42 protein-coding genes (2 of these 42 cut by a window edge) are annotated in these 57,671 nt (G+C 68.9%); 22 read left to right on the top strand and 20 right to left on the bottom strand.

What is annotated here, in order from left to right; genetic code table 11:
• The 14 genes from D7X99_RS42295 to tssK all read right to left on the bottom strand — a co-directional run.
• Positions 1-181: the 5' end (the start) of a hypothetical protein gene (locus D7X99_RS42295; RefSeq protein WP_147476130.1), read on the bottom strand. Its footprint begins 419 nt before the window's first position; only the first 181 of its 600 coding nucleotides appear in the window; its start codon is at positions 179-181; its stop codon lies off the left edge, out of view.
• A gap of 113 nt (positions 182-294) precedes the next feature.
• Positions 295-1,068, bottom strand: a complete 774-nt coding sequence (locus D7X99_RS11400; RefSeq protein ID WP_147476129.1) for a hypothetical protein — start codon at positions 1,066-1,068, stop codon at positions 295-297.
• A gap of 34 nt (positions 1,069-1,102) precedes the next feature.
• A complete protein-coding gene (locus D7X99_RS11395; protein WP_147476128.1) occupies positions 1,103-3,013 on the bottom strand; it encodes a DUF2235 domain-containing protein in 1,911 nt (636 codons plus the stop codon).
• A complete protein-coding gene (locus D7X99_RS11390) occupies positions 2,997-3,467 on the bottom strand; it encodes a DUF3304 domain-containing protein (protein WP_158626989.1) in 471 nt (156 codons plus the stop codon). Before D7X99_RS11390 ends, D7X99_RS11395 begins: the two co-directional genes overlap by 17 nt.
• 204 nt (positions 3,468-3,671) lie before the next feature.
• On the bottom strand, positions 3,672-5,012 hold the full coding sequence (locus tag D7X99_RS11385; protein WP_121777795.1) for a peptidoglycan-binding protein: 1,341 nt from the start codon (positions 5,010-5,012) through the stop codon (positions 3,672-3,674).
• Positions 5,013-5,049: 37 nt separating this feature from the next.
• Positions 5,050-6,033: a hypothetical protein gene (locus D7X99_RS11380; protein ID WP_121777794.1), complete on the bottom strand. Its 984-nt coding sequence runs from the start codon at positions 6,031-6,033 to the stop codon at positions 5,050-5,052.
• 36 nt (positions 6,034-6,069) lie between these two features.
• Positions 6,070-7,824 carry an alpha/beta fold hydrolase gene (locus D7X99_RS11375; RefSeq protein WP_121777793.1) on the bottom strand — a complete coding sequence of 585 codons (1,755 nt, stop codon included), beginning with the start codon at positions 7,822-7,824 and terminating at the stop codon, positions 6,070-6,072.
• Between the two features lie 118 nt (positions 7,825-7,942).
• The gene (locus D7X99_RS11370; protein ID WP_121777792.1) at positions 7,943-13,786 is read right to left on the bottom strand and encodes a choice-of-anchor D domain-containing protein; all 5,844 of its coding nucleotides are present in this window, start codon (positions 13,784-13,786) and stop codon (positions 7,943-7,945) included.
• 9 nt (positions 13,787-13,795) lie between these two features.
• Positions 13,796-14,311 carry a hypothetical protein gene (locus D7X99_RS11365; RefSeq protein WP_121777791.1) on the bottom strand — a complete coding sequence of 172 codons (516 nt, stop codon included), beginning with the start codon at positions 14,309-14,311 and terminating at the stop codon, positions 13,796-13,798.
• Complete coding sequence (locus D7X99_RS44450) at positions 14,308-18,009, bottom strand: type VI secretion IcmF C-terminal domain-containing protein (protein ID WP_121777790.1); 3,702 nt, start codon at positions 18,007-18,009, stop codon at positions 14,308-14,310. The genes D7X99_RS11365 and D7X99_RS44450 overlap by 4 nt, the downstream gene beginning before the upstream one ends.
• A gap of 3 nt (positions 18,010-18,012) precedes the next feature.
• Complete coding sequence (locus D7X99_RS11355; RefSeq protein WP_147476127.1) at positions 18,013-18,333, bottom strand: hypothetical protein; 321 nt, start codon at positions 18,331-18,333, stop codon at positions 18,013-18,015.
• Positions 18,330-18,968, bottom strand: coding sequence for a DotU family type IV/VI secretion system protein (locus D7X99_RS11350; RefSeq protein WP_121777788.1), 639 nt, complete (start codon positions 18,966-18,968; stop codon positions 18,330-18,332). Before D7X99_RS11350 ends, D7X99_RS11355 begins: the two co-directional genes overlap by 4 nt.
• 11 nt (positions 18,969-18,979) lie before the next feature.
• Positions 18,980-19,558 (bottom strand): hypothetical protein, encoded by a 579-nt coding sequence (locus D7X99_RS11345; protein ID WP_121777787.1) that lies wholly within the window; start codon positions 19,556-19,558, stop codon positions 18,980-18,982.
• A 27-nt stretch (positions 19,559-19,585) separates the two neighbouring features.
• Positions 19,586-20,839, bottom strand: coding sequence for a type VI secretion system baseplate subunit TssK (gene tssK / locus D7X99_RS11340; protein ID WP_121777786.1), 1,254 nt, complete (start codon positions 20,837-20,839; stop codon positions 19,586-19,588).
• 310 nt (positions 20,840-21,149) lie between these two features.
• Between tssK and tssB the strand changes: the two genes are divergently transcribed.
• Genes tssB through D7X99_RS11325 form a run of 3 tightly spaced genes read left to right on the top strand, consistent with a single transcriptional unit; the run spans position 21,150 to position 23,958 of the window.
• A complete protein-coding gene (tssB, locus tag D7X99_RS11335) occupies positions 21,150-21,710 on the top strand; it encodes a type VI secretion system contractile sheath small subunit (protein ID WP_121777785.1) in 561 nt (186 codons plus the stop codon).
• A gap of 50 nt (positions 21,711-21,760) precedes the next feature.
• Positions 21,761-23,278, top strand: a complete 1,518-nt coding sequence (gene tssC / locus D7X99_RS11330) for a type VI secretion system contractile sheath large subunit (RefSeq protein ID WP_121777784.1) — start codon at positions 21,761-21,763, stop codon at positions 23,276-23,278.
• Between the two features lie 32 nt (positions 23,279-23,310).
• A complete protein-coding gene (locus D7X99_RS11325; protein WP_121777783.1) occupies positions 23,311-23,958 on the top strand; it encodes a hypothetical protein in 648 nt (215 codons plus the stop codon).
• 57 nt (positions 23,959-24,015) lie between these two features.
• On the opposite strand, the gene D7X99_RS11320 is transcribed toward D7X99_RS11325, so the two are convergent.
• Entirely contained in the window at positions 24,016-24,615 is a 600-nt protein-coding gene (locus D7X99_RS11320) for a hypothetical protein (RefSeq protein WP_147476126.1), read from the bottom strand.
• Positions 24,616-24,669: 54 nt separating this feature from the next.
• Between D7X99_RS11320 and D7X99_RS11315 the strand changes: the two genes are divergently transcribed.
• Genes D7X99_RS11315 through D7X99_RS11300 form a run of 5 tightly spaced genes read left to right on the top strand, consistent with a single transcriptional unit; the run spans position 24,670 to position 30,296 of the window.
• A complete protein-coding gene (locus tag D7X99_RS11315) occupies positions 24,670-25,638 on the top strand; it encodes a type VI secretion system protein IglI family protein (protein WP_121777781.1) in 969 nt (322 codons plus the stop codon).
• Between the two features lie 13 nt (positions 25,639-25,651).
• Positions 25,652-26,596, top strand: coding sequence for a hypothetical protein (locus D7X99_RS42790; protein ID WP_158626988.1), 945 nt, complete (start codon positions 25,652-25,654; stop codon positions 26,594-26,596).
• 14 nt (positions 26,597-26,610) lie between these two features.
• Positions 26,611-26,997: a GPW/gp25 family protein gene (locus D7X99_RS42785; RefSeq protein ID WP_158626987.1), complete on the top strand. Its 387-nt coding sequence runs from the start codon at positions 26,611-26,613 to the stop codon at positions 26,995-26,997.
• Positions 26,994-28,625 (top strand): hypothetical protein, encoded by a 1,632-nt coding sequence (locus tag D7X99_RS11305; protein WP_121777779.1) that lies wholly within the window; start codon positions 26,994-26,996, stop codon positions 28,623-28,625. The genes D7X99_RS42785 and D7X99_RS11305 overlap by 4 nt, the downstream gene beginning before the upstream one ends.
• 3 nt (positions 28,626-28,628) lie before the next feature.
• Entirely contained in the window at positions 28,629-30,296 is a 1,668-nt protein-coding gene (locus tag D7X99_RS11300) for a type VI secretion system baseplate subunit TssF (protein WP_121777778.1), read from the top strand.
• 1 nt (position 30,297) lies between these two features.
• Here the strand turns inward: D7X99_RS11300 and D7X99_RS11295 are convergent, their stop codons facing one another.
• The 5 genes from D7X99_RS11295 to D7X99_RS11275 all read right to left on the bottom strand — a co-directional run bounded on the left by D7X99_RS11295 (position 30,298) and on the right by D7X99_RS11275 (position 36,514).
• Positions 30,298-30,684: a DUF4280 domain-containing protein gene (locus tag D7X99_RS11295; RefSeq protein WP_121777777.1), complete on the bottom strand. Its 387-nt coding sequence runs from the start codon at positions 30,682-30,684 to the stop codon at positions 30,298-30,300.
• Positions 30,684-32,366, bottom strand: coding sequence for an AMP-binding protein (locus D7X99_RS11290; protein WP_121777776.1), 1,683 nt, complete (start codon positions 32,364-32,366; stop codon positions 30,684-30,686). The genes D7X99_RS11295 and D7X99_RS11290 overlap by 1 nt, the downstream gene beginning before the upstream one ends.
• A complete protein-coding gene (locus D7X99_RS11285) occupies positions 32,363-33,403 on the bottom strand; it encodes a hypothetical protein (RefSeq protein ID WP_121759476.1) in 1,041 nt (346 codons plus the stop codon). The genes D7X99_RS11290 and D7X99_RS11285 overlap by 4 nt, the downstream gene beginning before the upstream one ends.
• Positions 33,404-33,616: 213 nt before the next feature.
• Positions 33,617-35,938 carry a PAS domain-containing sensor histidine kinase gene (locus D7X99_RS11280; RefSeq protein ID WP_158626986.1) on the bottom strand — a complete coding sequence of 774 codons (2,322 nt, stop codon included), beginning with the start codon at positions 35,936-35,938 and terminating at the stop codon, positions 33,617-33,619.
• A 201-nt stretch (positions 35,939-36,139) separates the two neighbouring features.
• Positions 36,140-36,514, bottom strand: a complete 375-nt coding sequence (locus D7X99_RS11275; RefSeq protein ID WP_121777773.1) for a DUF1622 domain-containing protein — start codon at positions 36,512-36,514, stop codon at positions 36,140-36,142.
• Positions 36,515-36,787: 273 nt separating this feature from the next.
• On the opposite strand from D7X99_RS11275, the gene D7X99_RS11270 reads away from it, so the two are divergent.
• The 14 genes from D7X99_RS11270 to D7X99_RS11210 all read left to right on the top strand — a co-directional run.
• Positions 36,788-38,746: a hypothetical protein gene (locus D7X99_RS11270; RefSeq protein WP_121777772.1), complete on the top strand. Its 1,959-nt coding sequence runs from the start codon at positions 36,788-36,790 to the stop codon at positions 38,744-38,746.
• A 16-nt stretch (positions 38,747-38,762) separates the two neighbouring features.
• Positions 38,763-41,084 carry a phage tail sheath subtilisin-like domain-containing protein gene (locus D7X99_RS11265; RefSeq protein WP_158626985.1) on the top strand — a complete coding sequence of 774 codons (2,322 nt, stop codon included), beginning with the start codon at positions 38,763-38,765 and terminating at the stop codon, positions 41,082-41,084.
• The gene (locus D7X99_RS11260) at positions 41,084-41,647 is read left to right on the top strand and encodes a phage tail protein (RefSeq protein ID WP_121777770.1); all 564 of its coding nucleotides are present in this window, start codon (positions 41,084-41,086) and stop codon (positions 41,645-41,647) included. Before D7X99_RS11265 ends, D7X99_RS11260 begins: the two co-directional genes overlap by 1 nt.
• A gap of 24 nt (positions 41,648-41,671) precedes the next feature.
• Positions 41,672-42,163, top strand: coding sequence for a phage tail protein (locus D7X99_RS11255; protein ID WP_120574497.1), 492 nt, complete (start codon positions 41,672-41,674; stop codon positions 42,161-42,163).
• A gap of 1 nt (position 42,164) precedes the next feature.
• Positions 42,165-43,040, top strand: coding sequence for a hypothetical protein (locus tag D7X99_RS11250; RefSeq protein ID WP_121777769.1), 876 nt, complete (start codon positions 42,165-42,167; stop codon positions 43,038-43,040).
• A gap of 18 nt (positions 43,041-43,058) precedes the next feature.
• A complete protein-coding gene (locus D7X99_RS42290) occupies positions 43,059-43,271 on the top strand; it encodes a hypothetical protein (RefSeq protein WP_126932725.1) in 213 nt (70 codons plus the stop codon).
• A complete protein-coding gene (locus D7X99_RS11245) occupies positions 43,268-43,996 on the top strand; it encodes a hypothetical protein (RefSeq protein WP_120594165.1) in 729 nt (242 codons plus the stop codon). The genes D7X99_RS42290 and D7X99_RS11245 overlap by 4 nt, the downstream gene beginning before the upstream one ends.
• A gap of 10 nt (positions 43,997-44,006) precedes the next feature.
• Positions 44,007-44,285 (top strand): LysM domain-containing protein, encoded by a 279-nt coding sequence (locus D7X99_RS11240; protein ID WP_120574501.1) that lies wholly within the window; start codon positions 44,007-44,009, stop codon positions 44,283-44,285.
• On the top strand, positions 44,285-45,472 hold the full coding sequence (locus D7X99_RS42780) for a phage late control D family protein (protein WP_120594164.1): 1,188 nt from the start codon (positions 44,285-44,287) through the stop codon (positions 45,470-45,472). Before D7X99_RS11240 ends, D7X99_RS42780 begins: the two co-directional genes overlap by 1 nt.
• The gene (locus D7X99_RS11235) at positions 45,472-45,846 is read left to right on the top strand and encodes a GPW/gp25 family protein (RefSeq protein WP_121777768.1); all 375 of its coding nucleotides are present in this window, start codon (positions 45,472-45,474) and stop codon (positions 45,844-45,846) included. The genes D7X99_RS42780 and D7X99_RS11235 overlap by 1 nt, the downstream gene beginning before the upstream one ends.
• Positions 45,843-49,610 (top strand): baseplate J/gp47 family protein, encoded by a 3,768-nt coding sequence (locus D7X99_RS11230; protein WP_121777767.1) that lies wholly within the window; start codon positions 45,843-45,845, stop codon positions 49,608-49,610. The genes D7X99_RS11235 and D7X99_RS11230 overlap by 4 nt, the downstream gene beginning before the upstream one ends.
• Positions 49,607-52,132: a hypothetical protein gene (locus D7X99_RS11220; RefSeq protein ID WP_158626984.1), complete on the top strand. Its 2,526-nt coding sequence runs from the start codon at positions 49,607-49,609 to the stop codon at positions 52,130-52,132. The genes D7X99_RS11230 and D7X99_RS11220 overlap by 4 nt, the downstream gene beginning before the upstream one ends.
• A gap of 244 nt (positions 52,133-52,376) precedes the next feature.
• Positions 52,377-56,147, top strand: coding sequence for a phage tail protein (locus D7X99_RS11215; RefSeq protein ID WP_121777764.1), 3,771 nt, complete (start codon positions 52,377-52,379; stop codon positions 56,145-56,147).
• Positions 56,144-57,671: the start of a right-handed parallel beta-helix repeat-containing protein gene (locus tag D7X99_RS11210; protein WP_121777763.1), read on the top strand. The gene runs 6,080 nt beyond the window's last position; only the first 1,528 of its 7,608 coding nucleotides appear in the window; it begins with the start codon at positions 56,144-56,146; its stop codon lies beyond the right edge, outside the window. The genes D7X99_RS11215 and D7X99_RS11210 overlap by 4 nt, the downstream gene beginning before the upstream one ends.

Here is a 57,671-nt window from a genome sequence, read left to right as displayed (position 1 = left end):
CTGTAAAGCGTCCACGGACCAGGTATCGGCCGTGTTCCCAGACATTGCGGCGCAGCCGCTCGTGAGGCCGGTTCGAACCAATAGGAATTACACGTTTGAAGGAGCCTGCCTCTGAAGTAGCCAGATTCAACAGGTCCACATCGCAATCCGAGGTCTGCTCCGCGAAGTACTCGGGAACCACCTCTAGCGCATCGGGTGGGGCGGGCCTGGAAGGGGACGGTGTGAGGTAAGAGTAGAGGCTCACACTCCCGACACCGAACAGTGCCAGGGCTGCCAGATACCCGCGCCATCTCATCAATCCACCTCTTCTCCCGCCTTCGAGTGGAGCAACCGCGGGGCCGATGTCTTGGAGTATTGATACCACTGGGCTCCGGCACTGAGTCTTACCTTTCCTCCGCGCTCATGGATCTTCTCGAAGCCCACCTTGCCAGAGGAGCCCTCCGCGAAGACGGTGAGTGTAGTGGCCCAGGTTTCTGCGAAGGCCTTCGTATTGCAACCGAAGAACTTGTGGGGGTGGGTCGCCGCTTTTTGCGGAACAAAGGAGAACGCGGCAATCTTCTTGATGTCAGTACAGGTCAGGATCGCATCGGAGTCGGGTGAGATGGCCACGTGGTCGCTGGCACGGTGATTCAGAGAGAGCCACAGGTCATCCCTGGCATGACCGTAGAACCAGACCCGGCTCACCTTGGTGCCCTTGAGCTTGTTGATGTAGTCCCAGAACCCTTGGGCCGGCGAGATGCCTTCGTACTTCCAGCCGCGGTCCTTGGCGCGGGCCTTGAGGAGGTCCAGATAATTCAGGCGATTGTGCCGGATCTTGATGTCGACGGTGTGCTGGTATTGGGTCGGCGCTGACTTCTGACTGGCCACGTCGCTGCTCCAACGCTCCCTGTAGGCGTCCTCATATACCAGCCAATGCACGTCCTCCGTCTTCGGGTCGTGCAGCGCACCTTTATTCGCCCGGAGCAGCGGGGGCGTGACGAAGTTGTCCCAGCTCTGGTCATGCCGATCCGGATCCTTGGGATCGTAGATGGAGGGACCACCCGAGAGAAGGATGAAGGCATTCTTCACGACGTCGTACCTCCTGGAAATGATGAACAGCAACTCAGGTGGCTTGAGAGGAGGCCTCCAATGCGCTCTCGATGCTCCGAGGTGACGGCTTGCTGTTGTTGGCGTACTCGAGCTTGTCGTCACCGCCCGTGTAGACGACGCGCGGGTCGGACGGCAGCGTCGCATCGCCAGCGAAGCCGGCGAGTGAGTCGTGAACGTAGGTGTCGAAGAACGCGATGATCTCCGCGTCCTTCAAGCCCTTGCCCGCTGCCTCCGCCTCATAGGCCTCCAGCAGCGCGCGGTAGTGCGGCCGCAGCTTGTTCCGTCCCTTCTTCTTCGCAAGCGCCTGGAGGATCTGGACGTCCGAGAGGAGCTGCGCGTCGTAGATTCTGGAGTTCTTCACGAACGAGCCATCCGTGCCAGGCAGCGTGTCCAGGAGGGACTTCTTCGCGAGGTACTGATCATCCGTCTGGTTCGCGAGTGCCACCTCCTTCTCGTACATCTTCTGCCCTTCCTTGGACATCCACGCTCCCGAGTCCTGGAGGGCCCAGGCGGTTCGCCGGTGCTCCTTGGTCTCGGTCTTCAGCCTGTTCGTGGTCTGGGTGAGCGTGTTGCGCTCTTTCTTCCAGGCGGGCTCATAGGACGCGAGCACCGTCTGGTCCGCCGTGGGTTTGCCCGCGCCGCGGCTCTTCTGGTTGAGCAATGCCTTGTGCAGGCGCCACTGGTAGTAGAGCTTCATGTGGGAAAGCATCATGCCGCCCACCGACTTGCCACCCCAGCCCGAGGTATCCATGTAGTGATTGAAACGGCGGGAGAGGGTGGCGAACGCGGTCTTGCTGGAGGCATCCTCCCCGAAATCCTTCTGCTTGAGGGGAAGGGGACTGGAGGCCTCCAGGGGCACGCCGGCCTTGATCGCCTGGGCACGCATGGCTCGCAGGGGAATGAGGCTCAAGAAAGAACCGGCGGCCGTACTCCGGGCCCCTTCGCCCAGGCGATAGCCACCGCCGACGTCCGAATGCGCTCCGGGGTAGACCATCTCACGGCAGCTCTTCGGGTAGCCACTGCCTTGAAGCACGCTGTCCAGGGGGAAGGAATTGCGGATCTCGTGTGCCGCCACCATGTGGACGCAGTCTTCCACCATGGCGGGGATGCGGAGGTCATCCGCCCAGGCCATGTGGCCATCCGCCCAGCCTGACGCGGGATCCGCGCCGGGCGCACCGCCTTCGGCGAACGCGATGTTGGAGAGCGTGCTGCCGTAGGCATGGCGGCTATTGAGCGCCTGCTCCAGGCTCAGGAGACCCGAGGACAGGTCAATGGCCTGACCGTTGTTGGTGCTCATGGGCATGCCCACCGAGGCCACGGTGTCGAAGAGCCCCATGAAGTACAGGCGAATCGGATGCGCGGTGCCGTTGTGCGTGAAGCTCCATCCACCGGTCTTGCTTCCAATGCATTTATCATTCACGAGCCGGGCGAAGGCACGCGCCAGCGCGGCTCCACGAGAGAACCCGAACAACGCGACGAGGACCTTGCGGCCCTTGCTCAGTTCGAGCACCTGCTTCAGTTTCTTCATCGCCCAGTCGAGACGATCGTCCCCCCTGTCTCCAAAACCCAGGCTCAACGTCTCGCCGCCCGGGTCGCCAATCGCCTTGAAGCGCGTTCCGATGCCGGGGAGGTAGTAGCTGAAGACACCCTTGGCGGAGCTGGTCTCCGAGTGGGCGCGGAACAGGCGCGCGATGTTGCTGTGTTCCTCGGTGCCGAGGTCCGCGTCCAGGTTGTTGCCGGTGCCGTCGAAGAAGAACGAGACCTTGAGGGTCTGCGGCACAGCGGCGGGGGCGGCCTGGGGTACCAGGGCCGTCTTGAGGCTGGGGGCACGTGCCGTGCCCGCCGTATCAAGGTCCGCGAGAGATGCCGCCTGGATCAACCGCCTGGAAGACTGCTGCTTGCCCTGCTCATGGATCGTCGCCATCACGGCACCTCGCTGACTGCTCGTCCTGGACCGAGTTTCCAGTGGGCTTGCGCCTGCCCACGTCCACCCGGTCGAGCTTCAACTTCAAGTCTGGGTAGCCTTCGGTGAGCTCTGCTTCGATGCGTCCATCCGGGAAGAAGTGCACTCCCAGGTGACCGGGGTTCGCGGTGACCGGGGCCGCGAGCTGGACGGTCTTCTCACACCAACGCTTCCGGTCCCGGGTCCACTGGATGGTCAGCTCCACGGGAAACTTCGTGCCAGGCGAGAGCCCCAGGCAGCAGGTGCCCTTGCCGCCTCCACTGGTCGTCGAACTGACCGAGAGGTCACCTCCGCCCTGGCCGTTCACCTCGAAGCTGTCGATGGCGAGGTCGGTGTAGTTGTAGCCGTTGATCTCCAGCGAGACGGGCTTCGCGAGACCGGAGGATTCCTGGGGGACCGCCGGAGGGCGCTCCACCGGCTCCGTCTCTGCCGCCGGCTGCTTACATGAGGCCGCCAGAAGGAGGACTCCCAGCCACGCGCTGCCGCGGATACTTTTCGTGGAGAGCCGTTCATGAACCTTGGAGAGGGTCGCCATTGAGCGGGTTTACCCGGTTGCCTCTGTTCTTTCCACCGCGCACAGCCGCTTTTCGTCAGGCTCGCATCTGATGCGTGGACAGGATCAGTTGCAGCCTATCTTTGTGCGATATTCTTTTTCCGCTGCGTCTCTCCTCGTGACTCCATCACCCCCATGGTAGAGCAGCGGGCTTGTGAGGGAGAATTTCTGGTTGAAATAGAACTCGTGAAGGTTGTTTTTAGACCTGAACTTGATGAGCTCGCGCTGGGAGTCCATGGTCAGGAACTTTAGTGCGTTCGCGCGCGAGTTTACGGGGAGAGCGTCAAGCGCGGCCGATAGCTCGCCAGTGGAGTAGTGGTCCTTCTTCTTGAGCCACTTTTCAAAGTCAGCCAATCGCTTGTCGCCTGTGTGTGCGCAAACGTTGATGGCCATGTATGCCCAGCGAACGCTTGCTGCGGGATCGTCGTAGGCTGTCGCGAACGTGTAGTCGTTCAAGGGGATGCCGCGATTGACGTTGGATTCGTTCCATCCTGGATCGATGATGGTCGCGGCGATGTCTCCACCCGGGAGCACGGTCATGATGGCGCATGTCCGATGGCCTCCGCCCGAGTTTTGTATACAGTAGGTGTTGGACAGCATGCTCGTGGATTGCTGCTGAATCGCCTTGAGTCCTTCGAACACGGACTCAGCGGCCTCGGCGAAGTTGCGGCAGGCCGCCTCGACGGGCTCGTTCGAGAGCGCCTGGGCGATCATGCTGGACATGCTGAGGGAGTCCGAGGCAAGGGTGTCGCTGAGCTTGCGTCCTGTTCCTTTTGTGTCCAGCCAGTTGAGCGTAAAGGCTGCTACCTCTTGCGACAGGTAGGCTGACTGCTTGGGCGTGATTTCCCTGATGTTGTTGATTTTGTATTTCTTGAGGGTTGTTTTGAACTTCTGGTGATTGGGGAGGTTGATGAGTGTGGTTTTGAGTTCCTGCTGATCCTTGGTGACCAGGGCTGAATTCCCAGCGAGGTAGGGGAGGATTTTTTGATCTTTAGGCGTGAGTATCTGCTTCGTATGTATGGGGGCGTAATCCTCGTTTTTGATGGCGAAGATCCGTGTTCCGCCCGGCGTTAGGATGTCTGGCGCGAGTTCTAGCCTTAGCTCGCTGAGCGTTTCCGGGCCGACAGCGTCCCGCTCGCGTAGTTTTCTGCTTTCCTGAAAACGCGTGACTGCTGATTTGAGCTCTTTCGTGTAGAGGCCGTCGAACGAGCTCTTGCCTGCGGATGTGAATGGAGGCAGGAAGCCACTTCTTGCGAGGCTTTCCTGGATGCTCTTGACGGCCCATCCCGCCTGTCCGGCGGAGATGCGCAGGTTCTTGGTGCGGACTTCTTCCAGAGTGGGTGCTTCCCGGTATCCGATCGGTATCGGGAATGGTTTGGTGCCGCTTTTTTTGGGCTTGTCTAACATTGCTGTTGAACCCCTTGGTGTTTGGGGGAGGGGGCTGTTACCATCCTCCGCTGGCACCGCCCCCGCCGGAACGACCGCCCATTCCCTTGAAGGCGGCTTCCGTCAACGGCTGGCTCTTCAACGCGGGGTGGAGATCGAGCAGATACTGGACCCACTTCTTCGCGTTGAGCTCCCGCGGCGTTTCGAACTCCGCCTTCCGGCGATAGACCCCCCGCCATTCAGGTTGGGTTGTCCAAAGAGAGGCACCGTCATCCGTGCCATAGGTCTTGGGGTGGCCTACGTTCAGGCGGAAGCCCTTGGAGTGGACGTAGTTCGCGAGCAGGTTGCTCCAGAGGGAGATGATGGTCTCGCGGATGTCGACGAAGATCCCGGGATCCACCTCCATGAGCTTGAACAAGAGCAGCGAGGAGCGCTCGACCGCCGCGGACTCCAGGTAGAAGACGGGGGTGGGGCCTCCGCTGTTGGGCGTGAACTTGCCGCCCTCGACCTTGCCGACCTGGAGACTTCCTGCGTTCCATCCCGGCATCCCCGGCTGCAAGAGGCCGAAGACCCAGGACCGGCGGCCCGCGAGGAAGTGGTACGCATTGTATTGAATCAAGACGGAGAGCGCCGAAAGCGGCAGGATCGACAAGGGCTTCTCCATGCCCTCCGAGAAATTTCGCTTGAGCGTCTGCGCGGCGAACCCCTTGTTGGGATCCTGCCAGAGGACGTGGACCCAATCGCTGTGGAAGTCAGGCAGGTTGATGCCCAACGCCGCGAGCTTGACGTCGAGCAGGAAGCGAAGCGTCCGGGTGCGCTCGAACTGCCGAGTCGACCAGGCGACGCTCGCCTGGTTCTCGTGCATGTTCTTGCCGAGCCCATTGAAGAACTTGGGAAAGTCCTTGGTGAACTCCGCCACGAGCACCGGAAGTTGCTTCTGTGGATCACCCTGGAGTCCGGGGACGCTGAAGAGGATCCGGAATTGATTCACATGGAAGTTGCCACTGCCCCTGGCGATCTTGAGCTCCGTGAAGTCCATCATTCACCTCCTGGTGACGTGTCCGTGATCAGCGTCGGGTTACCGGGGGCCCGGAGAGCGCTGCGCCGAGCTTCTTCCCAGGCTCCCCTGGTTGATGAGGGGGACCCTCGTCGCCACGTAGGTGTTGTCGCGGTCCATGGTCAGCCGGTCCGGTTGAAGCATCTTCACGTCGAACTTCGGAGGCGGAAGATGCAGCGACTTGATGACAAGGCCTTGCATTCCCCCCACTTCATCGAGCGCGACCTTCAGCGTCACCAGGGGAGGAAGGAGCGTGCGAGCGAGTTTGGGCAGGGGAGAGTCGTAGGACAGAAGCTCTTTCATGAGGGATTTGGCCGGTGCATTCATGAGCGCGCCGATCTGCCTCATCACCGACTGGTAGAGTCCCGGGATGTTGAGCACCCCAAGCCGCTTCTTCCGCATCTCCTCGACGATGGGGCTCTGGATGTTGTCGTTGGACTGGGGGCCTACCGTGAGCCGGGTGCGTTTGGTGGTCCCGTTGGGACCCAGCAAGCGCTGGCTGTGGAGAGCCCCAAGCGCCCCTCCCACGCTTTGGGCGGCCTTGGCGTCCCCTCCGGCCCAGGCGATCGCCGCCGCGGCGAACAGCTCCAGGATGTTGGAGGTCTTTATCGCCGTTGGGAACAGATCTCTATTGACGGCGAGCCTGAAGACGAGGGTCAGCACGTCGGTGAGGAGATCATCCACCTTGCGGAGCGAGCCATTCTTGAGAAGCCTCCGCAGCTCCGCCGTGGCGGCCCCCTCCAGGATGGTGGCGTTGCCTGCAAGCAACGTCTCGCCCGCGAGTGAGACGACATCTCCCTGGGTGAGATAATGCGTCGCCAGCGGACCCTTGGGGGCCTTGAGGCGGTTCGCGGTCTTTCTATCGACGCCGGGTGAGTTGAAGGTCACCACCTGGAGAACCGAGTCCCCGAAATCGACCGCCACCCGCTGCGCCATGGCGCCGCCCAGGCTGTGTCCGACGACAACGATGTCCTTCCGGCCAATGCGCGTCAGCAGGGTCTGGAAGAGCGTGCGCGTCTGCTTGAAGGCCGTGGCGCCAACCCCCGCGGGGTCCATGTCCGCGACGGCATCAGGTGCCTTCTCGAACTCGGTGCCGCGGACCGCGATGATGGGATGGCTCCCACGAGATGGCTGCAGCCAGTAGGCGAACACGCCATGGGTCTTGTTATGGGGGTCGCTGCCCTCCATCTGGACAATGGTGTAGTACAGGGGCTGTATGCCCGGCTTCTTGGAGTAGGGGCGTTTGGTTGAGACGGCATAGGTCGCCGGGAACTTCAGCTCGGGCATTGCCCAGAGCTCCGGCGTTTCAGTGCGATACAGGAACCTGTCGACCTGGATGCCCGCCTGCGTGCCGCCGCCTTGGTTGTTCAGATAGGCGAAGTCGTGAGCCAGGTACTCGTAGAACGCGTGGTCGGGCGTGAAGTCCTCGGCCCATGGCTCGGGTGGCGCCTTGGGCATGACGATGGGCCGTGTGGCGACCCGGGTGTTGTCCTGGCGGATGTGTTGGGTCTGGAGACGCAGTGCGTTCAAGTCAATGCGAAGCGCATTGGAGGACGACGCGTGTGTCTTTGTCGCTCCCGAGCCGGACGCCACCGTCAACACGTTGGACTCTGGGATGTAGACCTTGTCACCCGGTTTGATGTGGTCGGGATCGGGCCGTGTCTTCCGGAGCGCGGCGTTTCGTGGGTCTTTATAGACGACGCGCCAGTCAGCGATTCGGTAGGACGCGGCAATGCTGTACAGGGACTCTCCGGCCTTGACGACATGCTGAGTCATGACGCCCGCTCCTGCTGAGTGCAGCTGGATGGATTGAGTGGAGAGGTCTTCACCCGGCCCATGGATTTCCTCACCATGGGCCGGGATTCGACTGCGCCGTGGTCGGCGATGGGCTGCGTCAGTCCTCTGCCTGCGCCCGCCGCCCCTGGCGTGCCAGCCCCAGGCCCAGCAGGAGCAACAGGGCCAACGCCGCGCCCCCGTCCCCGCTGGTTCCACAGGCGCAGCCGCCGCCCGTGCCTCCCAGCGTCCGGGCCTGGCCCTTCAGCGTGAGCGTGGCCTCCGCCGTCGTCTCGCCTCGCAGGCGCAGCTTCAGCGTTCCCTCCGCGGGGCCTCCCACCTCACCACGGAAGGTGACGCCCACCGTCGTCTGCGCTCCCGGCGCCAGCTCGGCATCCAGGGCGCTCGCGTCGATTTCGAACGCAGGGTTGCTGTTCGACACCACGCTCAGCCGCGCCGGCGACGCGGACTGGTTCGTGAGCGTCACCGTGCGCGGCGTGCTGGTGGCGCCAATGTCCACCCAGCCCAGGTCCAACTCGAACGGCTCGATGGTCAGGAAGCTGGCCACCGAGATGCCCGACAGGGCCACCAGCGCCGCGCGCTCCTGGTCCTTCGTGCCCAGGACGAGCGTTGCCTTCGCCGCGCCAATCTGCGTCGTGTCGTACTTCAGGTCCAACGTCAGCGAATCACCCTGCGGCAGGGCGCGGCCCTCCGCTCCCAGGATGGGAGACACCACCACGAAGCTCGCGGCCTGGGGTCCCTCCACCTTGGGCGGCATCAGCACCAGCTCCTGGGAGGTGTCGTTGGTGAGCACCACCTTTGTCGTCGCTGGCTCCGACTGGCGCACGGTGCCGAAATCCAGCGAACGGTTGAGTGCCCGGAACACCGTGGAGAGCCCCCGGCCCGACAGGGACACCTGTGCCTGCGGAGACTCGATGTCGCTCGTCACCACCAAGAGGTTCGCCTTGGACGTGACGTCCGGACGGGGGACGAACTTGACGAGGATGTCCCTCGATTCCTGGGCCGCCAACGTGAAGGGGAGCGTGGGCGCGGAATCCAGGCTGAAGTGCGACGGTTCGGAGTTCTCTGTCGCGCCGATGATCTCCAGGCCCCTCACCGACAACGGCTGGAGGGATTCGTTGGTGAGCCGCACGGAACGGACCGCCGAGGCGGAAGACTCGGCCACCCGCGCGCCAAACTCCAACGTGGGAGTGGACAGGCTGAGCTGGTTCGTCCGGCCGCGGCCCCCCAGCGTCACGAGCATGGTGCCAACCTGGCTGTCTTCAGACTTGATGCGCAGGACCGCGTTGAAGCGCCGCTGGGTGTCCGGACGGAACTGGACCGACACATCCATGCTGTTTCCTGCATTCAGCACCAGCGGTAGCGAAGGCTTCTGCAGGATGAACGACTGCGCATCCGCGGCGTCCAGCGAGATGTCCTCCACCTTGAGCGTGCTCGATCCCGTGCCTGGGTCCGCGGAGCCAGCCGGCAGTGCATGTGTCAGCCTCAGTCCGATGGCATCCGAGGTCGTGTTCACCCGGACGGCTCCAAAATCAAGTGACCCGTCGAAGGCCTGGGCGTCCTTGCGCGTCACCGCGAGCCTTGCCAGCGTGGCCGTTCCCTGGAGGCTGAGCTCCAGCGGAGCCTGGGAGGACGCCTCCACCTGCACCGAGGCCTTGGTCGTCCTGAGCCCGCCTGTCGCCCCCTGGGGGGTGAACCGAAGCTTCACGGAGGCACTGCCATTCGCGGGCACCTTGGGCAGTTGGTCCTGCACGGAGAACTCCGAACTCCCCGGGGGGAGCGTCACGGAGATGTTCGCGTCGGTGATGCCCGTATTGGTCACCGTCACCGTCTTTTCAACGAACGAGCCGAAGTTCACGCGCCCGAAGTCGATATTGGAGGGCGACAAGCTCACGCCGCCCACCCCATCCACGAGCAGTTTCACGAGGGTGGCTGACGGATCCGCGTTGCTGGAGATGGTCAGGTTGCGCTCGATGGCGAGGAGCTGGGTGGGCTTTGCCGAGATGTAGATGAAATGCTCGGCACCGGGGGCCACCGTGAAGACGGGCCCGGGCACGGTGGGGCGCAGGGAGGATTGGCAAGGCGTGGTTTGCTGCGTGTCCTCGCGCAGGCAGAACTGGTCCGGGACTTCCACGGTGTAGACCACCAGCGGGGCCTTGCCTTCGTTCCTCACCACCAGCCTCTTTGAATCCCCTTCGACATTGAGCGCCTGAGGCGCGAATTCGGGAGCGCCACCGGGCAGCGTCAACACGGGGACGGTGCCCCGGCCCGAGACAGTGATGGTCTGGAGTTGGCTGTCGTTCGAGTTGCTCTGCACCTGCACGGTGCCAGTCACATCCTGCGCGGCGTCAGGGGTGAAGGTGACCTCAAGCAGGGCGGACTCGTTTCGCTGGAGGAAAACGGGGAGCTGCGGGTTGTTCTGCAGCATGGCCTTGAAGGGACCGATCGCCGTCGACACATTCTTGATTTCAAGTGGAGCGGAGCCGATGTTCTTCAGCACGACGGTCTGGGTGCTGGAGGTCTGTCGGGGGACTTCGTTGAAAACAAGCTGAGGAGGGTTCATCTGCAGCTGTGCCACGGCGGCAACGCCGGACAGCTTGAGGACCAGTCCCGCCGTGGCAGGCGGCTTCGTGGCGAGTGAGAGATTGGCGGAGTAGTTGCCCGAGAGCTGGGGGGCGAACGTGATCTCGATCTGGCGAGAACCCCCTACTGGAACGATGGGGTTGGGCCAGCCAATGACGTCGATGTTGAACGTCCCGAGGTTGGCGGCCACCTCCGCCAGGTCCACGTCCACATGCCCTGTGTTGATGATGTCCAGCGTCTGCGTATTGGAGCTGCCCGGCTGCGTGGCGGGGAAGTCCACGTTGCTCTTCGAGGTGGAGAACCTGGCCTCCGCGCCAATTCCCAGCAGCGGGAAGTTGCGAACCGTGGTGATCTGGCTCACGGTCCCCTTGTAGGTGATCTCCAGGCTGGCCTCGTTCACCTTGTCCTCTTCATTGGGACTGAAGGTCACCCGGAAGGGCTGGGGCCGCTTCGCACCCCGTGCGAGCTCGGGCTCGGAGGCGGTGACGGCATCCACGGCGAACGCCGTACCGGTCGGCAGGATGCGAACCTGGGTGACCTTCAGTGGCTCGGAGGATGCGGTGCCACTGTTGCTCACATTGAGGCTGAGATCGACGTGGGTGATCCGGTTCTGCTTGTAACCAAAGTCGATCTCGGTCGCGGTGAAGACGGCGTTGGGGCCATTGGAGTTACCCCTGACGACGAGCACGGGCGGCAACTGCCGGTCATTCGTGGTGAAGAAGCGCAGCCGCGTCTCCAGGTCGCCCGTGCTGGACAAGGGACGGAAGCGCACCTTCACCTTGGTTTCCGCGCCCGGCTGCACGGTCTGGGGCAGGAAGTCGATGACCTGGAACAAGGCGTCGCTTTCCGGGGTGACCTTCGACAGGAATAGGGCCTGGTTGCCGGTGTTGCGCAAGGTCGCATCGGCCGTGGACTCTCCGCCGGGCGCCACGTTTGGCAACGTCAGGGGGTTGTTGACAAGGAACAGCTCAGGGGCGAGCGCCTGGCCTGTGATTGTCACGGGGGGCACGGGCTGCGAGGCATCCGTCTGGAGTTGGAGCGTCTTCGAATAGGTACCCGAGGTGGTCGCGGCGAAGGTCACCGTCACCGCGGCGGTACCCCCGTTCTTCGCGACGGTCAGGCCCTCCGTCGGAATGCCGGAGACCGTGAAGGGGGTCAGGACCCCAGGTGACACCGGGAACACCTTGATGGGCCAGTTGGTGCTGTTCGAGAGGATGACCTGCTGGGTCAGGGGCTGTTCGCCGACGGTGTAGTCAAGGAACGCCAGAGTGGTCGTGCTGACTCCCAGCGAAGTCTTGCGCGCGGTGCCATGGAGGGGAACGCTGGTCACGCAGGACGTGGTGGGAGACGTGTTGAAGGTGAGCACGCCATCCACGGCACCGTTTTCATTGGCGCCGGGGTTGAACGTGATGAAGAGCTCACTCCCCGCTGAGCTGGGTGCCAGGGTGAACGCCGTGCTGGGGCTCACGGAATAGGCACTGCTTCCCGTGGTCACGATGGGCGTCACCGTCATCGGAACCGTTCCCGTGTTGGTCACCGTCACCGTCTTCTGCTCACTGCCCACGTCTCCTGCCTCCTGTTCGGCGAATGTGAACGAAAGAGGGGAGATGCCCAGGCAGGCATTGCCCGGCGTCGTGGTGCCGGACAGATTGAGTTCAGGGGCGGTGGCGTCGTTGCTGGTGAAGGTGAGCTTGCCGGTCGTGGCGCTCGTCGGCGTCGGGTGGAAGATCAGCTGCAGGCGCTGGGTGTCTCCGGGCGCGAGGCTGAAGGGGCCCGAGGTATCCACCCGGAAAGGAGAGTTCTGGGGCAGCGTCAGGGTGGTCACCGTGAGCAGGCTGTCCCCGCCGTTCCTGACCGTGACCTCCTGGGGGGCGCTGTCGGTGTTGAACGGCGTCTGCCCAAAGGCCACCGCGGTACGGCTCAAGACAAGCTTCGGGCTGGACGGCGCGGTGCCTGTGAGCGTCACGGACTGGTCCGCGACATTGCTCTTGATGACCAGTGTGTCGGATGAAGTCACGGACGTCGGGCGGAACGTCACATTCAGGCGTTGCGTCCCCCCGGGGGCGATGCTGAAGGGGACCGATGTATCAACCCGGAAGGGGGAGCCCAGGGCCAGCGCCAGTTGGCTCACATTGAGTGCGCTGCCGCCTTCGTTCCGGAGCGTGACCTCCTGGGAGGCGCTGTCGGTGTTCAACGGCGTCTGTGGGAAGACCATCGTCGTGCGGCTCAAGACGAGCTTCGCGGGGACGACCGCCGGCGTGCTGCCTGTCAGTGAGACGGCGGGTACGTCCGTGCCGTTGATGGTGAAGCTGAGGTCGTGGGTCCAGGTGCCCGTCCCCGTCGGGCGGAACGTCAACCTCAGACGTTGGGTGCCGCCCTTCGCGAGGCTGAAGGTGCCCGTGGTGTCGACGCGGAACGGTGAGTTGGCGGGCAGCTTCACCTGGGTCACCGTGAGGAGTCCGTCGCCGTCGTTCCGGACGATGACCTCCTGGGTGACGCTGTCGGTGTTCACCGGCGTGGCCTCGAAGGCCAGCGCGTTGCTGCTCACATAAAGCTTCGCGGGGGAAAGCCCCTCGCCCGTGAGCGTGGCGGATGGCGGGGCGGGGCACACGACGGAAGCGGTCGTCAAGAAGAGCGAGCCCGTGATCGGCCCAAGGTCGTCAACGGTCAACGGGTTGAAGCTCACCGCCAGCGTCACCGGGGCCGAGGGCGTGACGGTCACCGAGGCGCCGGACACGCTGAAGGGAGCCGTGGCGGAAGGCTCCATCGTGAAGTTCGTATTGCCCAGGTTCATCACCTTGACGTTGCGCGTTGTCGTAGAGCCCAACTCATGGGCCCCGAACGCCACGGACGTCTGGCCGAGGACGATCAATGGGCCCGTGGCCCTTCCATCCAGCGCCACGACGATCGACGGAGCCGCGGGATCGTTCGTGTGAAGCGTCAGCGTCCCCTGGAAGTTGCCGGGCTGGAGCGGGGAGAATTTGACCTTCACGAGCATGGGGGTCGTGCTGCTCAGTGGCGTGTTCGGCACGGAGCAGTTCGTGTCGCAGCGGTTGACCGCTGCGTCGTAGATGCCGTCGAAGGTGAACGCCCCGGTAACGCTCACCCGGTGGACCGTGAGTGCCGTGCTGCTGGTGTTGAACAGCTTGATGGACTTCGAGACCAGCTGCTGGCACGGCGCCTGGTCTTCGAAGTGGATGGAGGTTTCCGACACGCTGAGTGACGCCGCGGGATCATCGGGTCGCAGCGCCGCGCCGACGGTGGTCTTGGAGGTGCCGGGCTCCAGTGCCTTCTCCGCCTCAGGACCGCAGGCGGTCAGGACGCACAGTGCAGCCGTCAGGATGAGCAGGATGCGTTGCATGAGGCGACCTCAGTTCTCGGCGTGGAGGGCCGGGGCCTTGGCGGTAGAAGAGGGTGGAGGCTTCGGGGCGGCGGGCGGCTCGGGCGGCTTCGCCGCGTCGTCGCCTTTATTGGGCGCCGCGGGCTGCGTGCCCGTGCGGATGCGTCCTTCGAGCAGCTCGATGTCCAGTGAGCCGGGCGTGGGCGTGTTCACGAACTGCTGCCAGGTTCCGTCTGGTGCGGTGAAGAGAAACGACACCGCCACCGGCGCGGCGTCGTCCGGCAGCGGCACCTTCAGGCGCTGCAACGTGCCCGGATAGATCAGCGCCGACATCAGCACGTCCGCGTCCGGCTGGAAGATGCGCGCGGAGACCTCGCCGTAGGACTCCACGGCGAACTGCTTCGGATCCACCTTGCGCACCAGCATGTACAGCGGCCGGCCCTGGTTCGTCCCGGACGGCGCCTTCACGCTCAGGTGCAGCGTGCTCGGCTGGCACGCGGCCAGGAAACACAGCGCCAATGGGATGCAGCTCGCCCACGGTTTCATCGCGGCACCTCGCGGAATGGAATCCAGGGCTCACCCTTGAGCCCGAAGCGCAGGTCCATCACCCCGTCCGTGGACGTGGCGCCCCGCGCTCTCAATGACCAACGGCGGTGCTGCGGGTCTTCCGTGGACTGCGACGACTCCAGCAGCCGGAAGCAGCTCCATGCCGAACGTGACTTCTCCAGCGACGCGTACTGCACCGACTGGTCCGCGGGCGCTCGTACCTCCAGCATCAGCGACGCCGTCTGCTGGTCCCACCACGCCAGCGGGAACTCCTGCCATGTCGGACTCTGGTTGTACGCGAGGAACGTCGTCTTGCCGCACTTCAGCGAACCCAGCGTCACGAAGCTGCCCTGCGTGGGCGCCTTCGGCAGCGGCAACGGCATCACCTGCAGCATCAGGGGCCGGGGCCTCCCCTCCGTGTCCCACAACATGCGGGCCAGCCGCGACAGCCTCCCCAGCGTGGGCAACATCCCCTGCGGCAACGCGAGCCGTGACTGGAGCGCGCCTCGCGGCACCCACTCCGAGCCTCGCTCCTCGCACACCGGCGCAAGCACCCGCGTCGCGAACTCCCAGAACGCTCCGTCCTGCTTGCGCAGGACCTCCAGGTCTCCCGGATCCACCTCCTGCGATGCGTCCGGCGTGAACGGGTAGCGGCCCAGCAGCGGACGCAGGAATCGACTTGATGCGTCGTCCCACTGCCGCTCCAGGGTCCTCTCAATCTCGCGCTGCCCCAGATCGCGCACCGCGAGGAACGGCTGGCGGAAGGGCTGCCTCAGCTCTCCGATGAGCCCCTGTTGATCCAGCCACGCGTCCACCTTGCGGAGGTAGGACGTGTCGTCCTCCATCATCATCGCGAAGGCCAGCCGCCCCAGCGGCGTCAGCAGCTCCGGCAGCTTCGCGGCCCCGCCCGCCGGCTGCGCGCCGCCGGTGGCCAGGCCTCCGTTGAGCGACGCCGTCGCCTCCGCGGGCACCACGCCCGGACGGGGCACCGCGTTCAGCTCGTCCGACATCTGGGCCACCAGCGCCCGGTAGGGGTTGAGCGCCGTGTAGTTGCCCGTCTCATCCGGCTTCATCACCGTGGCGATGGGCTTGAACGGCGCCACCGCGTTGCGCAGCGACTCGTAGAAGGGGCCGTCCAGCGGCTCCAGCGCCACGCCCTGCGCCACGTCGCGCAGCATGTCCACCAGCTCCGAGGACGGCTGCGTGAGGCGCGACAGCTCCTCCGCCAGGAGCGCGGGAATCACCGCCTGGAAGCGGTAGGTGGATACGCGCTGGAACAGCCGGTTGCGGTACTGGAACGCGAACTGGTTCACCTTGCGGCGCACGTGCTCCTGGCGCTGCGACACCTCCTCCACCGGGAGCCCCGCGCCCTTGATTCGCGTGGTGAACTCGTCCACCAGCGGGCGCAGCCGCGTGTCGAACTCCAGCCGGTCCGCCGCCAGGGTCGCTCCACCTCGCGACGCCACCACCTCCTCGCCCTCCACCACGCCGAAGGGCAGGCGCCCCGTCTTCTCGTGGTAGCGCAAGAGCGCCTGGTGCAGCAGCCGCGAGCCGTCCTTGGGACGGAACTCGAAGGTGCTCTGGAGCACCGGCACCTGGAGCACCGCGGGGCCGTTGCCCGGCAGCCACAGGCCGTCGCGCACCAGCAGCTCCGCCACGGTCATCTTCTGAACCGCCTTCACGCCCAGGTACGCCTCTTCCTCCATGCGCAGCACGTTCGTCAGCGCGTCCCGGTGGTCGTTGATCCACGCCACCGTCTTGAGCGTGGAGGCGACGCCCCGGAAGCGGCTGGTGTCCACGCGCGCCTCGGAGGCGGCCAGGAGCTCCAACGCTCGCGGCAGGCTGCTGAAGCGCGCGCTGTCGTCCAGCAGCACCTGGAGCCGCCTGCGCTCGTCCTGCATGGACTCCAGGTCCGCGTCCAGCCGCTCCAGCTCGCGCGGCTCCACGGCCCGGTTCGCCAGCAGGTCCTGCAACCGCCGCAGGTGCGCCTGCCACGGCAGCAGCTGCGCCTCCAGCGTGAGCGGCTCCGGGAAGGGCCAGCGCGCCCAGCTGGCCTCGGGCGTGTCTGGCGCCGACCACGGCGGGTTGCTCATGGTGACGTAGTCGGCCACCAGGGACTCGTTCAGCCCCACCGCCGTCACCCACGAGCGCCCCGCCTCCAGCGCGGCCACGTCGCCCGCGGACTCCGCCTGGCCGCCCTCCGACACGAAGCTCCAGTTCGGGCGCGTCTTCAGGCTGGACAGCACCAGCTGCCCCAGCGGCTCCTCGCGCGAGCCGTGCAACGTGGCCAGCAGGTAGACGACCTGCTCGGGACGGCACGTGTCCGGCTGGCGGTGGCACTTCTCCAGCGCGGGCCGGATGTGGGCCTCGCGAATGCCCCGGGCCAGGCGCTGGCGCAGGTCCTCGCGCGCGCCGGTGAAGCTGTAGCGCAGGAGCGGCCACGCGTTCATGGCCCTCCACAGCGAGTCCAGGGACTGGCCCGCCGCGAGCACCGGATCCTGCACCGCGGCTCCGGACACCTCCTGCCCCTGGTCGCGCATGCGCTGGACCATGTCCTCGAAGCGCTGCACGCGCGTGCGCGCCTGGCCCAACCTCCACGCGAAGTGCCCGTAAGCGGCCAGGAGCGGTAGCGCGAACGCCAGGCCCAGCAGCACCGCCCGGCGCAGGTGCGTGTGCAGGTAGCGGTCGTGGACCGCTCTCGCCGTGCTGGCCTCGGCGGACACCGACAGGACGTCCGGATCCCTCGCGTCCTTGTCCGCGGAGGACAGCGACACCGTGGCCAGCGTGGGGGCGTACGCCAGCGTCTGGCCCTCCATCAGCGCCGTCACGAAGCGCGACAGCGCCTCGAAGGGCGCGTGGCCTTCCGAATAGAAGCGCTCCAGCCGCTCGAAGGACTCCACCGGCAGCGCCGTCAGGCCCAGCGCCAGGTACTGCTCCTGCGCCTTGAGCAGCGAGCCCAGCTTGCCCTCCTGGCCGGGCGGCGGCAGGGGGAAGCGCAGCGGCACGTGGTACGCGCGCAGGAGCTTCGCGAAGTCCGCGTAGCCCTCGCGCTCATCCAGGTGGGTGAGACACACGCGCGTCTCCAGCGCGCCCCCGCGGACCTCCGACAAGAGATTCAGCTTGCCCCGCAACAGCTGCGCCGCCCGGCGCACCTCGTCCGGGGGCGTGTCCTGAAGCCAGCGCGCGTCCAGCACCAGCACCGCCAGCGTCTGCTGTCCGCCGCCGAAGCTGTCCCTCCACAGCCGGCGCAGGGCTTCGCGGGCCTGGGGCGACTCGTCCTCCAACAGCTGCGGGGACAGCTCCTGCGCCACCACGTCCGCGCCCAGGTACACCTGGAGCAGCGAGTCCGTGAGGAGGCTGGGCAGGAACTGCCGCGCCTGCCGCTTCCAGTCCAGGTCCAGCTCGATGAGCCGCGACTTGCCCGCGCCCGCCGGCCCCATCACCACCACACCTGGCAGGTCCCGTACCGCCACGCGGTGGCGCAGGGGCAGCCCGGCCAGGAACTTCTCGCGCACCTTGCGCAGACGGTTCTTCGCCAGGGGCTCCGGCGCGGCGGTCCCTCCGGCCGGCGTGCTCTTGCGCTTCGCGCGCCACACGAGGAACAACGGCACGAAGAGGGCCAGCAGCGCCAGGACGAGCAGCGCATACGGCTTCCACTTCGGCGGAATGAACGCCGTCAGCTTCTTGATGACATCCATGGTTCAGCGCTCCCCCCAGCCCAGGACGCGCCCAGCCCGGCCCGAGCGATGCAGGGCCTCCAGGACGTCCTCCAGTGTGTCCACCGTGCCCGCGAACGACGCGCGCGCCTTCCCCTGCTCCTCCGGTGACAGCCGCGCGTCACCCGGCCCCGGCATCAGGCGCGCCAGCGTCTGGCCCAGCTCGTCCAGCATGGGTTCCAGGCCAAAGGTCCCGACTCCCAGGCGCGCGGCGATGATCCGGCGCATCTCCTGGAGCAGGGCGGGCGCCGCGTCGAGCGTGGCTGTGGGCGCGGGCGGAGCCTGGGGGGCCGCTTGTGGCTTCACCGGGTCACCCACCAGAGCAGGCCCTGCAGCCCGAGCACGCTCGCGGCGCTGGCCGCGTAGTAGCGGGCGGGAAAGGTGTAGAGCAGCGGCCCAAGGGACTCGCCGGACGCGGCGGTGGCGGGCGGTGGCGGAGGCGTGACGATGCGCGCGGACAGCCGCTCCTGGTACTCGCGCAGCTTCGCCGTATGGCCCAGGTAGCGGCCTCCGAAGCCCGCCGTGATGCAGAAGTGGAGCATCTCGAAGAGCAGCGCGGGCGAACCCGGCTGATCCAGCCGTTGATCCGCCAGCGTGTAGAAGGCCTCGCCGCCGCCGTCCTCGCCGAAGAGGCGGTACTGCAACAGCGGCCACAGCGGCTGCTCCGAGTCCGCGAGCCGCAGGAGGACGCGCTCGTCCACCAGGTACGTGAAGGGCCTCAGCGCGTCCTGCACCTCCTCGTCGCGAGCGTGGGCGCCCAGGCCCGCGCGCAGCCGCTCAATCACCTCCAGGAGCTCGTCGTGGAGCCTGCGCAGGCCCTCGCGGCCCAAGAGCCCCACCGCCGCGGCCGAACCGGGCGCGGACTGCGGCAGCCACCCGTCCAGGACGGACTGGGCCTGCCGGTACTGCGTGAAGACGACCTGCCAGTGTTCGAGCTTCATCGCGCCCCCCGTCAGCCCACGTTCACCATTCCGCCCTTGAGTTCCGCCATGCCGTCCGCCTTGAGCGCCAGCTGCGCCTTGGCGGTCAACTTCACCTGCGGTCCCTCCATGGCGATGTCCTTCTTGCCCTCCGCCTTGACGGACGGGGCCATCAGCGACAGCTCTCCGCTCTTGGCCTCCATCTGGACGTCGGCCCCCTCCACGCTGAACATCTTCGCCGCCTTCAGTGTCACGGCCTTGTCCGAGGACAAGGTCGCGTCCTTCGCCGCCTTCTGCGTCAGCTCGTCCTTCGTGGTGACCGTGAAGGCCTTGGCGCTCTCCAGCGCGAACGTGTCGTCGCTCTTCCACGACGACGCCTTCGTGGACGTCACCTCGATGGTCTCCGCCTTCAGCACGAAGGACTTGCAGGTCACCGTGACGCTGTCCTGCTTCTGCACGATGGTGCTGGTGGCGCTGTCACCCTTCACCTCCAGGGTGATGGACTCGCCGTCCATCTTCACCGTCTGGAGGATCTTCCCGTCCTTGTCCTCCGTGGTGAGGGTGAGGCCCTTCTCCTTGTCCATGTCGATGATGCAGATGAGCTTGGGCATGCGCGCCGTTCCCCCCTCGGTCCGCCGTCAGGCCCTGCGCCAGTAGAGGAGCACCTGCGCCCCTTCGAGCGCGGGCGTGGCGAAGAACGTGATCCCGTCCTCGCGCGTCGCGGACTGCCACTCCTCGCTCTGGGGCGTGAGCTGATACCAGTCGATGTCCGCGTCGAAGGCGTGGGGGAACGACGGGAAGGCCACGTGCCGGTACGGCACGCCCTTCAAGGCCTGGCGCCGCACCGCCGGCAGCCGCAAGGGGCTGGCCAGCTTCACGCCCTCCATGGAGCGGGGCCGGTCGCGCTCCTGGCGGCGCACCAGCAGGTAGAAGTCATCCGGCGGCGGCGTCTCCCTGGGCAGCGGGGTCAGCTTGAAGTGGCCCTCCTGGAAGTCGAAGACCCGGTAGGACAGGGGGCTGGCCTGCGGGCGGAACCCGCGCGTGAGCAGCTCCATCCACCGAGCGATTCCCGGGCCCGGCGTTTCGTGCTCGTACGCGGGCAGTTCGTCGTCCGGCTCCGCCTCCAGGTAGCAGCACGTCTCGAAGTACAGCCGCCGCAGCGCCTGCACCAGCGGGTACGGCGGCGGCTGCAGGCCGTGGCGCATGTCCTGGCGCAGCACCTGGAGGCTTCGCACCTCGCACAGCGCCCGCCGTGCGCTGGCCAGCCGGTCGCCTCGCACCAGGCCTTCGCGCAGCGACGTGCGCAGCTGCCCCTGCGCCTGCTGGAGCAGGCCGTCCAGCTGCTCGAACAGGGGCTCCAGGAACGGGTGGGGGCCCACGCTCAAGAGCGGCGGCAGGTGCGTGGCGGACAGCTGCCAGGGCCCGTCCGCGTTCCGGGTGAAGACGGCCAGCGACAGGCTGCTCACCGTGTCGTCCACCACCGGCTCCAGCGACAGGCACAGCCTCCGTCCCGCGCGCACCACGCTGGGCGCTTCACCGCCCGCGGGCGCCAGGTCCTCGCGGGGCTCCAGCACGCCCAGCAGGTGCAGATACACCGTCACCCGCATGCGGCCCGTCTCCTCGAGCGACAGCGGTGTTACATCCGCGTTACCCGGTACCTCCACCAGGTGGCCTCCCGGTAACACCGCGGTCAATTCCTCCAGCGCCACCGAGCCCTTGGCGAGCAACACATCGTTGAAACGCAACGCGCTCACGCCCACCACCGGAAGACCCGCGAACCCCGCGTAGCGCCGGGCCTCCGTGGAGAGGGATTCCTCCTGGGCCCGGAAGTGTTCGGGCAGCAGGGTCTGCCCTTCCTGCCACAGGACTCGCGCGAGTGTGTCTGGGTTCATGGCAGGGACGGCGGGAGCGGGTTTTCCGTCACGGGGACCGCCCGGAGCAAAAGCTTGCCTGGGCTGGGTGACAGTGTTTAGAAAAAGCTACCGGCCTGGAGCCTGTGACGTCAAGTGAGCCTGGCTGATCCACCGTGTCTGGTTTCGTGCCCTGAAGGGCATGAAACACCATGGGTTGGGTCTTTCCTGTCTCACCGGGTGTCGACGCGCCCATCGTGTCAGGTCATGCGTTGGGGGTGTATTGCTTTTGTATATTCATATGGTTTATCAATTCCTTCACAAAACGGCGGTTCAGTTCTTGGGGGTACTCATGGCCATCACCGACGAAATTCCCAGATCACGCATCACGCTGACCTACCGCACCCAGGTGAATGGCACCCGGGCGGACAAGGCGCTTCCGTTCCGGCTGCTGGTGATGGGGGACTTCTCCAAGGGCACCTCCAACGACCGCAAGAAGGACCTGGATCAGCGGGAGATCCGCAATCTGGATGGCAAGAACCTGAACCAGGTCATCCAGAACATGGGCATGACGCTGAACTTCAGCGTGCCCAACCGCGTGGACAAGAAGGACCCGGTGGATGGTTCGGCGCCGGCGCCGCTGCAGGTGAGCCTCAAGCTGGACTCGATGAAGTCCTTCAGCCCGGTGGACGTGGCCCGCCAGGTTCCGAAGATCAACGCGCTGCTCACGCTGCGCAAGCTGCTCCTGGAACTGCAGGGCAACCTGGATAACCGCAAGGAGTTCCGCCAGCTGGTGCGCCAGCTCGCGCAGAACCCGGAGGCCGTCCAGAAGCTGAAGACGGAGCTGGCCGCGTTCAAGTCGATGAGCCTGCCGAAGCTGGCCGCGACGAACCCGCAGCCGCCGACGACGTGATGCCGGGCGCAAGCCCCTCCCCACGACCTTCCTGAACGAGACCTCCTTCCATGCCTACCGCTCCTGCGTCTTCCACCACCGCGACGACCGCCGTGGCCGATGTGCCCCTGGACCTTCCGCTGTTCCTCAACAGCGTGCGCCTGGGTTCCGTGCCCGCCGCGCGCGACGCCTCCACCCAGACCGACCTGCTGGTCATCCCCGACGACGCCACCCCGGAGGAGCGCTTCGTCTCCAGCCTGGCGGCCATGGTCCACAACATGGACATGGACGAGGGCCGCTTCGACAAGCAGACGGTGCAGGAGCTGGTCGGCACCATCGACGCGCTGGTGTCGGATCAGCTCAACGCCGTGCTGCACGCGCCGGAGTTCCAGGAGGTGGAGGCGCAGTGGACCGCGCTCAACGACCTGGTGCGCAACACCAACTTCAAGGCCAACATCGAGCTGAGCCTGCTGGATGTCTCCAAGGAGGAGGCCTACAGCGACCTGGAGACGAACGCGGCGGACGTCGCCGGTTCGGAGTTCTTCAAGAAGCTGTACGTCGCTGAGTACGATCAGTACGGCGGAGCCCCGTACGGCGCGCTGGTGGGCCTGTTCGAGTTCGCCAACACGCCGCAAGACATGCTGTGGCTCAAAACGATGGGGAAGATCGCCGCGGCCAGCCACGCGCCGTTCGTGGCGTCCGTGTCCCCGCGCTTCTTCGGCTGCGACACCATGAAGGAGGTGTCCCAGCTGCGCGACGTGTCCAGCCTGCTGGATTCGCCCAAGTACTCCGCCTGGAACGCGCTGCGTGACACGGACGAGGCCGCCTACGTGGGCCTCACGCTGCCGCGCTACATCGTCCGGCCGCCCTACAACCCGGAGACCTACCCGGCCCCCGGCATGAACTTCACGGAAGGGGTGAAGGGGGACAAGGAGGAGGAGTACCTCTGGGGCAACGCGGCCATCCTGTTCGCCCGCAACCTGGTGCGCTCGTTCGCGACCTCCGGCTGGTGCCAGCACATCCGCGGCCCAAGGGGCGGCGGCCTGGTGGAGGGCCTGCCCGTGCACCTGACGCACCTGCGCGGCGAGGAGGAGATGAAGCTGCCCGTGGAGATGTCCATCCCGGACTTCCGCGAGCTGGAGCTGGCCAACGGCGGCTTCATCCCGCTCATCCACAAGAAGGGGAGCGCGGAGGCTGTCTTCTTCAGCGTCCAGTCCCTCAAGAAGGCCAAGGTCTTCGAGGACACGAAGGACTCGGAGAACTCGCAGCTGGTGACGAACCTGGCCTACACGTACTCCATCAGCCGCATCGCGCACTACGTGAAGGCCATCATGCGCGAGAACATCGGCAGCACGGCGAACGCGCCGTACATGCAGCAGCAGCTGGACCGGTGGATCTCCCGGTACGTCACCACGCTGGTGAACCCGGATGACCTGACGCTGCGTTACTACCCCTTCAAGGCCTACAACCTCACCGTGGCGGAAGTGCCCGGCAAGGTGGGCTGGTACCACTGCAACCTCTCCGTCCTCCCGCACATCCAGTTCGAAGGCATGAACGTGGACCTCCGCGTGGATGCGCGGCTCGGCTGACAAACCCCGCAGCAGAATGGAGGACCGAAACCATGAGAGATGGACCGCTTGGCATTTCGTGTGACTGGCAGCAGACCATCCAGCAGCGCCCCCAGAAGAACGTCCCGGTGGGCTACCTGCTGGACATCAAGGGGCTGGGCAAGGACGACGGCGCCTTTCCCAAGAGCAACGGCCTCTTCTACACGCCGTTCGACGGTGAGGCGACCTTCAGCGAGGTGAAGATCGAGAAGGTCGGCGCGAAGAACGCCGTGCGCTGTGTGGGCCTGATCACACAGATCCAGTGGGAGGGCGGCAAGCTCGACCCCATGGACTTCACCGTGCTCATCAGCCCGGAGAACAAGCCGGACTTCACTGGCATCACCAACACCGAGCTCAAGAAGCTGGTGTTCTGGGTATGCGAGTGGGACAGCGCCGCGGGCAAGTGGTTCGAGAAGTGCTACCCCCTGGGCGATGAGTCTGGCGGCGAAGCCAACATGCTCAAGGGGCGCATCAACCAGAAGGGCAACGAGGTGATGCTCCACGTCGGTGAGCCGGAGAACGTCGGCGTCACGGACGTGAAGTTCTGCCAGATGACCTTCCAGGTCATCCCGGACAAGCTCAACCTCTGCAACATCCACTACAGCCACAACTCGCAAGCCAAGGACGTGTACAGCTGGGGCTACAAGGAAGGCGGCCAGTAGCAGCCGGGTGGAGGGACGGGGAGGGCGTCAAGCCGCTCCCCGTTCCGCTCTATCAGCTCACTTGTCCGTGCCCCATTTGGTGACACGGCGCTCCTGGGAGTTGGTGGCGAACTCCAGGGTGGTGCTCTTCTTCGGAGCGGGCACCACCCGGAAGTCGAAGCGGTGGAAGCGGATGTCCAGGTCCGTGGCCAGCGTGGTGGGCTGGTTGTCCAGGAAGACCTTGGGGCGGCCCTTCTCGGTGTCCATCAGCGCCTCGGCGGTGGCCGGGCTCTTCAGCTTCGCGGCCTCGAACCAGGTGTCCCCCGCTTCATCGAAGTCGATGACCGCCCACGCCAGCTTCAGCCGCAGGTTGTCCAGGGGCTTGGCGAAGTGGTTGAGCACGTTGGCCGCGGTGGCGCGCCCCACGTACACGCTGAAGTCCAGGGGACCGGAAGAGCCACTCATGGACAGCCGGCCAATCAGGCCAATGCATTGCGCAGTGGGCCCGAAGTCGCCCACCGTCGGGGAGGACAGGGTGAGCTCCTTCGTCAGGTTCAACCCCCCGCAGCCATTCCATTCCAACAGATACCCCAGCGCTCCGCGGAAGCCGGGCCGGTATTGAAACCCGGTCTGCCAATTGCATTCGAGTTCGAGCAAGTCGGGTTTCGCGATGGCCATGGGTGTCTGTCCTTGTGAATGAGAGACATGTAACATGAAGTGGAAAGACAGACCATGAGAGACCTGAGCCTGTGCCTGCGCCCCGTGGAGGGCGGACCGCTGGAGCGCCTGGAGTCGCATGATCCGCGCTTCCTCACGGTGGCGGACCTGGTGCAGCGGGAGTCCTACGCGGAGGCCGCGGACGCCATCGAGGCCCTGGACGGTGAAGGGGGCTACGAGGTCCGGCTGTCGGCCTACTACCTCTTCGCGGCGCTGCGCGAGGACGGGCTCGTGCGCCTGCCGGACGTGCTGGAGGTGCTGATTTCGCTCGCGCGCGCGGCGGCGGCGGAGGCCGCCCAGGGCGAAGGGAAGGACAAGTCCAAGCCCGCGGTGCTGCTCAACAAGGCGCTGACGTGGCTGTTCCAGACACTGCTGAGCGCGCTGAAGTATCACCACGGCAAGAAGGACGCGGGCTGGGAGGCGTGGACCAAGGGCTTCTCGGACGGCAAGCGCAAGGACGCCCTGCGCGGCATCCAGACCTTGCAGGGCGCGCTGGAAGGCGCCGCGTTCCGCAACGGAGCCCAGGGGCTGGCGGGGCTGGGACAGTGGCTGAAGGAGACGCAGGAGCGCGCGGCCGCTCCCGCACCGGCCCCGGAGCCCGCGAAGCCGGCCGCTCCCGCGAAGGGACGGGGCGCGAAGGCCGCCGCGCCACCCCCGTCGTTCCCCCGGACGACGGGGCCGCTGCAGCTGCGCGGGTCGGCGCACCTGCTGGAGCTGTGCGACAAGCTCAAGGCCTTCGAGGTGCTGGTGGAGCGGGGTGACTTCCAGAAGGCCGCGCTGGTGAGCGACGACGTGCTCCGGACGCTGGAGGACTTCGACCCTCGGCGCTACCTGCCGGAGCTGTTCTCGTCGTTCGGCGCGCTGCTCAACCGCCACGTGGGGGACATGCAGGAGCACTGGGAGCGCAAGGAGACCATGGAGTGGCGCACGCTGTCGCAGTTCTACCAGGTGGACCTGGGCGCCTTCGTGGGGCCAAGCGAGTGAGGCGGCCCTGCTCATGAACGGCGCCTCGCCGCTGCTGTCCCCGCTGGAGCGGCGCATTCGCGCCCGCGCGAAGGACTTCGACCTGGGGCCGCTGCTGCGGCTCCTGGAGACGCAGGGCTATGGCCGGGACCGGGTGCTCTTCGAAAGCAACCCGGAGTCGGTGGCGTCCGCGTCGTTGGTGGAGGCGGTGACGTTCCACCTCTCCCCGGTGCGCCGGGTGGTGGTGACGCTCAACCTGGGCCTCCTGGCCACGCCGGGCCTGGTGCCCAGCTACTTCCTCCAGGTGGCCGAGCAGCTGCCGGAGCCGGAGCCGTTCCTCGACTTCATCCGCTTCTTCGACCACCGGCTGCTGCTGGCGCTGGTGGACGCGCTGCACCCCGAACGGGACACGAGCCTCGTGGGGGACTGGGAGCGCACGAAGGGCTTCTACCAGCGCATGGTGGGCGTGGATTCACAGGCCACGCTCCAGTGGCTGTTCCAGCAGGTGTTCCCGGAGCTGCGCGTGACATGTGTCCGCCGCTCCTTCCGCACGCGCTTCTCCGGCATGCGCCCCACCCTCGGGCCCACGCCGCTGGATGGCACGGGCATCCTGGGCCACACGTACGCGGCGGACATCGGGGGCTTCCAGGTGGAGGTGTTCGCGGACGAGGAAGCGGACATGCGCGGGCGTGACTGGCCCGCGCGGGTGCGCCACCGCTTCCACCGGCACATCCTGCCGCTGCTCGTGCCCGCGCGGATGCAACTGGAGGTGGTGCTGACGGTGCTCGCGCACGGGCGGACCGTGCGGCTGGGGCCTCGGGGACAGCTGGGCTACGAGCGACTGCCGGGCGCGGAGGGCAAGCCGCTGCGGCAGCTCATCTTCCTGGGCGACACGTCCGTGCCGGTGGCCGCGCCTCCGCGTGCCGAAGGCGACCGGCAGGGCATGGCCATGGGCACGCCGAAGGCAGCTGGACGTTAGGAGGGGAGGGGACCGTGGGCTTTTTGCACCAGAAGTTCCTGGGGGTGGTGGAGACGCCTCGTGAAGCCGTGCTCCGCAACCTGGGCCACCTGCTCCATGCCAAGCGGGGCGCGGCCTCCGTGCTGCCCGGCTTCGGGCTGACGGAGACGGGGTTCCGCTCGGACGCGGAGCGCCTCGCGGGCCTGGGCGCGGAGATCCGCGAGACGCTGTCGCGGTACGAGCCGCGGGTGGAGGTGGTGTCCATCGACGAGGTGCCCGCCGCGTCGGGCGGGGCGCCCGGCCTGGTGGTGCGCCTGCTCTTGCGTGACTCCCACGAGCCCATGGACCTGCTCCTGGACCCGGGCTCGCGCCGCCTGCGCGAACGGCCTCCAGAAGAGGCAGCTGGGGAGGACGAGCCATGAAGTTCACCGAACAGCTGAAGGTGACGCTGGACCTCAAGGCCGGCGACGAGGCCTTCACGCTTCCCGCTGGCAGCATCAAGCGCCTGTCGGTGAAGGCGCGCTCCTACGGCTTCGAGGCGCAGGTGGAGTGGTGGGTGATGTGCAAGGAGAGCGGGGACGAGGACACGCTCTTCACCCCCTTCACTGACACCAAGCCCCTGACGGCGACGCTGACCGTGGACCGCCGCTACGGCGCGCAGTCAGAGGGGCGCGAGGGCGCGGAGGCCCTACCGCTGAAGCTCATCGGGCGGGTGGAGGAGCGCCACGTCCGCGAGCGCTCGCTGGCGAACGTGAAGGACGCGCCGGTGATGCAGCGGCGCTACCGCATCCGCCTGGTGGACCCCGCCGCGATGCTATGGCGCCGGCACTTCCCCAGCGGCGTGTGGGTGGATGAGACGCTGAAAGCCGTCATCGAGGCGAATACGCCCGGTGGGCTGGATGTGGCCTACGAATGGGAGGCCGCGGGGACGAAGCACGGCCTCCACGCGTTGGGGCTGGGCGCGGATGACGACTCCGGCGCCAGCTTCCTGGACTTCCTGCACTGGGTGCAGGCGCGCATGCACGCGGGCATGTTCCTGGACTACGCGGAGGGGAAGTACACGCTCGCGGCCGCGAAGCCCGAGGGCGGCGAGGCGCTGGTGCTCACCCGCGACGAGGTGAAGCAGGTGGACCTGCGCTACCCGGAGCCGCGGCGGGACGCGCTGTCGGTGCTCAACAGCTACGTGGACGCCGGCACGAAGCGCAAGGCGGTGGAGAACGCGGACGCCATCGCGGGCGTCCTCACCGAGTGCCTGGTCACCTCCACGCTGGAGGGCACGCTCACGGACCGGGTGACGCTGGAGACGAATCGTCAGCAGCTGGAGGGCCCGGAGCTGCGGCTGTCCTTCGCGAGCTACCCCCGCGCGTCGCTGGTGCTCAACGGCCTCTACACGCTGGGGGACTTCAGCACGCAGGCCGCGACGCACGGCAAGCAGTACCGGCTGCACGCGCTGGAGCTGGACGCGCGCGCCGTGGAGGCCGACGCCGCGCATGATCCGGACAGCGACGCCAACGACTACGAGCTGAAGTTGAAGGCCACGCTGGAGGAGGCGGCGGACCCCACCTTCCGGCGCCCTCGCTTCCGGCCGCCGCGCTGGCCCTTCCTCGCGGAGGGGCGGGTGGTCAGCGAGGAGGGCGGGGATCCGGACCGCACGTATCAGATCCGTCAGGACGAGGAGACGTCGGTGGAGTCGTACCGGGTGAAGCTGCCCTTGTGGGACAAGGAGGTGCTCGTCCCCTATGAGCCGCACCAGCAGCCCGGGCACTTCTACTTCCCCATGGACAAGGGGACGCGGGTGCTGGTGTCGCTGGGCTACCAGCACGCGCGCATGGACCGCTTCCTGGAATGGCGCCCGGGCGCCCGGCTCCCCAAGGAGTCGCAGGGCAACCACCTGCTGTTGGGCAAGACGGACAAGAGCGAGACGTCCATCCAGCACCTGTACCAGGACTCGAAGCCGATGCTGCGCATCCAGCGCACCCTGGAGAAGGACACCCAGCTCATCGAGGTGACCGAGGGCCGGATGTTCCTGCGCGTGCAGGAGGGGGACTAGGCCATGCGGATGGATGAAGCGCTCTACGCGTCGTTCCTGGAGGAGCTCCAGGCGCTGGAGAAGTTCCGGCTGGGCTACACGGCCCTGCACCCCGCGGCGCCGCTGGATGGCGAGGACGCGGACGTGCGGCGGCTCACGGAGGCCATGGCCCTGTTCACCGCTCGCACGCGCCGGGCGGGGCAGCGCGCGCTGGAGCGCAGCACGCTGCGGCTGTTCCAGCAGCACTTCGCCTACCTGCTCAATCCCATTCCCGCCATGGCCATGTTCCGCGCGGAGCCGGACGCGCGCTTCGTGGACGCCGCGGAGCTGCCCCGGGGCACGCCCTTCCTCCTCAACCCGGGCCTGGGGGGTGGTCCCACCGGGCCGCTCTCCCTGCGCACGCTGGCCCCGCTGCGGCTGTTGCCCGTGCGGCTCACCCAGGCGCGGCTGGAGCGCCAGGGCGAGGACGGCGCGCTGTTGCGGCTCGTCTTCGAAGGCGGCTTCCCGCGCAACGACTCACCCGGCGAGGTGCGGCTGCACATCAACCACCTCAACGACTTCCGGGCGTCCCTGGCGGTGTTCTTCCAGCTGAAGAGCGCCGTGCGCTCCGCCACCGTGTGCTTCGACGACGGGGCGGTGGAGCACGAGGTGAAGCCCTTCGACGCGCACTCGGGCCCGGTGCGCTTCGGCGCGCCCCGGCCGGTGGCGGCGGAGGGCGAGGCGTCCGAACACCCGCTGCAGCGGCTGCGGCAGCTGTTGCACTTCCCGCAGCAGGAGCTGTTCCTGGAGGCCCGCATCCCGCCGGCCCCCCGCAACTGGCAGGGCTTCACGCTGACGCTGCGCCTGGCGGGCCGCTGGCCGTCGGAGCTGGTGGTGGGGCCGGACTCGTTCGTGGCGCACGCGGTGCCGGTGGTGAACCTGCAGCGCGCCATGGCGGCGCCCGTGGATCACGACGGCACGAAGGAGCGGCACGCGGTGCAGCACCCGGATTCGTCCATGGGCTTCCGGCTGAACGCTGCCACGGGCGTGTACCAGCTGACCCCGAAGGGCATGGTGCCCCTGCGCCCTGGAGCCATCTCCGGAGGCGCGGACACGTACGAGCTGGAGCACGAAGGCCAGGCCCTGGCGCGCACGTCGTGGCTGGCGCTGGACATGCCGGACGCGTTCCTCAAGCCGGTGCGGCTGGGCGTGGACGGCCTGTGGCATCAGCCGCTGCCGCCGCGCTTCGATGCGCGGGGCTACCGGCCGGTGCTGGCGGACCGCTTCCTGGAAGGCGTGCCGTGGAGCCTGGTGGGCGCGGTGGCGCCCGGCGGGGACAACCCGGTGGAGCACGGGCAGCAGGCCCTGTTGCAGCTCCTGGCGCTGCGCACGCAGCGGTTCCTGGGGCGCGAGGACCTGCTGTTCCTCCTGGATGTGCTGGGCGTGCGGACGCAGCGGCACTTCCGGGATCTGCTGCCGTCCCTCACGGAGGTGTCCGTGAAGTCCAAGCCCTTCGCCCGGAGCGCCGCGGGCTTCAAGTACGTGTACCAGCTGGGCTTCGGGCCCATGGACGCGTCGCTGTTGCCGCTGGTGGACCTGTTGTGCGGCCGGCTGGTGGAGCTGTTCGCCGTCTGGAGCGCGGAGGACGTGGTGGAGCTGGAGGTGCGCCTGCCGCAGCGGGAGGCGCCCCTGCGCTACGTGCCCCTGCCGTGAGTCACTTCACCTGGGTCTTCGTCTGGGCGGTCATGTTGATCTTGATCATGCCGCCATAGGCGCAGGTGCACGTGCACGTGTCGGTGAGCGCCGGCTTGCCCTTGATCACCACGGTGGGCGAGCCCGGCGTCCACGGCGCGGGAATCACCGGCAGGCACGGCATGGGCTTGAGGACGCCCATCGCGGCGGCGGTGGCGGTGGCCACGGTGGGGTTCGCCATGGACTTGCACATGACGAAGGGCGGCACGTTCATGCCCGGGACGTTGTCCATGATGGTGGCCGCCGGCGCGGTGGAGTTCACCTTGTTGGCGGGCAGCACCGACAGCGTCGAGGGCGCCATCCCGAAGCTGCACTGGAGCATGGCTCCGGACACGACCTGGATTCCCATCAGCGTGACTCCACCCGGGCGCGCAGTGACGTGAGCGCCTGGAACAGGGGGTCTCCTGATTTCAGCTTCAGGGAGCCCATGAAGTACTGCGCACGGCACCACTCTTCATCCAACGGCCCGTCCTGCTGTCCGTTCAGGCGCCGCGCGTGGAGCGCGAAGCGCTCGATGCGGTCCGGCAGTGCGTCCGCGCCCAGGGCCTGTTCAATGCGGCGGCGCACGTCCGCCTCGCTGACCTCCACGCCGGGAGGCAGGTCGCCGGTGAAGACGACCAGCACGCTGCGATACGCGCCCGCCAGGCCGCTCTCCGGCACGGCCAGCCCCACCGTGTCCAGCCGGGGGCCGGGAGGCTCGCGCAGCGCGTTCGCGACCTCCTCGAAGAGGAACACCCGTCCCTCGCGCCGGGGCTCGCGCACGCCCAGGTGGTGGTACTGGCCGCGCACCCGCGTCAGGACGACGTGCGCGAGCGGCCGTCCGGCGTCTGGCAGGGGGGTGAAGAGCCCCGTGTCTCCCACGGCGTCCTGCCCGCTGTCGGTGAAGTCGCGCAGCGCCCAGGCGCGCCCGGGCGCGGGGGCGATGTCCGTGTGCACGTCCGCCGCCACGCGCCGGTGCGAGCACAGCACCGCGCCTCCCAACGCCGGGTCCACGCACACGTTGCCGCCGGGCACGCTGGCCAGCCCGCAGGCCTTGAGCGCGTCGCGCCAGGCGTAGAAGTCGAAGGGCGCCTGCGGATCCCTGAACCACAGGCCCACGTTCTTGAGCGGAAGGCGCGCGCGGGCCACCAGGTCGCGCACGGCGGGCGTGAGGCCCAGGGCCCGCACGGGGTGCTCGGTGAGCAGCGTGGGAGTGACGTCCAGGTCCGCGGGCTCCACGTGCAGGTACGTCGCGCCGCGCAGGAGCGTGGTGAAGTACAGCGCCGGCAGGTGCTGGAGCGGGTGGAAGCCCGGCGCCGCCAGGTGGTCCCCCGGGTTCAGTCCGAAGGTCAGCAGCCCGTCCACCAGCGCGCTCCGCCACGCGTCCCCGGCGGTGAGCGGCACGGGCACGTCGCTGGGTTTGGCCAGCGGAGAGAAGAGCAGGCCCACCGGCTCGGAGGGCTTGTACGTGTACGACGCGAGCGCGGGCGGCACCTGCGTCTGCATGGGCAGGAGCCGCGCGGCGTGCTTGCCCAGGAGCGGCGCCTGGTGAGGCTCGGCGGCGATGTGTTGGGGCGCGAGCGCGTCCAGCCGGCGCGCCACGAAGGCGCGGGCCCCGGGCGGCAGGAGGCTCACGCACGCGCCCAGGCCCAGCGCGGCGCACAGCGACACCATCAGCTCCGCGCCCGGCGGCAGCATCAGGCACAGCTTCGCGCCCGGCTTCACCCCCAACCCCGCCCAGGCGGTGGCCCGCCGCGAGGCCTGCTCCTGGAGCTGGCGGTAGCTCAGCGTGCGCCAGCCCTGCGTCCGCGAGTACGCGCGCAGCGCGATGCGGTCCGTGGTGGCGTGGCGGGCCACCAGGTCGTGGAAGAAGTCGTGGTGCTGGCCGGTGCGGCTCTTGAAGGGCGTGCTCCGGCCGGCGTGGATGGGGGCCATCGCGGCGGCGAAGCCATCCGGATCCTCCCAGCTTCGCGCAAGCCACGCGGGCACGCTGTCCGGAGGCGGCTGGGTGCCGTCGAACGCGGCGAGGACGATGCGTGGCTCGAAGGTCATGGCGAGGGTGACGGCGCGGGTTCAGGGGGGAGCAGCTCGCGGGTGGGCACCGGCTCCACGCTCGAGTCCGGGACGTACTCCGGCCGCGTCTTGAACTCCTCCAGGCGCAGGTGGGGCACGGGCTCCGGGAGCACCTCCATCCGGGGAGGAGGCTCCTGGCGGAACGACACGCCCAGGAGCACCCGGGCGATGGGCGTGCCCGGCGTGCGTCCCAGGCCGGGCCCCGCGAGCGCGTGCAGCTCCAGTCCCTCCGATAGCGGGATGCGTCCGCCGGCCAGCACCTCCACAGCGGGCTGGTCCATGTCCGCCGCGAAGGCGGCCTTCACCGCCAGTTCGCCGCGCAGGCCCTGTCCGGCCGTCGTCAACCCGGCGCCCAGGCGGACCTCCAGGGTCTGTCCGGAGGCGTTCGGCGCGGAGAGCGGGTTGCGCGAGCGCAGCAGCATGCCGGCCTCCAGCGCGGGCTTGAGGAACCCCACCTGCGTGCCGATGGCGGCCAGGGCGCGCACGCGGATGCCCGAGTCCCGGCCCAGCACCGCCGCGCTGCCGATGGGCAGCCCCACGCCCAGGTCCATGGCGAGGTCCACGGGGTGGTCGTCACGGCGCGACAAGAGCCCCAGGCGCGCCTGTATCTCCGGGGTGCCCAGGCCCTGCGAGGCCAGCGGCGTCAGGCCCAGGGGCGCTGGATCATCCCCCTGCTGCCACAACACCACGGGCACCTGCGCGCCCACCTCCAGCCAGGGCAGCACGCCGTAGCTGCCCGCCAGGACGGAGGACGCGCGGTTGCGCACGGCCTCCAGGCGGCGCTCGCCGTTGAGGAGCACGAGCGGCAGCTGTTGGTACTGGCCCACCAGCCCCAGGCTCATGCCGCCGGGCACCAGCAGCTCGCCGTTGCGCATCACCGCGGTTCCGCGGCCGGGGTTGATCTCCAGGTGCTCCAATTCGAAGCCGGGCAGGGCGGACTGGGCCCAGGCGGGCAGGGCGCTCAACAGGACCGCGGCGGCGGCGCCGTGCACGGACAGGAATTTGGGCATGGGCATGATGGCGCTCTGTCCCGCTTCCGGCGGGACGCGCTCCCCCGGCGGGCATCATACCCAGACAGCGACGCGAAACATAGCCGTGCCCGGCGGAACGGATGAGCAGGGAATGGGTCGGCGCGGCCCTGATGCATCGGGTTGGCGACCTGCTCGGTCCTGGTGTTCCGGCGGCGCACCTGGGGTCGGGTGGGAGATGTGTGTGTTTTTTTGTCGGCGTCAGGAGGCCGGCAGCTCCACGATGAAAGTCGCGCCGTGGCCGGGTTGGCTCTCCACGCGCAGGGTGCCGTGGTGGGCTTCGACAATCTGTCTGGTGATGAAGAGGCCCAATCCCAGACCGCCATAATGCCGTGTCGACACGGCGCGGGTGAATTTCTCGAAGATGGCCTGGAGGCTCCCCGGCGAGATGCCGATGCCTTCGTCCCTCACGCTCAGCCTCGCCCGGCCGCGGACCTGCTCCACGCGAAGCGTCACCGGGTGGCCCGTGCCGTACTTCAGCGCGTTGGACAGCAGGCTGCTCGCCACCTGTTCCAGCCGGTGGCGGTCCCAGCGGCCCACGACACCCGGTGTCTCATGGACGATGAGCTCGCAGCCCGCCTTCGCCGCCTGGGTTTGGAAGCGCTCCACCGTGTCGCGCACCACGTCCGCCAGGTCCACGTCCTCCAGTTGCAGCGGTGCGGAGGGGCCCGTGAGCTGCGTCACCTCCAGCAGGTCGTTGATGAGCGTGGTCATCTTCCGTATCTGCCCGGAGACGGTCTCCGCCGTCTTCACCACGCGCTCCCGCAGCGACTCCAGCGTCTGTTCCGCCTGCGCGTCCTTGACCAGGGATTGGAGCTTGAGCTGCAACGGCGTCAGCGGCGTCTTCAATTCATGTGATGCCACCGTCAGGAATTCGTCCCGCAGCGACACGGCGTGCTGGAGCTGGGCCTGCAACTTTCTCAGCTCGGTGACGTCCTGGAGCGCCAGGAGGACCGCCTCCGGGTGGCCGTGCTGGGCGGGCAGGGTGCCCGCCTCCACCAGCAGGGAGTAATGTCCTGTGGGCGTGTGCCAGACGACCGGCTCCGCGTGCACGGGATCGCCCCTCACCGCGCGGATGCCGGGGATCTCCTCCATGGTCAGCTCGCGGCCCGCTTCGTCCGTGAAGCGGTGCGCGCCGCCCATGTAGTTCTCCTCCCGCAGGCCCCCGGGGAAATCACCGCCAGCCATCTGCCGGGCCGCCTGGTTCGCGAAGATGATGCGGCCGGTCACGGGCTCCACCAGGATGATGGCCACGGGCGTCCGGTCCAGCATCGCCTCCAGCCACTGCTGCTGGTTCCTCAGGGACGCGGCGGACTCCTCCAGCTTCTTCCGGGCCTCCACCCGCTCCGTCACGTCGACGGCGAATGACAGCACGGAGTCCACCTGGCCCCGCACGTCGCGCAGCGGCTGGTACACCACGTCGAACCGCCGCGTCGACTGGGCCCCGTCGCCCTGGAAGTCGGTGGTGACCGCGACCTCCTTCTCGACGAAGGACTCTCCACGGGTATAGGCCTGCTCCAAGAGCCGCGAGTACTCGACCCCCCGTTCGTCCTCGACGTCCTTGACGGAGGTGCCCATCAGGTCCGCGCCTCCCGACAGCACCTTGTAGAGGGGGTTCACCAGCGTGAAGACCTGCCGCTCTCCGGAGAGGATGGCGATGGACGCCGGGGCGCTCGTCAGCACGGAGCGCAGCCTCGCGCGCTCGTTCTCCGCCTGGGCCTCCGCCTGCTTGCGCTCGGTGATGTCCTCCGCCGTGGACACCCACTCCCGGATGACACCCTTGTCACCGAACACGGGCACCGCCCGGCCCACGACGTCCCGGTAGCCCCCCGCGTGGAAGCGCAGGCGGAACTCGCCCCGGTAGGACGCCTTCGTGCGCAGGGACTCCACCCAGCTGCGCACCACGCGCTTGCGGTCGTCCGGGTGGATGGCGGTGAGCCAGCCCAGCCCCAGGTGTTCCTCGTGCGTCTGGCCCGTGAAGGCCAGCCAGCGCGGCGCGGGCTCCACCACCTCGCCCCGGGCGTTGGTGGACCACACCGGCTGGGTCATGGCCTCCACCAGTGAGCGGTAGCGCTGCTCGCTGGCCTGGAGCGCGTCGTGGGCCCTGCGCTGTTCGGTGACCTCCGACACGATGACGCCGATGCCCAGCAACACGCCGGAGTGGGTGCGCACCGGGTAGTAGCTGACGAGGAAGTGGCGCTCCACGCCCACCTCCTTCGAGGTGGCGCCCACCACCTCTATCGTCTGCGCGCTCCCTCCCTCCAGGATGCGCTGATACTGGGGACGGAGGGTGGGCCACATCTCCGGGACGATGTCCTGCACCTTGCGCCCCAGGTGCGCGGCGCGCGGGAGGCCATTCATGGCGGCGAGCGCGTCGTTGACCTGGACGAAGCGCTGCTCCATGTCCACCACCGCGAGGCCCACCGGCGTGCTCGCCACCAGCGTCTCGAGGAGCAGCCGGGAATGCGCGTCGGAGAGGGTCTCGAGGGTCTCCGGGTCGAAGCTTGCGCTGGGGCTCTCCACGCGCGCCTCCTTTGACCCCAGCCCTTCCCGGCGAGCTTGGAGGCAGGGCCCCGTAACGCCGCTTCCCACCATGGGAGTGGCCTGATCTGGAGGGTGTGCATCCCCGACCCCGGTGGGCAATCCACACCGGCCCGGAGACGCGGCTGCCGCCTGGCTGGCCCCCAATGACAGACAGGCAGCGGGCCGGGCCCTCCCATGGGCTCATGCACGCGGAGGGCCGGGCGCATCCTCGTCAGCTGGCTTGGATTGCCAGGGCCAGCGCCTGTCGATCTCCACCTCCAGGGTGAAGCTGAGGAAGGTCCGGATGAGGACGATGAGGCCCAGGATGAGCACCTGCCGCAGCGAGGGCGCCCCCGCGACCGTGCGGATGATGTCCGCCGCCACGAGCAGCTCCAGTCCCAGCAGGATGGCGCGGCCCAGGTAGTGGCGAAGCTGGCGGTACGCCTCCGCCCTCCGCGGTCCCCGTACATCCCGGAGGACGAGCGCCACGGACACCACCGTTCCCACCACCATCACGCCCACGCCCGAGGCGTCGAACAATTGGGCGGCCAGGGCCACCAGATCCTCGAATCGCATCCACCGATCCCCCTCCGGCAAAGGTGGTTTGCGACGCAGCGGACAGCCACCGCGATCCACCCTCCCCTTGGGATGGGAAGCCCGTCGGAATAGACACACAAAATATCAAAGCAATACATGTGTGCAGTGTTGACGGCGGCTGGGTTCCTGATTCATTGTCGCCGCCCTTCGCGTGTCACAGCGGGAGACGGGCGGTTTCCGAGGGGTGCCGGGGGGTGCCGTGGCGCAGCAGTTTGAAGCCAGACATGACATTGCCCTGGAGGGTCGTTTCGCGTGATTCGCGAGATCCTCAGCGGACTGCTTTGGCAGGGCCGGGTGGCCTTGCGCAGCGGCGACGTGCGCGTCTTCGCCGCGCATGGCTACGTGGATGAGGGCTACCGGCCTTCGCGCGTGCCGTTCCTCTCCGTCGTCGGTCCGCTGGGCCTGTTCCCCGAACCCGAGCGAGAGAACGGCCGCACGGGCGTCGCCACCTTCCGTGTGCCGGGTCACCTCGTCGGCAGGCCTCGCGCCTCCGGGGACAGCGTGCCCCCCAATGGCTCGCTCCAGCTGCGCCTGGATGGCCGCGCAACCGTCACCCTCACGGGCCTGCCGGGCGGCTCGTTCGCCTCCGCCGCGACGGGCCCCGCGCTCGCCGCCGCCATCAACGCGCGGCTGGCGGATGCGCTCACCGGTGGACTCTTCCAGGAACCCACGGGCGCGCCGCTCACGGACCCGCTGCTGCTGGATGCGCTCGCCGCCGTCATCGCTCGCTGGGACGTGGAGGGGAGCCGGCTCGCGATCAGCTCCGACGCGGGCATCCCTTCCATGGAGTTCCGCTCCAGCGTGGAGGTGCTGCCCGTCACTGGCGGCATCGAAGGGCCTCTGGGATTGAAGCCTCCGGAGCGTTCCCAAGAGGGCAGGGTGTTCCTCAGCAAGATCCGCGCGCCCAAGGCCATGGCCATCGATGTGCAGGTGGACCTGTGGGCGGGCTCGCAGGTGGACCTGGCGTCCATCATGGACACGGTGGCGCTCTCCATCCCCACGCGCGGACAGATGGTGCTGCGCCCGTCGCTGCTGGCCGAGGATGTGCCCGAAGGCGCCACGACGGTCCGCCTGCTGACGCGCGGCGAGCCCACCACGGCCCTGTCCCTGGTGCACCTGGAGGCCAGCGACCAGAACCTGGAGCGCGCGCGCGGCGGACGCGTGGACCTGACGCCCGGCGCGTCCTTCCTTCCCACCGCCGAGGGCCTGCGCCTGTCCGGCACGGGCACCGCCTCCGTCCTCGTCTATCCCATGCCCGCGGTGCCCGACCTCTTCCACGCCGACAATCCGGCCCCGGACGGACTGGCGTTGTCACTGGGGCTGCGCGTCGCCGCTGGCGCCGTGGCCGCGCAGTCGTTGCCGGTGGCCGTGCTGATGGCGCAGGGGCAGCCCGTGCTGCGGCTCATCGTCCGCTACGAGCAGGTGGACACCGGGCTCATGGGCGAGGTGGTGGCCACCGCGACGCTGGCGCAGGCCACCGGGACTCAGGTCGCGGAGACGCGCTGGCGGCTTCCGGTGGAGCGGCTGGAGGCCGGCGTGGTGCTGCACGCGCGGCTGGAGGCGGGGGAGGGCGTGGTGTGGCTGTCGGCGGACGGGGTGCCGCAGCCGCTCCAGGATGCGGAGGCCACGCCCGCGCCGCCTGTCGCCGCGCCAGGCGTCACCGTCGCCGCGAGCGACATGGTGCTCACGCTGGGGGCGCAGGCGGGCACGCCGTTGGATTTCACCGTGGACCACGTGCACCTGGTGGCGGAGCCCGTGGGGCCGTTGGATCCGGCGCTGCGCCGCTCCGTCACGGCGGCCTCGCGCCTCAAGCCCGGCGACGTGATGGTGCTGGGCTCGAGCGACGACGGCTACCGCGTGGGCAAGCAGCGCTTCCAGGCGCTGGTGCTGGGACTGGATGGCGACCGCGTGACGCTCAGTCGCCCTGTGGAGGGCGCCTGGGCCCGGGGCCGTACGCTCGTGTTCCAGGAGGAGTGCTTTTTCTTTCAGACGCAGCTGCGCCGCCGCGACGACCTCTTGAACCACCTGTACCGCTGCTGTGTGGACTACCGGGTCTCCGCGCTGATGGACGAGCCGAACGCGCGCAGCACCGCCCGCCTCGTCGAGACGCCGCGGGTGGATCTCATCGCGCGGGGTGCTGCGCGAGGCGCCAGCGGCCATCCGGGAACATCTGTCACAGAAGTCGATACCGCCAGGCGCGGGACCATCTGAAACCAGGAGGATGAACGTGGCTGAGCGACTGCATCCGGGCGTCTATGTCGAGGAGATCAGTGCCGGTGCGCGCCCCATTGAAGGGGTGGGCACGTCCACGGCGGCGTTCGTCGGGCGCACGGCGCGAGGCATCCCGGCCCTGGCCTCGTTCGTCACCGGCTTCGCCGAGTACGAGCGGGCCTTTGGCGGACACGAGCCCGGGGAGGCGGGCCTTGTCGCGCAGGCGGTGGAGGCCTTCTTCGACTCGGGCGGTCGGCGCGCCTACGTCGTGCGCGTGCTGCCGTCCGACGCGGTGGGCGGCGTGTCCACGCCCCTGGTCGCGAGAGCGGGCGGAAGCCTCAACGCCCTCACGTTCCTGGCGCGGGGCGCGGGCGAGTGGTCCGACTACCTCCGCGTCAACGTGAGCGACTCCCTCAACTTCCCCAGCGAGGCGTTCCGCGTGGAGGTGATGTGGACGGAGGCCGGGGCCACGCGCCGCCTGGAGACGTTCGAGGACGTGCGCATGGACCTGTCCAGCGAGGACTATGTCGGCGACCGCATCAACGACATCTCCCGCTACCTCCGCGTGCGCGACGAGTTCCAGGTGGCGCTCGCCGCGAGGGCTCCCGGCGCGGTGCTCGTCCCGGGCGTGCCTCCCCGGCTCAAGGCCGCGGTGCTGGCCAGCACGAAGTACAGCCTCTATGACGGCGGCAAGCTCCAGGTCTCCACCTGGGACGAGGCCCAGCCGGACCTGCCCCGCACGACGCTGGATGTCTCCATCACCCAGGCCCTGGTGGTGGCCGCCGTGCCGGCCGCCGCGTTCGTCAACGGCCGCGTGCAGCTGACCGCCACGGAGCTCAAGGCCTTCCTCACCCAGGCCGTCACCTCGGCGAGTCTCACCAACACCTTCGTCATCGGCGGCACGGACTCGCCGGAGATTGCGCTGAAGGTCGCCACCGGGCCCACGCTCACCATCCCCAAGCCCACGGGCGCGACGTACGACCTGGATCCGGAGGACGCGAAGGTCACCGTGGGACCGCCGGGCGGCACCACGGTGGTGCCCATCCCCATCCTGGCGGTGGACAAGGGCGCGGTGACGCCCGCGGAGTTGAACCACTCGCTGAGCGTGGCGCTGGCCGGCAAGGTCGCGTCGGTGGTGACGGACGCGCAGGGCAACACCGTCATCACGGGCCTGGCCACGGCCGCGGGCACCTCCATGTTGTCGCTCTCCGCCACCGGCTTCACCGGCACCGGCGCCGCTGGCACGGCGGGCATGAGCGCGGAGTCCTTCGACGGGCTCCAGCTCTCCATCAGCGAAACGCTCCAGCCCACGGTGCCCACCATGCTCCGGCAGCTGGGCTTCGCGCCGCGCGCGCGTGGCTACTCGGATGACTCGCCCGCGAACCCGGTGGTGCGTCCGTCTTCGGTGACGAACCTGCGGCTCCTGGGCGGCGACGACGGCGCGGGCCTCCTGGACACGTCCGACTTCGCGGGCGACGCGAAGCTGCGCACGGGCCTGCACGCGCTGGACACGGAGGACGTCAACATCGTGGCGCTGCCCGGCAAGAACGAGGTGTCGTTCATCGCCGCTGGCGTCGCGTACTGCGACAACCGGGGTGACTGCTTCTTCCTTGCGGACGGCCCTGGCGGCGTGGACAAGGACTTCGCGGTGGTGCCGGACGACGCGAAGCAGTTCGTGGACGGGCTGCCCTCGCGCTCGAAGAACTCGGCCATGTTCTACCCGTGGATTCGCGTGGCGGACCCCGTGGGCGTGGGCCGCAACCCCACGCGGTTGGTGCCGCCCTCCGGCCATGTGGCGGGCCTCTTCGCGCGCACGGACACCACGCGCGGCGTGTGGAAGGCGCCAGCTGGCATCGAGGCGTCTCTCGCCAATGCGTTGGGCCTCCAGTACCCCGTCATCGACGCGGAGCAGGACCAGCTCAACCCGGCGAGCCTCAACTGCCTGCGCCAGTTCCCCGGCGTGGGGCTGGTGTCGTGGGGCTCGCGGACGCTGTCGCCGGACCCGGAGTGGCGCTACATCCCGGTGCGCCGCACCGCGCTCTTCCTCAAGGAGTCGCTGAGGCGCGGCCTGATGTGGGCGGTGTTCGAGCCCAACGACGAAGAGCTCTGGGGCCGCATCCGCGTCGCCATCGAATCCTTCATGCTGGGGCTGTTCCGGCAGGGCGCGTTCCAGGGCAGCACGCCGGAAGAGGCCTTCAGCGTCGTCTGCGACCGGAGCACCAACCCGCAGGAGAACGTGGACGCGGGCATCGTCACCGCGCAGGTGGCCTTCGCGCCGCTGAAGCCCGCGGAGTTCGTGGTCATCGAAATCAGCCAGAAGAGCCTGCTGGCGGCCTGATGCCCACGCCCGTCCCCGCCAACGCCCGCAACCCGCTGCGGACCTTCCAGTTCCGGCTCCGGATGAGCACATCCGCGGCCGGCGACTACGTGGCGGGAGTGCGCACCGTGTCCGGCCTGTCCGTCAGCGTGGGTGCCTATGAGACGTGGGAGGGCGGCAACAACCTGCACCGGTACGCCCAGCCCCACAAGGTGAACTGGGAGCCGCTCGTGCTGGAGCAGGGGCTGGCGCTGGACGACACGCTGGAGCGCTGGGCGCGCGCGGTGCTGGAGTTCGCGCGCACCGGCAAGGCGCCCGGCGAGCCGGTGAAGCGCGACCTCTTCATCGACGTATGGGACGCCTACGCGCACCCCACGGACGTGCCGCCGCCCGGAGGCATGGAGGCGCGCATCCGCAGCTTCCACGTGCACAACGCGTGGGTGAGCAAGTTCCACGCCCTGCCCAAGCTGGACGCCATGGCGGGCGAGGTGGCGCTCCTGACGCTGGAGCTCACCCACGAGGGCTGGGAGCCGGTGCCACGGCCCGTGCTGTCCATGCCCGCGACGAGCCTCCCGACGCCCTGACGTCCCCATTCGAGGAGTGAAGCCATGCCCCGATTCGTCGAATCCACGAAGCGTGACCCGTACCGCAACTTCAACTTCCGCGTGCTCTTCAACAACATCGAGGTGGCCGCGTGCCGGAAGATTTCCGGCATCACCGGCACCGTGGAGGTGGTGAAGTTCCGCTCCGGCAACAGCCCGTCCTCCGTGGACGAGCTGTCCCCGGGCCGGGTGCACTACGAGCCCCTCACGCTGGAGGCGGGCCTCACCCAGGACACGACGTTCCGGGACTGGGCCACCCAGCTCATCCGGCACGAAGCCACGCCCGGATTCCGCTCGGCGGAGCCGGACTTCCGGCGCACCGTGGAGATTCTCGTCTTCGACCTGGACTTCAACCGCGCGGTGAAGAAGTTCGTGCTGCGCAACGCGTGGGTCTCGAAGTTCACCGCGATGTCGGAGCTGGCCGCGGAGGCGAACGAGATCCTCATCGAGTCCCTGGAGGTCCAGCACGAGGGCTTCACGCTGGAGCCGGTGGTCTGACGTGCTCCTGGAACCTCCCATCCCGGTGCTGCTGCCGCACGGCCTCTTCGACGAGGACGGCCGCTGTCACCGCCAGGGCGATCTGCGCCCGCTCACCGGCCGCGAGGAGTGGGCGCTGGCCCAGGCCGGCGAGCGTCCCGGCCCGCGCGCGGTGAGCGGGTGGCTGGCGGCGTGTCTGGGACGGTTGGGGGACTACGCGTGCGTGGACGCGGAGCTGGCGGCCTGCCTCACGCGCGGAGACAGGCACCACGTGGCGCTGCACCTGCGGGCCCGGATGTACGGGGACCGGGCGACGCTGGTGGCGCGCTGCCCCGCGCCCGGATGCGAGGCGATGGCGGACGTGGACGTGCGGCTCTCCGCGCTCTCGCCGGAGCGGGTGGACGCGGCGCCGGAGGTGCTCACCGTGGCGCTGCCGGAGGGACGGGCGGAGGTGCGCGAGCCCACGGGCGAGGACGACGCGCTGCTCGCGGAAGTGCATGGCACGCGGGCGGAGCGGTCCGCGCTCCTGTGGTCGCGGCTGGTGGTGGTGGATGGGCAGACGCTGACGCCTTCCGCGTGGCTGGCCCTGCCCGCGCGCTCACGGCACGCGGTGGCGCTGGCGTTGGCGGACGGCACGAGCGCTCCGGACCTGGGGCTGCTGGCGCGCTGCCCGAAGTGCTCCGCGTGGTTGGAGCTGGAGCTGGATCCGTTCGCGCTGCTGGCTCGCGAGCTGCGGGGTGGGGCGGCGCGGTTGGAGACGGAGGTGCACGTGCTGGCCTTCCACTACCACTGGTCGGAGGCGGACATCCTGGCCCTGCCTCGGGCCAGGCGGTGGCGCTACCTGGAGCTGCTTCGCAACGAGCTGGAAGGCCGTCCGCTGGTGGATGGCTGGAGCTGACGAGAGGACGCGCACGCCATGGCCCCACCCCCGGTGCAAGGACAGGTCGGACTCACTCGCCGCGAGATGGAGCGTGAGCTCGCGTGGATGCTGCGCAGCGTCCCGGACAACCCCAAGGAGTTCGTGAAGCTGTTCACCCAGACGGTGGTGGCGCTGATGGACAAGAACAACGAAGCCATTGCCCGGAGCCTCGCTCAGCGCGAGCCGCCCGGCGCTCGGGGCAATGGATGACGCGCAACCTGGATCCGACGCTCATCGCGTTCGATCAGCAGCTCCAGAAGGGCATGCTGGTGACGCTGCCGCCGTCGTCCGCCGACCCGAAGGCCGCGTCGGGCGTGATCGCGCTGCGCTTCCAGTACAACCCGGAGACGGTGACGCGCACGCGTGCGGGCCAGTGGGAGACGAAGCCCGGCAAGACGCCCGAGCAGACCAAGATCCTCACCGATGGTCAGCGCGGCGGCGGCCTGCACGCCAAGAGCGAGACCATTGCCCTGAAGCTCGTCTTCGACGTGACGGAGGCGCTGCTGCGCGACACGAAGGGGGAGGGCATCCAGGGCGTGCTGCCGGAGCTGGCCATGCTGGAGGGCATGGCGCTGGGCAAGGACCAGACGGGGGACGAGGAGAAGAAGCCCGCGACGAAGCTCGTCTCGCTCAACCCCACGGAGCTGCTCTTGATGCTGGGGCCGCGCACCTTCCCGGTGGTCATCACCGGGATGACCATCGTGGAGCAGCGCTTCGACCCGGCGTTGTTCCCGCTGCGCGCGGAGGTGGACCTGCGCATGCGCATCCTGGAGGTGGGGGAGAACGCGGCGAACAGCAAGGTGGAGCAGGCGTTCGCGAACCTGCGCGACCAGCGCCTGCGGATGGAGGACCTGGCGGCGGTGAAGGGCGCGGACGCGAGCACCCTCATCGCGCAGGCCCTGGCGCCGCAGGTGAAGCTCAACGGGGCGAGCTGAAGAGACGGCCATGAGCGACCCTTCCTCGCGACACAAGGACCTGCCGACGTACGCCGTGCCGCTGGGCCCGGAGGGCGCCACGGTGTCGCTGTACGTGCCCCGCGTGGCGCCGAGCGTGCCCACGTCCCTGTTGCACAAGGTGGTGGCGGGGGACCGGTTGGACCTGCTCGCGCAGCGCTACTTCAGCGACCCGTACCAGGCGTGGCGCATCGTGGACGCCAACCCCACCTTCGAGCCCGAGGCGCTCCTGGAGCCGGGCACGGTGCTGTTCATCCCGGAGAAGCCCTGATGGCGGATCAGCGCGCGGCGTTCCTCCAGCTGTGGATCGACGGGCAGCCCATGACGGACGCCCGCGGCCGGGTGTCGCGCCTGGAGGTGGACGAGCGCACCGACGACGCGTCCTCCTTCCACCTGTCCCTGGACATGGCGCCCACGGACTCGGGGGACTGGGACGCGCTGGCGGACGGGCGCTTCGCGCTGCTCAAGCGCGTCACCATCAGCTTCGGGCTGGGCGCTCCGGACAGCGAGGCGCCGGACGTGCAGGAGGTGGTGTTCGACGGCTACATCACCGCGGTGGAGCCGTACTTCGGCCCCTCGCGCATGCCGGACTCGTCGCTGGAGGTGTACGGGCTGGACGCGTCGTGCCTGATGCACCTGGAGGAGCGCACGCGCTCGTTCAGTGGCCTGTCCGACGCTGGCATCGTGCGGCAGCTGTACGGTGAATACGGCTTCGCGTTGGACGTGCAGGAGACGGCGCCCGTGCGAGACCCGGCGCGGGCGGTGGTGCTCCAGCGCGGCACGGATGCATCGCTCCTCCGGTGGCTCGCGCGGCGCAACGGCTTCGAGGTCTTCGTGGAGCGCAAGCAGGGGCCGGTGGGCGCGGGCGCCAACGCGGCGCCGGAGAGCGTGGGCCACTTCCACCTGCCCCGGCCAAATGGTCCGAAGCAGCCGGACCTGTCGCTCATTCCGCGCTCCACGCCGACCGTCATCGAGCTCAAGGCGCGCTGGGAGAGCCACCGCCCCACGGAGCTGCATGGCGAGCACATCGACGAGCGTACGAGGCGGATCCGCTCCGCCACGGTGACGGCGCCGCGTTTCCCACGCATGGGGCCCACAAGCCGCGCGGACATCCTGAAGGCGCGCATGGCGGCGGTACTCCCGAAGCGGCCCCAGACGAAGGCGGTGGGCCTGCAGTACGTGGACGTGCCGCACGACGTGCCGGAGGTGGAGAACCTGGCGTGGTCGGACTACCGCGAGGCGGATTGGCTGGCGGAGGCGAACGGCACGGTGCAGGGCCTGCGCTACGAGCGCATCCTCCGCGCCCGGCGTCCGGTGGGGCTCGTGGGAGCGGGCAAGCTGATGGATGGCACCTGGTACGTGCGCGGCGCGCGGCACCGCTGGGTGTGGGCGGAGGCGCTGGCCCGCTACGAGGTGGACGTCGACCTGGCGCGCGACGCGCTCAACGGGGTGGCGTGATGGGGCGCGGCCTGCACTTCCCCTTCCAGTTGGGAGACCTGGGCACGCCGCGCACGGTGGGGCCCTCGCAGGTCATCCGTCAGCAGTTGGAGCAGTTGCTCTTCACTCTGCCCGGGGAGCGGGTGAACCGGCCGCGCTTCGGGTGCGGCGTGCAGCGGATGGTGTTCGGCGCCGCGAGCCCGGAGGCCGCCGCCACGACCGAGTACATCATCCGCCTCAACGTGCAGGAGTTCATGCGCGACCAGGTGCGCCTGGACGCGGTGAAGGTGAGCGCCGAGGACGCGACGCTCTACGTGGACATCCTCTACACGCTGCTGGCGACGGGCGAGGAACACGCGGAGCTGTTCCGCCGGGACCTGGAGGCGCCGCCGTGAGCGCGCGGGTCCTGACATTGCCGCTGGAGGCGTCGCTCGCGGAGGCTCAGGCCGCGTTGGAGACCACGCCGCCGGGCGAGGTGAAGTGGGTGCTGCCCGTGGGCGAGGGCGTGCTCACCTCGAACTTCGTCATCGGCACGCCCGCGCACGCGCTACGGCTCACGGGCGGCCCGGGTGTGACGCTGAAGCTTGACGGCGGGACGCTCGCAGTCACGGGGCTCGTCACCGGACTGTCGGGTGTGACGGTGGTGGCGTTGGACGCCGGGCTGGTCCTCCTGGGGACGCGGGTGGAGGTGTCGGACGTCACGGTGAGCGCCACGGCGTCAGGGGATTGCGCGGCGGTGAGCGTGGAGACGCCGGACGGCACGGTGGTCATCGACTCGCTCACGGTGACGCAGGCGAAGGGCGAAGTGGCGACGGGGCTCCGGTTGCTGGCGACGGAGGCCCGCGTCACGGGCCTGTCCGTGGACGGCGTGCGGGCCACGGCGGGGGATGCCTTTGGAGTGCGGGCGGTCTGTCAGCGTTCGCAGTGGGCGGACGTCGCGGTGCGCAACGTCATGGGCATGGAGACGGGCGTAGGCCTGGAGCTGGCGGGCTTCACCCGAGCGGACCTGTCCGGGCTCACGGTGTCGCAGGTCTCCGGGCCGAACGCGACCGGAGCTCGGGTGCTGGTGGCTCGGGAGGAGGGCGAGGGCCTGTCCATGGTGGACGTGTCCGTGAGCGAGGTGGATGCGTTCGGGGTGCAGTGGAGCATCGGGCTCTTGGTGGCCTCGGCGGGCGCGCTCCAGGTGCGTGGCTTCACCGTGCAACGGGTGCAGGGCGGGTTCCCGATGGGCGTGCTCGCACTGGGCGGGCGGAGCATCGAAGTGGCCATGGGCCAGGTGGAGGATGTCTCCGCCGGAACGCGCGCCACGGGCATGCGGGTGCTGGGGGGCCCTTCGCTGGAGCCGGTGGTGGTTCGTGACGTGGAGGTGAGCCGTGTGTCAGCGGCGCCTGTTCCGGTGTCCGCGCAGCCCGAGGCGTCCTGGTCCGACTGGCTCATCGCCGCGTTGGATGCACTGTCTGCTTCGGTCGTGGGGCCGCTGACGCTGCCTGCGTTTCCCACCGATGCGGACGTCGTGGGCCTGCACGTGGCCGCGCCGCTGGGCGGCCTGGAGCCGGTGCTGGACGTGGGCACGCCGGGGGAGATCGCCATCGAGGACTGCTCCCTCTTCGTCATCACCGGCACCGCGTTGCAACTGGAGGGCGGACTGCGCACGGCGCTGGTGCGGCGCACCGAGGCCTGGACGTCGGTGCACGCGGGCTGGCTTCAGGCGGAGCAGTTGCTGCTGGCGCAGCTCACCTGGCACCGGCATGCGCATGGGCTGCGGCTGGGGCCCGGAGAGATTCGCGCCTACGACTCGCTCTTCACGGCCATCGTGGGCGCGCCGTTCGTGCTGGAGCCGGACGCGGAGCTGTCCGCCTCTCTCGCACTGTTCGCTCAGGGCGCGGCCCCGCCGTTCCTGGAGGTGGGGCCACTGCCGTATCGGACGCCGGGGACTCCGGAGATTCCTCCGGTGTTGCTCACTGGTGGCCTGCCGCCCCCGGAGACCGTGGACCTGCGGCTGGTTCCGGATGCTGCCATCTCGCGGGCGGCCGTGCCGGTTCCGGGCGATGGTCCTCGCGACCCGCCGCCATTCATTGGCGCGTGGGCTCCGGACGTCGTGCCGGGCTGTGACGTGAGGGATCCGCAGCCGCGCCCGTGGCTCGCGGCCCCGGAGCGTCCGGCGCCTGGCGCGCTGGTGGACTACCAGGCTCGCGATGCGCAGTCGTTGCTGGCGGTGATGCTGGAGCGGGCTCGCACGGTGATGTCGCCGTGGGAGGACCGGGGGCCCGCGGACTTCACGACCATGTTGCTGGAGGCCGTGGCCGCGCAGCTGGACTCGCTGGCGTACCAGCAGGAGCGCGCGGTGGTGGAGGGCTTCCTGGAGGACGCCCGGTTGCGGCGCTCCGTGGAGGACCACGCGCGCGGACTGGATTACGTGCCGGATCCGGGGCTCTCCGCCACGGTGATGCTGCGGTTCCGATTGGATCCGGAGGCGCTCGCGGCGCTGGTGAAGGCACGGCTGGAGGAACTGAATCTGTCGGTGCTTCCGCCCGGCACCACCGCGCTGGAGTTCCTCACCGGTGGCGGCGTGCTGGAGATTCCCGCTGAAACGCTGGTGGCGAATGTCTCCACGGACGAGCACTCGCTGGTGTTCGTCACTGAGTCGCCCCTGTCGTACTTCCCCCGGCTGGAGATCGTGACGCTCGCGGAGTCCGTGCAGTTGGGGGACACGGGCGCCACGCTCGCGGGTCTGTACCCGGAGCTGGAGCCCGGCCGTTGGCTGATCCTCTACCGGGGCCGCGGCGAGAGCGGGCACGTGGTGCGAGTGACCTCCGTGGCGCTCGCCACCGATACGACCTTTGTCGGGTGGGATCCCCGCAGGTTCGCGCCGGAGGTGTTCCTGGCGCCGGGAGACCCCGCACCTGGGCCTCGCGCGACGGTGCTGGGCAACGTGGTGCCCGCGCATCACGGGCTGCCGGTGACTCCGCTACCAGAGGGCTTCGAGGCGGACTCCGCTGAGCCCTTCGCGCGCGGCCTCGCGCAGTGGCGCGCGTTGCTGTCCCCGGTCGTGGACGGCAGCGAGGAGCGCGAGTTCGCCCTGCCGTTCCATCCGGTCAGCGTCCAGGCCTTTGGGTATCCACTGCCGGAGGAGACGTCGCGGCGCGGGACGCCCCAGCTCCAGGTGAGCGTGGAGGACGACCCCTGGACGCTGGTGGACGACCTGTCCGTCCAGGGGCCAGGGGATGAGGTGTTCGTGCTGCGCGCGACCCCCACGGGTGGCGCCAGCCTGCGCTGGGGCGACGGCGTCAACGGCGCCGTGCTTCCGCCCCGGGAGACGACGCTGGGACTGTCGCTGCGCGTGGGGCTGGGGACAGCGGCCAACGTGGGGGAGGGCGTGCTCACGCGGTTGCTCCAGGTGCCGTTGGATCCGCAGCGCTCCGCGTCCGCGGGTGAGCTGCTGGCCCAATCGATGGACGACGTGCGCGCGTTGGTGCGCGTGGATAATCCGCTGCCCGCGGTGGAGGGACGCGACGCGGAGTCGCTCGACTCCATTCGCTACCGCGCACCGGCTGGCGTGTCGCAGCCGCTGTCCGCCGTCACGGTCGACGACTACGTGCGGATGCTCCAGCAGATGCCGGAAGTGGCGGGGGCTTCGGCGCGCGCCGTGGACCGGGACCTGCGCACGGTCATCCGCGTGACGGTGTTGCTGCGCGACGAGGACACGCTCGACCGCGACGAGCTGCTGCGCCGATGGGCGGGGGTGCGCAGTCGCCTGGAGGAGATCCGCCTGCTGGGCGTGGACGTGGAAGCGCTGCCGCCAAAATGGGTGCCGCTCGACTTGGACCTGGAGGTGGATGCCGCGCCGCATGCGCAGGCCGACCAGGTGCGCGGCGCGGTGGTGGGCGCCATCGCGGGGGACGGCGGCCTGTTGGATCCGGACCGCTCTGGCCTGAACGGCGACGTGCAGCTCGCGGACCTGTACCAGGCGGTGCTGCGCGTCCCGGGCGTAACGGCGGTGCGGGTGAAGCGCTTTCGCCGGCTGGAGCCCCAATCGCAGGAGCGGCTGGAGGCGGGCGTCATTCCCATTGGACCCGACGAGGTGGCCACCGCTCGGGGTGGTTACTGGCCGGGTTCGGAAGGCGTCCTCACCGTGCAGGTGTGCGGAGGGCTGCGATGAGCCGCGTTCCCTCCACGCACCAGGCGCTGACGCATGAGCAGCTCCGCACCCGGCTGGGCGAGTCGGCGCGCATCGTCTTCACCCGGCTGGACGAAGCGCCCACGTGGAATCCGCTCGCGTACGCGGCGCCATCCTCGGTGGACCTGGGGCGGGGGCTGCTGGACAGCGTGGCGCTCGCGCTGCACGTGCTGTGGACGTATCAGCAGGCGTGGGCGGAGGAGAGCTTCCTCGCCACCGCGCGGCTGGAGGACTCCGTCTCCAAGCTGCTCGGGCACATCGGTTATCGGCCGAGTCCGGGCACCGCGGCGGTGGGGCTCCAGCACTTCCGCTGCAAGGCGAACGTGCGCGGCACGCTGTCGCCGGGAACGGCGGTGAATTCAGCGGCGGAGGGGGAAGAGACCGCCGCTGTGTTCGAGACGCTCGCGCCGCTGCGCCTGCTGCCGGAGCTCAACGAACTGCGCGCGTTCCTGCCCCCTCTGGTTGGAGCGGGGACAAGAACCGGGACGGGGACGGAGACGGGCGGGGGAACGGGAACAGGTGGAGGCACGGGGACGGGTGGAACGGGTGGTGGGACCGGTGCGCCTTCCGGCGAGGCGGGTGAGCCTGGGGCTCCGGCTCCCACGGGCGGCATCTTCGGGACTGGCTCGGTGGTCGCGGGGCTTCAGGAACGCATCGAGGTGCAGCGCCACGGTCCGCTGGAGGAACGGCAGGTGGCTCGCGCGAAGCAGGATGCTCGCAAGCTGGCGTCGTTGATGAAGACGTTGGACCTGGGCGGGGATGCGGCGTGCAAGAGCACGCTGGACGCGCTCTGCGAACAACTGTGCGAGGCCCAGAAGGCCGTGGCGCAGGCGGTGCCTCCCCCCGGCCGTCCCGTGGGCGCGTTGTCCGAGTCGCAGGAGATCCTCGCCCGCCAGCTCCGCAACTTGCAGAAGCGGCAGGCGGACGCACTGGCCGCGCTGGAGGAGGCGCTGGCCCCGTGCGCGGACGAGGACCCGACCGTGCACGCGGTCCGGTTGGACAGGATGGTCACGTTCCTGGATGCCTTCGTGAACAGCCTCATCCAGGAGGCACGGGATCAACTCGTCATCCTCAAGGGCAGTGAAGCGCTGAACCGGGCGGACCAGGCCTTCGGCGCGGAAGCGGGAGTGGCCCGGCCGTTGGGCGTGGCGGCATCCGGAACGGACTCCCTCTACCTGCTGCCGATGACGGATGCCTCCGGGCTCACCTCACAGGAGCCGCCGGTGCGGCCAGGAGACTGGTTCGTGCTGGCCGAGGACGTGGAGCGTCTGGGCCCCGGAGGAGCGAAGGGCACGGAGCGGATCTACCGCGAAGCACTGCGCGTGCTGCGCGTCCGCACGGAGGTTCCGCCCGGTCAGCGCACGCCGATGACGCAGGTGACGTTCCAGCCACCGCTGTCGCGCGCGTACTCGTTGGACGGCGTGGTGTTGCTGGGAAACAACACGCTCGTCAGCGAGGGCTCCACGGTGGAGGAGATCGCGGTGCCCGCGCTGGATCTGCGCACGGTGTCGCTGCTGCATGGGCCGGTGACCTGGTTGCGCGACCCGAGCCGCGCGGGAGGCCGCCGGCCGGAGGTGTCCCTGACGGTGGGAGGCCGCGCGTGGATGCAGGTGGATTCGTTGTTGGACGCCGCGCCGGATGAGCTGGCCTTCGCGGTCGAGTCGCTGCCGGCCGGGGCCGCGCGGCTGCGCTTCGGGGAAGGGGACCATGGTTCGGCGTTGCCCCTGGGCGCGGAGGTGCGGGTCCGCTACCGGGTGGGCAGAGGGACGGGCGGCAACCGGGCCGCGCTGCGGCTGCTGGCAATGGCGAGCCCGCATCCCTGCGTGGAGAAGACGTTCAACCCGTTGCCGCTGGCCGGAGGAACGGATCCGGAGGCACCGGCGCTGGCGCGCGTGCGAGGGCCAGCCACGGTGGGCGCGATGGACCGCGCAGTGTCGCTCTCGGACGTGCAGGCGCTGACGTTGGTATTCGACGGCGTGCACCGCGCGAACGTGTTCCGGGATGGCGTGCGCCGCCGTTCGCTGAAGGTGGTGGTGGCTGGGCCGGAAGGAGTAGCCCTGGGCGCAGCCGAACTGGAAGCTCTCCACGCGCACCTGGCGGCACGGGTGGCGCCGAAGGTGGAGCTGAACCTGATCAACCGGCAGCGTGTGGAAGTGCGGCTGCGGGTGCTGCTGCGCGTGGTGAAGGGCGCGGATCCGGTCGCGGTGCTTCAAGAGACGCGTCTGCGGCTGGGCGTGGACCGCGACCCGGAGCGTGAGCCTGGACTGCTGGATCCGGATCGCGTGGAGCTGGGACAGGATCTTCAGCTGTCGGACCTATACGGCGCGCTCGCGGAGATCACGGGCCTGCGTTCGGTGGTGGTGCAGCGGCTGCATCGCGAAGGCACGCCGCCAGCCCTCTTCGAGCGCATCGTCACCGCGCCCGGCGAACTGCTCGCCTGGGCCCCGCCGTCCGGAGAAAGCGATGGCGTCGCGCTCACCTACGAGGAGGCCCAGGACCTATGAGCCCCGCCTCGACGCGCCCGACCGGCCCCAGCCCCAGGCCCGCGGACATGGGGTCAGTCTCCGTGGCTGAGAAAGAGGGAACCCTGCGGGGACTCCCGGCTGCGGCGCACCGCAAGAACCTGTCCGACAGTCGGACAGGTTGGGACCGTGTCGGGCGGGAGGTTCACGGCATTGATGTTCGGGCGCTTGGTGCGGCGCGTTACGGCGTGGCCGCGACGCTCCCAGTCGTGGAGGGGCAGGCCTCATGAGCCCTCCTTCTCAGCGGCTGCTCCAGCTCCTCCCGGGTCTCTACACGGCGCGGGACTCCACGCTCGCGGATCAGCCGCTCCTCAAGCTGCTCGCCGTGCTGGGCATGGAGCTGGATGCGTTCGCGCGCGCGGTGGATCAGCTCTGGGATGATCACTTCGTGGAGCGTGCGGGTCCGCAGGCGCTGCCGTTGCTCGCGGAGTTGATGGGCGCACGGCTGATCACCGATGACCCTCGCGTGCAGCGCGGAGTGGTGGCTCGCGCGGTGGCGTGGCGAAGACGGAAGGGCACGCTCGCGTCGCTGGAGGAGGTGCTCTCCGTCACCAGCCTCTGGGACGTGGAGGTGGATGAGTCCTTCCGTTCGTTGCTGGAGACCCAGGACCTCAACGACCTGCTGCCCTGGCGCGGCCGCAGCGCGGTGATGTGGGATCCGATCGGCCTCGCGGATCCGCTCACCCGCCGCTCGCCTGGCATCGAGCGTCCCCGCGATGGTGTCCCGGAGCGTGGCCCCTTCATTGGCATCGCTCCCGGGGAGACGCTGGACCAGGCCTTGCGCCGGCTGGGGAGCGCGGATGCGGGCCGTGTCGCCGCGACGCCGCGCACGCTGGACCTGCTGGGCTGGGCACGTCCGGATGTTGCCCTCATCCGCACCGCGCGCCTGACGCCCGTGGAGTTGGAGGAAGTCACCCCGGCCACCGTGCTCACGCTGCCCAACGGCTACCGGGGCTTTCGCGTGGATCCACTGGACCGCGATGGCCCCCTGGTGTGGCTCAAACCCCTGGAGCGCGCGGACCTCACTGGAGGCCTCTCCGCTCGCCATGAGCCCGCGCCTCCGTCGCTCGTCACGGGACGCACGGCGGCGATGCTGCTCACCCCTACCTCGCTGGCCGAGGACGCCGCCGTCGCTGAACGCGCGGATGCCATCACCGTCTCCGTCGACGGCATTCCGCTGGTGGGTCCGGAAGCCCTGCCGCTTCTGCGTGGCCCCCTGCCCACCGCGCCCTTGGGGCCCGCCCCCACGCTGCGCTTCGCGGACAGGGGCAGGCCTTCGCCTGGAGACACCTGGCGACTGACGCTGCTGGCCGCGCGTGAGAACTCGGACACGGTGCTCCTGTCCACTGAACTGGTGTCGGACGCACTGAACGCCGTCACCGTTACGCCGGAAGCGAACCAGCTCCTGGGCGGCAAAACGGCGGCGTTGCTCGTTGAACGGGTGAGCGGTGAGCCGCGACTGCGCGACGCGGACGGCACGTGGCGCACCCTCACCGTGGGTCTGCGCCAGGGGCCTCCTCGCAGCAACGCCATCCGCGTGGACCTGGCCGGTGCGCCGTGGGTCGCGCGCATCGAGCAACACCTCGCGGACGGCAGCCTGCGCCTTGCCCGCTTCGACGCGAGCGCTGACGGCGCGCCCTGGCAGGTGGCGGAGCTCATCGGCGCGTTGCCTCCAGACGGTCCAGGCATGTCCCTGGCCATCGCTGGTGACTCACTGTTGCTGGTGGCACCGGACGGCACGGGGAAGCTGGGCGTGTGGTCGGTGACGGGCCTGGACACCGTGACTCCGACGGGGACGCGGTTGGACACCGCGAGCCCTCGGCAGCCCTCGGCGCGACTGGCTCCCAGCCTGTGCGTGCGCGGCGGCCGGCTCTTCGTCTTCGGCGGTGACCTGGGCGGTGCGCCTACTGGAGACCTCTGGTCGCTGCCGGTCACGGGCGGACCGTGGCGGCCCCATGCGGTGCGCAACCGCCAGGAGCGCAAGGCCGCGACGCTGCTGAGCACGGCGCAAGGACTGATGCTCCTGGGCGGCGAGGCCGTGACGGGAGAACTGGCCGTGCCGGTGATGCTGTGTGACCCGGCCTCCGCGAGCCCCGTCTGGCGCCCCCTGGCTCCACTGCCCATCACCGCGAACCTGCCCGGTACGCTCGTGGCAACCACCACCGCCGACGGAGTGGAGGCGCTCGTCTGGGCGGACACGACGCGCCCTCAATGGATGACGCTGAAGGCAGGCGAGGATGCCTGGGTCGCCGGACCGCTGGAGGCCTCGGGCACGAACCCGCCGGTTCCGGGCGAAGCGCTGTACGTCGATGGGCGCGTGCTCCTCACGGATCCGGCGCCGCTGCCCGCGTCGGAGGTCGTCTTCTCATTGGGCGGTCGCGGCTACCTGGCCTTCCTGCCAGAGTTGGCTCTGCTCCCGGATGAACTCCTGCGTTTCAACGTCGCCAACGACGGCGCCGCGTTCATCGAACCTCGCGAGGGCCAGCCGCTCCCGCTCGATTCCCGGCCCGGTGGTGCGTACCACTCGCGGGATGCTTCCGTGGCCGGCGGTGCGCGGCGCTATTCGGTGCCCGGACGGCTGAGTCGCCACCCGTTCCAACTGCGCCAGCGAAGCCTGGGCCCGTGGACGACGCTCGCTCCGAGCATCGCCACCGGCATCGTCGCGGTGGATCCACGCCTGGGCCGCGTCGTGCTCCAGGACGACGCGCCCGTGGGCCGCGTCACTATCTCCGCGCGGGTAGGGCGGGGCGCCTCATTGGGAGCGGGGCTGCTTCCGCCGAACCGCCGTCCGCCCACCGCGTGGGCGGAGCCGGACTTCCCGTTCATTGATCCGCCGGACCGTCCTGGCGACCGTTCCGGCACCGGCCTTCCTGTCACCGCATGGATCTCTCCGGAGCGAGCGGGCGGAGTGCTGGCGGCCGGAGGCCAGGAGCGGCCCATTGTCGCCACCGTCGCGGATGGACTCCAAGCCGGAGAGCCTCCAGTGCTGGCGACTGGAGGACAGGCGCGCCCCATCGTCGCAACCGGCACGTCCTCGGTGCTGGCGACTGGAGGCCAGTCACCGCAGGACATCGTGAACGTCGCGGAAGGAAGTCCGTCCGGAACATCTCCGGTGCTGGGCCTCATTGGTTCGCCGCGGCTGGCTCCGGAGCGCCTGTCACAGGGCCTGGACAACGGGCTGTCCCTCTTCGCCGCGGACACGGGTGCTACGCCCTGCATCGGCGCGGACGAGCACGGCCTCTCGTTGGCGTTCTACCCGGGCTTCGGAGGCAGTGCGGCCACGCGCGTGTGGCTCGCGGGCCTATGGCTCGCGGGACGGCTGGAGCTGGTGCTCGCTCTGGGGCAGGCGGACCTGCGCTGGTGCAACCTGGGCGCGCCCGGACAGGTGGGCCTGTGGATGCCGGGCGGTGGGCACCAGGACATCAGCGCGCGGCGTTCGCTGCCTCCCGCGGACGTGGAGCTACGCCTCTACGGATGCATGGTGGGCATCATCGAACTGCCGCCCTGGGTGCACCTCATCGCCGCGGGCTGCACCTTCGACGCCGGAGACCGCGACGCCGTCGCCATCCGAGCGGCGGGCGCGACCGTGCGACTGCGGCACTGCACGGTGCTCGGGGCCACGGAAGCGGGCGTGCTGGAGGCTTCCTCCTGCGCGTTCGCGGGCGAGGTGCGCACGGACCGGCCGGACCTGGGCTGGCTGCGCTACAGCCTCCTCGCACGCGGCGGCCAGCCTCCGGTGTCGCACCAGTCGCGGGTGCACACCGTGTCCTTCCAGTCGAACCGCCAGACGGACCCGGGCTACCTCGTCCTGGGCGACAACAACGGCCCCGAAGCGCTCCACGCCTCCGAGCGCGGCGGAGTCCCCGGTGCCCACGACGAGCGCTCCGACCATGAGCGCGAACTCTCCGCGCGCACCGACGACAGCATGCCCATTGGCATCACGCCCTTCCACGCCGACCGCAGCCAGGACGACCTCGTTCGGATGAGCCGATCATGACCGTGAAAGCGTACACCTCCAGGTCCCGCTTCGACGAAGCCCGGCGATTCTCCGGCGTCTATCAGCAGATGGGGCGCATGAGCCTCGACGCCGACTGGAACGAGGAGGTGCGGCTGCGCACCGTGGACTCGCGCCGCCGCTCCGCCGACGTCGCCGAGGGCTCGCCCGACGACGGCTTCCGAATCGTCGACACGTACCTGGTGGATCCCATCCGCAATGTGCTCGGCTGGACGGGGCAGGGACTGCCCGCGGACGACGAGCGCATCATCCCGCGCGAGCTGCGCCTGGACCGCTACGACACGGAGACGCTCCCGTTCGTGGTGCGCAGCCGGGGCCACATCGCGCTGCGCCGCACGCTGCCCGCGCCGTTGGACGTCACGGCCGTGCCGCGCTCGGACGACACCACCTTCACCGCCTCCGCGCTCGTCATCGGCCTGCGCTTCGAACGACCGCTCACCGACGATGAGTTCATCGACCTGCGCGTGGTCGTCGCGGACACGGACGGGAACGAAGCGGTCCTCTCCGCCGGTCTGGGGCAGCGGCCCACGGGCTGGAACGACGTGCGCTTCCCCGTCGCCGCGTTCGCGAGCGTGGACCCGACGAAGCTGAGCTCCTGGGGCGTGCTGGGCCTGCCGCCCGTGGCCCGCACCTGGGTGGCCGCGCTGCGAGTGGAGGACGCGGCGCTGGGGGCCGATATCATTATAAGAGGTGGTGACGGGACGCTGCCGGGCGCGGGCCGCATGCTGCTCGACGGCGTGCGCATCTTCCTGGAGCAGGATCTGCGCTACTCCGTGCAGCCGGATCTACCGGAGGCGGATCCGCTGGCGGAGCTGCCCACGGACGGCTCGCGGCACCACTTCTTCTTCCTCGACTGCTGGGAGCAGACCACCACCCAGTACGACGACGCGTTCCTGGAGGAGCCCGCGCTGGACGGACAGGACACCACCGTGCGCCTGCGGCTCGTCACCCAGGTGCGCGCGCTCCAGGGACTGGCTGACACCGATGCGGAGGTCCTGCCCACGCCCACCAGCGACGCACGCCTCACCACCAACATCCCGAAGGGCGCGCTGCCAGACCGCTTCCCACCCGAGCCGCTGGATCCCTGCCGAGACCGCTGCCTGTCCACGGAGAACGCCTCCACGGGAGAGGGCTACACGGGCTCCGACAACCTCCACTTCCGCGTGGAGTTCTTCCGGGGCGGCGCGCAGCCGGTGGTGCTGTGGTCGCGAGACAACGGCTCCACGGTGCTCCCGCTGACCGCGCCCGCAGCGGCGGATGCGATGACGCTCCAGGTCTCCCCCGCGAGCGCCGCGAAGCTGCGCGCGGGCGACGTCGTCGTCATCGAAGACCGGGTCACCCGGCTCCAGCCGGAAGGCCCGTCGCTGCCAGTGCTGCGGCGGCTGCGAGGCGTCCAGGCGGACACGGGCAAGCTGGAGCTGGCGGACGCGAGCGCCGTGCTCACCACGGACCCCGTGCCGCTCCCCGTGGGAGGCACACTGGGCCGGGCCTTCGACCCGGAGCAAG

Source organism: Corallococcus sp. AB032C (genome assembly GCF_003668935.1).
Classification (GTDB): Bacteria; Myxococcota; Myxococcia; order Myxococcales; family Myxococcaceae; genus Corallococcus; species Corallococcus exiguus.
Note: the sequence above shows the minus strand (reverse complement) of the source record. Positions and strands in the feature narration are given on the sequence as shown.

Excerpts from the sequence above, each read along its gene's own strand:
- D7X99_RS11305 (WP_121777779.1), top strand. The coding sequence starts at position 26,994 with ATGAAGTTCACCGAACAGCTGAAGGTGACGCTGGACCTCAAGGCCGGC.
- D7X99_RS11245 (WP_120594165.1), top strand. The coding sequence starts at position 43,268 with ATGACGCGCAACCTGGATCCGACGCTCATCGCGTTCGATCAGCAGCTC.
- D7X99_RS11375 (WP_121777793.1), bottom strand. The coding sequence starts at position 7,824 with ATGACTCAGCATGTCGTCAAGGCCGGAGAGTCCCTGTACAGCATTGCC.
- D7X99_RS11300 (WP_121777778.1), top strand. The coding sequence starts at position 28,629 with ATGCGGATGGATGAAGCGCTCTACGCGTCGTTCCTGGAGGAGCTCCAG.
- D7X99_RS11260 (WP_121777770.1), top strand. The coding sequence starts at position 41,084 with ATGCCCACGCCCGTCCCCGCCAACGCCCGCAACCCGCTGCGGACCTTC.
- D7X99_RS11255 (WP_120574497.1), top strand. The coding sequence starts at position 41,672 with ATGCCCCGATTCGTCGAATCCACGAAGCGTGACCCGTACCGCAACTTC.
- D7X99_RS11320 (WP_147476126.1), bottom strand. The coding sequence starts at position 24,615 with ATGGCCATCGCGAAACCCGACTTGCTCGAACTCGAATGCAATTGGCAG.
- D7X99_RS11235 (WP_121777768.1), top strand. The coding sequence starts at position 45,472 with ATGGGGCGCGGCCTGCACTTCCCCTTCCAGTTGGGAGACCTGGGCACG.
- D7X99_RS11370 (WP_121777792.1), bottom strand. The coding sequence starts at position 13,786 with ATGCAACGCATCCTGCTCATCCTGACGGCTGCACTGTGCGTCCTGACC.
- D7X99_RS11215 (WP_121777764.1), top strand. The coding sequence starts at position 52,377 with ATGAGCCCTCCTTCTCAGCGGCTGCTCCAGCTCCTCCCGGGTCTCTAC.
- D7X99_RS11295 (WP_121777777.1), bottom strand. The coding sequence starts at position 30,684 with ATGGGAATCCAGGTCGTGTCCGGAGCCATGCTCCAGTGCAGCTTCGGG.
- tssK (WP_121777786.1), bottom strand. The coding sequence starts at position 20,839 with ATGAACCCAGACACACTCGCGCGAGTCCTGTGGCAGGAAGGGCAGACC.
- D7X99_RS11220 (WP_158626984.1), top strand. The coding sequence starts at position 49,607 with ATGAGCCGCGTTCCCTCCACGCACCAGGCGCTGACGCATGAGCAGCTC.
- D7X99_RS42780 (WP_120594164.1), top strand. The coding sequence starts at position 44,285 with ATGGCGGATCAGCGCGCGGCGTTCCTCCAGCTGTGGATCGACGGGCAG.
- D7X99_RS11275 (WP_121777773.1), bottom strand. The coding sequence starts at position 36,514 with ATGCGATTCGAGGATCTGGTGGCCCTGGCCGCCCAATTGTTCGACGCC.
- D7X99_RS11290 (WP_121777776.1), bottom strand. The coding sequence starts at position 32,366 with ATGACCTTCGAGCCACGCATCGTCCTCGCCGCGTTCGACGGCACCCAG.
- D7X99_RS11315 (WP_121777781.1), top strand. The coding sequence starts at position 24,670 with ATGAGAGACCTGAGCCTGTGCCTGCGCCCCGTGGAGGGCGGACCGCTG.
- D7X99_RS44450 (WP_121777790.1), bottom strand. The coding sequence starts at position 18,009 with ATGGATGTCATCAAGAAGCTGACGGCGTTCATTCCGCCGAAGTGGAAG.
- D7X99_RS11345 (WP_121777787.1), bottom strand. The coding sequence starts at position 19,558 with ATGCCCAAGCTCATCTGCATCATCGACATGGACAAGGAGAAGGGCCTC.
- D7X99_RS11240 (WP_120574501.1), top strand. The coding sequence starts at position 44,007 with ATGAGCGACCCTTCCTCGCGACACAAGGACCTGCCGACGTACGCCGTG.
- D7X99_RS11365 (WP_121777791.1), bottom strand. The coding sequence starts at position 14,311 with ATGAAACCGTGGGCGAGCTGCATCCCATTGGCGCTGTGTTTCCTGGCC.
- D7X99_RS11395 (WP_147476128.1), bottom strand. The coding sequence starts at position 3,013 with ATGGCGACGATCCATGAGCAGGGCAAGCAGCAGTCTTCCAGGCGGTTG.
- tssC (WP_121777784.1), top strand. The coding sequence starts at position 21,761 with ATGCCTACCGCTCCTGCGTCTTCCACCACCGCGACGACCGCCGTGGCC.
- D7X99_RS11325 (WP_121777783.1), top strand. The coding sequence starts at position 23,311 with ATGAGAGATGGACCGCTTGGCATTTCGTGTGACTGGCAGCAGACCATC.
- D7X99_RS11385 (WP_121777795.1), bottom strand. The coding sequence starts at position 5,012 with ATGTTAGACAAGCCCAAAAAAAGCGGCACCAAACCATTCCCGATACCG.
- D7X99_RS42290 (WP_126932725.1), top strand. The coding sequence starts at position 43,059 with ATGGCCCCACCCCCGGTGCAAGGACAGGTCGGACTCACTCGCCGCGAG.
- tssB (WP_121777785.1), top strand. The coding sequence starts at position 21,150 with ATGGCCATCACCGACGAAATTCCCAGATCACGCATCACGCTGACCTAC.
- D7X99_RS11350 (WP_121777788.1), bottom strand. The coding sequence starts at position 18,968 with ATGAAGCTCGAACACTGGCAGGTCGTCTTCACGCAGTACCGGCAGGCC.
- D7X99_RS11380 (WP_121777794.1), bottom strand. The coding sequence starts at position 6,033 with ATGATGGACTTCACGGAGCTCAAGATCGCCAGGGGCAGTGGCAACTTC.
- D7X99_RS42790 (WP_158626988.1), top strand. The coding sequence starts at position 25,652 with ATGAACGGCGCCTCGCCGCTGCTGTCCCCGCTGGAGCGGCGCATTCGC.
- D7X99_RS11285 (WP_121759476.1), bottom strand. The coding sequence starts at position 33,403 with ATGCCCATGCCCAAATTCCTGTCCGTGCACGGCGCCGCCGCCGCGGTC.